The organism is Salinicola sp. RZ23 (assembly GCF_003206675.1).
Taxonomy (GTDB): Bacteria; Pseudomonadota; Gammaproteobacteria; order Pseudomonadales; family Halomonadaceae; genus Salinicola; species Salinicola endophyticus.
Map to the genome: position 1 here is coordinate 243 of NZ_PZJK01000027.1, position 51,475 is coordinate 51,717.

Annotated in this window: 53 protein-coding genes and 1 tRNA gene; 23 read left to right on the forward strand and 31 right to left on the reverse strand. The window is 63.5% G+C overall.

Features of this window, described 5'->3' with window-relative positions; genetic code table 11:
* Positions 1-264: 264 nt before the first annotated feature.
* The 4 genes from DOM67_RS19345 to DOM67_RS19360 form a co-directional block, all read right to left on the reverse strand.
* Positions 265-987 (reverse strand): phosphodiesterase, encoded by a 723-nt coding sequence (locus tag DOM67_RS19345; protein WP_110678896.1) that lies wholly within the window; start codon positions 985-987, stop codon positions 265-267.
* Positions 987-1,433 carry a DUF1249 domain-containing protein gene (locus DOM67_RS19350; RefSeq protein ID WP_110678898.1) on the reverse strand — a complete coding sequence of 149 codons (447 nt, stop codon included), beginning with the start codon at positions 1,431-1,433 and terminating at the stop codon, positions 987-989. The genes DOM67_RS19345 and DOM67_RS19350 overlap by 1 nt, the downstream gene beginning before the upstream one ends.
* Before the next feature lie 43 nt (positions 1,434-1,476).
* Positions 1,477-2,103, reverse strand: a complete 627-nt coding sequence (locus tag DOM67_RS19355; RefSeq protein WP_110678900.1) for an NUDIX domain-containing protein — start codon at positions 2,101-2,103, stop codon at positions 1,477-1,479.
* A 308-nt stretch (positions 2,104-2,411) separates the two neighbouring features.
* A complete protein-coding gene (locus tag DOM67_RS19360) occupies positions 2,412-3,053 on the reverse strand; it encodes a hypothetical protein (RefSeq protein ID WP_110678902.1) in 642 nt (213 codons plus the stop codon).
* A 174-nt stretch (positions 3,054-3,227) separates the two neighbouring features.
* Between DOM67_RS19360 and greB the strand changes: the two genes are divergently transcribed.
* Together greB and DOM67_RS19370 are read left to right on the forward strand one after the other, a co-directional pair.
* Positions 3,228-3,761, forward strand: coding sequence for a transcription elongation factor GreB (greB, locus tag DOM67_RS19365; RefSeq protein WP_110678904.1), 534 nt, complete (start codon positions 3,228-3,230; stop codon positions 3,759-3,761).
* 103 nt (positions 3,762-3,864) lie between these two features.
* Positions 3,865-5,109 carry an HDOD domain-containing protein gene (locus tag DOM67_RS19370; protein WP_110678906.1) on the forward strand — a complete coding sequence of 415 codons (1,245 nt, stop codon included), beginning with the start codon at positions 3,865-3,867 and terminating at the stop codon, positions 5,107-5,109.
* On the opposite strand, the gene DOM67_RS19375 is transcribed toward DOM67_RS19370, so the two are convergent.
* Positions 5,093-6,097: a methyltransferase gene (locus DOM67_RS19375; RefSeq protein WP_110678908.1), complete on the reverse strand. Its 1,005-nt coding sequence runs from the start codon at positions 6,095-6,097 to the stop codon at positions 5,093-5,095. The genes DOM67_RS19370 and DOM67_RS19375 overlap by 17 nt on opposite strands.
* A complete protein-coding gene (locus DOM67_RS19380; protein ID WP_110678910.1) occupies positions 6,094-6,996 on the reverse strand; it encodes a methyltransferase domain-containing protein in 903 nt (300 codons plus the stop codon). Before DOM67_RS19380 ends, DOM67_RS19375 begins: the two co-directional genes overlap by 4 nt.
* A gap of 163 nt (positions 6,997-7,159) precedes the next feature.
* Between DOM67_RS19380 and DOM67_RS19385 the strand changes: the two genes are divergently transcribed.
* Entirely contained in the window at positions 7,160-7,726 is a 567-nt protein-coding gene (locus DOM67_RS19385) for an HPP family protein (protein WP_348627311.1), read from the forward strand.
* A gap of 54 nt (positions 7,727-7,780) precedes the next feature.
* Here DOM67_RS19385 and DOM67_RS19390 read toward each other — a convergent pair whose 3' ends face one another.
* The gene (locus tag DOM67_RS19390; protein WP_110678912.1) at positions 7,781-8,287 is read right to left on the reverse strand and encodes a GNAT family protein; all 507 of its coding nucleotides are present in this window, start codon (positions 8,285-8,287) and stop codon (positions 7,781-7,783) included.
* A gap of 618 nt (positions 8,288-8,905) precedes the next feature.
* Here DOM67_RS19390 and DOM67_RS19395 point away from each other — a divergent pair.
* A complete protein-coding gene (locus tag DOM67_RS19395; protein WP_110678914.1) occupies positions 8,906-9,358 on the forward strand; it encodes a GNAT family N-acetyltransferase in 453 nt (150 codons plus the stop codon).
* A 115-nt stretch (positions 9,359-9,473) separates the two neighbouring features.
* On the opposite strand, the gene DOM67_RS20250 is transcribed toward DOM67_RS19395, so the two are convergent.
* The 3 genes from DOM67_RS20250 to DOM67_RS19410 form a co-directional block, all read right to left on the reverse strand.
* Entirely contained in the window at positions 9,474-10,220 is a 747-nt protein-coding gene (locus tag DOM67_RS20250) for a GNAT family protein (protein ID WP_348627312.1), read from the reverse strand.
* Between the two features lie 357 nt (positions 10,221-10,577).
* On the reverse strand, positions 10,578-13,025 hold the full coding sequence (locus DOM67_RS19405) for a P-loop NTPase fold protein (protein WP_110678916.1): 2,448 nt from the start codon (positions 13,023-13,025) through the stop codon (positions 10,578-10,580).
* A 985-nt stretch (positions 13,026-14,010) separates the two neighbouring features.
* A complete protein-coding gene (locus DOM67_RS19410) occupies positions 14,011-14,553 on the reverse strand; it encodes a TetR/AcrR family transcriptional regulator (RefSeq protein WP_110678918.1) in 543 nt (180 codons plus the stop codon).
* Positions 14,554-14,698: 145 nt separating this feature from the next.
* Here DOM67_RS19410 and DOM67_RS19415 point away from each other — a divergent pair, with 145 nt between their 5' ends.
* Positions 14,699-15,292, forward strand: a complete 594-nt coding sequence (locus tag DOM67_RS19415) for a LysE family translocator (protein WP_110678920.1) — start codon at positions 14,699-14,701, stop codon at positions 15,290-15,292.
* A gap of 171 nt (positions 15,293-15,463) precedes the next feature.
* Here the strand turns inward: DOM67_RS19415 and DOM67_RS19420 are convergent.
* The 4 genes from DOM67_RS19420 to DOM67_RS19435 all read right to left on the reverse strand — a co-directional run bounded on the left by DOM67_RS19420 (position 15,464) and on the right by DOM67_RS19435 (position 17,661).
* Positions 15,464-15,540 (reverse strand) — tRNA-Arg (locus tag DOM67_RS19420).
* A 128-nt stretch (positions 15,541-15,668) separates the two neighbouring features.
* Positions 15,669-16,490 carry an AraC family transcriptional regulator gene (locus DOM67_RS19425; protein ID WP_110678922.1) on the reverse strand — a complete coding sequence of 274 codons (822 nt, stop codon included), beginning with the start codon at positions 16,488-16,490 and terminating at the stop codon, positions 15,669-15,671.
* Positions 16,491-16,499: 9 nt separating this feature from the next.
* A complete protein-coding gene (locus tag DOM67_RS19430) occupies positions 16,500-17,114 on the reverse strand; it encodes a LysE family transporter (protein WP_110678924.1) in 615 nt (204 codons plus the stop codon).
* Positions 17,115-17,223: 109 nt separating this feature from the next.
* On the reverse strand, positions 17,224-17,661 hold the full coding sequence (locus DOM67_RS19435) for an Rrf2 family transcriptional regulator (RefSeq protein ID WP_110678926.1): 438 nt from the start codon (positions 17,659-17,661) through the stop codon (positions 17,224-17,226).
* A 116-nt stretch (positions 17,662-17,777) separates the two neighbouring features.
* On the opposite strand from DOM67_RS19435, the gene hmpA reads away from it, so the two are divergent.
* From hmpA to DOM67_RS19455, 4 genes are all read left to right on the forward strand, one after another.
* Complete coding sequence (gene hmpA, locus DOM67_RS19440; protein WP_110678928.1) at positions 17,778-19,001, forward strand: NO-inducible flavohemoprotein; 1,224 nt, start codon at positions 17,778-17,780, stop codon at positions 18,999-19,001.
* 134 nt (positions 19,002-19,135) lie between these two features.
* Positions 19,136-20,209, forward strand: coding sequence for a nitronate monooxygenase (locus DOM67_RS19445; RefSeq protein WP_232825324.1), 1,074 nt, complete (start codon positions 19,136-19,138; stop codon positions 20,207-20,209).
* A gap of 196 nt (positions 20,210-20,405) precedes the next feature.
* Positions 20,406-20,657 carry a hypothetical protein gene (locus DOM67_RS19450; protein ID WP_110678932.1) on the forward strand — a complete coding sequence of 84 codons (252 nt, stop codon included), beginning with the start codon at positions 20,406-20,408 and terminating at the stop codon, positions 20,655-20,657.
* A gap of 503 nt (positions 20,658-21,160) precedes the next feature.
* Entirely contained in the window at positions 21,161-21,364 is a 204-nt protein-coding gene (locus tag DOM67_RS19455; RefSeq protein ID WP_035475974.1) for a cold-shock protein, read from the forward strand.
* Between the two features lie 217 nt (positions 21,365-21,581).
* Here DOM67_RS19455 and DOM67_RS19460 read toward each other — a convergent pair whose 3' ends face one another.
* Positions 21,582-22,217, reverse strand: a complete 636-nt coding sequence (locus DOM67_RS19460; protein WP_110678934.1) for a hypothetical protein — start codon at positions 22,215-22,217, stop codon at positions 21,582-21,584.
* Positions 22,218-22,394: 177 nt separating this feature from the next.
* On the opposite strand from DOM67_RS19460, the gene DOM67_RS19465 reads away from it, so the two are divergent.
* The 3 genes from DOM67_RS19465 (at position 22,395) to DOM67_RS19475 (ending at position 24,232) form a co-directional block, all read left to right on the forward strand.
* Positions 22,395-23,327 carry a LysR family transcriptional regulator gene (locus DOM67_RS19465; protein ID WP_110678936.1) on the forward strand — a complete coding sequence of 311 codons (933 nt, stop codon included), beginning with the start codon at positions 22,395-22,397 and terminating at the stop codon, positions 23,325-23,327.
* Between the two features lie 477 nt (positions 23,328-23,804).
* Positions 23,805-24,053 (forward strand): hypothetical protein, encoded by a 249-nt coding sequence (locus tag DOM67_RS19470; protein WP_110678937.1) that lies wholly within the window; start codon positions 23,805-23,807, stop codon positions 24,051-24,053.
* Positions 24,050-24,232, forward strand: coding sequence for a hypothetical protein (locus tag DOM67_RS19475; protein WP_110678939.1), 183 nt, complete (start codon positions 24,050-24,052; stop codon positions 24,230-24,232). The genes DOM67_RS19470 and DOM67_RS19475 overlap by 4 nt, the downstream gene beginning before the upstream one ends.
* Positions 24,233-24,507: 275 nt before the next feature.
* Here the strand turns inward: DOM67_RS19475 and nspC are convergent, their stop codons facing one another.
* From nspC to DOM67_RS19490, 3 genes are all read right to left on the reverse strand, one after another.
* Positions 24,508-25,686: a carboxynorspermidine decarboxylase gene (nspC, locus tag DOM67_RS19480; protein WP_110678992.1), complete on the reverse strand. Its 1,179-nt coding sequence runs from the start codon at positions 25,684-25,686 to the stop codon at positions 24,508-24,510.
* A gap of 22 nt (positions 25,687-25,708) precedes the next feature.
* A complete protein-coding gene (locus tag DOM67_RS19485; RefSeq protein WP_110678941.1) occupies positions 25,709-26,908 on the reverse strand; it encodes a saccharopine dehydrogenase family protein in 1,200 nt (399 codons plus the stop codon).
* A gap of 291 nt (positions 26,909-27,199) precedes the next feature.
* Positions 27,200-27,451, reverse strand: coding sequence for a CsbD family protein (locus DOM67_RS19490; RefSeq protein WP_106419771.1), 252 nt, complete (start codon positions 27,449-27,451; stop codon positions 27,200-27,202).
* Between the two features lie 164 nt (positions 27,452-27,615).
* Here DOM67_RS19490 and DOM67_RS19495 point away from each other — a divergent pair, with 164 nt between their 5' ends.
* From DOM67_RS19495 to DOM67_RS19515, 5 genes are all read left to right on the forward strand, one after another.
* Positions 27,616-27,987 (forward strand): helix-turn-helix transcriptional regulator, encoded by a 372-nt coding sequence (locus tag DOM67_RS19495; RefSeq protein WP_110678943.1) that lies wholly within the window; start codon positions 27,616-27,618, stop codon positions 27,985-27,987.
* Positions 27,988-27,995: 8 nt separating this feature from the next.
* Positions 27,996-28,433 carry an arsenate reductase (glutaredoxin) gene (arsC, locus tag DOM67_RS19500; RefSeq protein WP_110678945.1) on the forward strand — a complete coding sequence of 146 codons (438 nt, stop codon included), beginning with the start codon at positions 27,996-27,998 and terminating at the stop codon, positions 28,431-28,433.
* Positions 28,434-28,438: 5 nt separating this feature from the next.
* The gene (gene arsH / locus DOM67_RS19505) at positions 28,439-29,161 is read left to right on the forward strand and encodes an arsenical resistance protein ArsH (RefSeq protein WP_110678947.1); all 723 of its coding nucleotides are present in this window, start codon (positions 28,439-28,441) and stop codon (positions 29,159-29,161) included.
* Between the two features lie 84 nt (positions 29,162-29,245).
* On the forward strand, positions 29,246-30,553 hold the full coding sequence (locus DOM67_RS19510) for an arsenic transporter (RefSeq protein ID WP_110678949.1): 1,308 nt from the start codon (positions 29,246-29,248) through the stop codon (positions 30,551-30,553).
* A 148-nt stretch (positions 30,554-30,701) separates the two neighbouring features.
* Entirely contained in the window at positions 30,702-31,685 is a 984-nt protein-coding gene (locus DOM67_RS19515; RefSeq protein WP_110678951.1) for a DMT family transporter, read from the forward strand.
* Here the strand turns inward: DOM67_RS19515 and DOM67_RS19520 are convergent.
* The 9 genes from DOM67_RS19520 to fabV all read right to left on the reverse strand — a co-directional run bounded on the left by DOM67_RS19520 (position 31,643) and on the right by fabV (position 43,376).
* Positions 31,643-32,470 (reverse strand): class I SAM-dependent methyltransferase, encoded by an 828-nt coding sequence (locus DOM67_RS19520; RefSeq protein WP_110678953.1) that lies wholly within the window; start codon positions 32,468-32,470, stop codon positions 31,643-31,645. The two genes, DOM67_RS19515 and DOM67_RS19520, sit on opposite strands and share 43 nt — an antisense overlap.
* Positions 32,458-33,255 carry an undecaprenyl-diphosphate phosphatase gene (locus DOM67_RS19525; protein WP_110678955.1) on the reverse strand — a complete coding sequence of 266 codons (798 nt, stop codon included), beginning with the start codon at positions 33,253-33,255 and terminating at the stop codon, positions 32,458-32,460. Before DOM67_RS19525 ends, DOM67_RS19520 begins: the two co-directional genes overlap by 13 nt.
* A 149-nt stretch (positions 33,256-33,404) precedes the next feature.
* Positions 33,405-34,094 carry a tRNA (adenosine(37)-N6)-threonylcarbamoyltransferase complex dimerization subunit type 1 TsaB gene (tsaB, locus tag DOM67_RS19530; protein ID WP_110678958.1) on the reverse strand — a complete coding sequence of 230 codons (690 nt, stop codon included), beginning with the start codon at positions 34,092-34,094 and terminating at the stop codon, positions 33,405-33,407.
* A gap of 96 nt (positions 34,095-34,190) precedes the next feature.
* A complete protein-coding gene (gene adk / locus DOM67_RS19535; RefSeq protein WP_110678960.1) occupies positions 34,191-34,847 on the reverse strand; it encodes an adenylate kinase in 657 nt (218 codons plus the stop codon).
* Positions 34,848-35,209: 362 nt separating this feature from the next.
* Positions 35,210-37,288 (reverse strand): pyruvate dehydrogenase complex dihydrolipoyllysine-residue acetyltransferase, encoded by a 2,079-nt coding sequence (aceF, locus tag DOM67_RS19540; RefSeq protein ID WP_110678962.1) that lies wholly within the window; start codon positions 37,286-37,288, stop codon positions 35,210-35,212.
* Positions 37,289-37,395: 107 nt separating this feature from the next.
* Positions 37,396-40,086: a pyruvate dehydrogenase (acetyl-transferring), homodimeric type gene (aceE, locus tag DOM67_RS19545; protein ID WP_110678964.1), complete on the reverse strand. Its 2,691-nt coding sequence runs from the start codon at positions 40,084-40,086 to the stop codon at positions 37,396-37,398.
* A gap of 454 nt (positions 40,087-40,540) precedes the next feature.
* Positions 40,541-41,107, reverse strand: a complete 567-nt coding sequence (gene ampD, locus DOM67_RS19550; RefSeq protein ID WP_110678994.1) for a 1,6-anhydro-N-acetylmuramyl-L-alanine amidase AmpD — start codon at positions 41,105-41,107, stop codon at positions 40,541-40,543.
* A gap of 2 nt (positions 41,108-41,109) precedes the next feature.
* The gene (locus DOM67_RS19555) at positions 41,110-42,111 is read right to left on the reverse strand and encodes a GlxA family transcriptional regulator (RefSeq protein ID WP_232825325.1); all 1,002 of its coding nucleotides are present in this window, start codon (positions 42,109-42,111) and stop codon (positions 41,110-41,112) included.
* A gap of 65 nt (positions 42,112-42,176) precedes the next feature.
* Positions 42,177-43,376: an enoyl-ACP reductase FabV gene (gene fabV / locus DOM67_RS19560; RefSeq protein ID WP_110678966.1), complete on the reverse strand. Its 1,200-nt coding sequence runs from the start codon at positions 43,374-43,376 to the stop codon at positions 42,177-42,179.
* A gap of 428 nt (positions 43,377-43,804) precedes the next feature.
* On the opposite strand from fabV, the gene DOM67_RS19565 reads away from it, so the two are divergent.
* Positions 43,805-44,209 (forward strand): hypothetical protein, encoded by a 405-nt coding sequence (locus DOM67_RS19565; RefSeq protein ID WP_110678968.1) that lies wholly within the window; start codon positions 43,805-43,807, stop codon positions 44,207-44,209.
* A gap of 65 nt (positions 44,210-44,274) precedes the next feature.
* Here the strand turns inward: DOM67_RS19565 and DOM67_RS19570 are convergent, their stop codons facing one another.
* Together DOM67_RS19570 and DOM67_RS19575 are read right to left on the reverse strand one after the other, a co-directional pair.
* Complete coding sequence (locus DOM67_RS19570) at positions 44,275-44,769, reverse strand: glutathione peroxidase (RefSeq protein ID WP_110678970.1); 495 nt, start codon at positions 44,767-44,769, stop codon at positions 44,275-44,277.
* Positions 44,770-44,866: 97 nt separating this feature from the next.
* Positions 44,867-45,373: an NUDIX domain-containing protein gene (locus DOM67_RS19575; RefSeq protein WP_110678972.1), complete on the reverse strand. Its 507-nt coding sequence runs from the start codon at positions 45,371-45,373 to the stop codon at positions 44,867-44,869.
* Positions 45,374-45,577: 204 nt separating this feature from the next.
* Between DOM67_RS19575 and DOM67_RS19580 the strand changes: the two genes are divergently transcribed.
* Positions 45,578-47,233, forward strand: a complete 1,656-nt coding sequence (locus DOM67_RS19580; RefSeq protein ID WP_110678974.1) for an acyl-CoA dehydrogenase family protein — start codon at positions 45,578-45,580, stop codon at positions 47,231-47,233.
* Positions 47,234-47,245: 12 nt separating this feature from the next.
* Here the strand turns inward: DOM67_RS19580 and DOM67_RS19585 are convergent, their stop codons facing one another.
* On the reverse strand, positions 47,246-47,854 hold the full coding sequence (locus DOM67_RS19585) for a LysE family translocator (RefSeq protein WP_110678976.1): 609 nt from the start codon (positions 47,852-47,854) through the stop codon (positions 47,246-47,248).
* Between the two features lie 248 nt (positions 47,855-48,102).
* Here DOM67_RS19585 and DOM67_RS19590 point away from each other — a divergent pair, with 248 nt between their 5' ends.
* Both DOM67_RS19590 and DOM67_RS19595 read left to right on the forward strand, forming a co-directional pair.
* Complete coding sequence (locus DOM67_RS19590) at positions 48,103-48,426, forward strand: DUF883 family protein (RefSeq protein WP_110678978.1); 324 nt, start codon at positions 48,103-48,105, stop codon at positions 48,424-48,426.
* Positions 48,427-48,576: 150 nt separating this feature from the next.
* Positions 48,577-48,987, forward strand: coding sequence for a carboxymuconolactone decarboxylase family protein (locus DOM67_RS19595; protein WP_110678980.1), 411 nt, complete (start codon positions 48,577-48,579; stop codon positions 48,985-48,987).
* A gap of 120 nt (positions 48,988-49,107) precedes the next feature.
* Here the strand turns inward: DOM67_RS19595 and DOM67_RS19600 are convergent, their stop codons facing one another.
* Positions 49,108-49,836, reverse strand: coding sequence for a Crp/Fnr family transcriptional regulator (locus DOM67_RS19600; RefSeq protein WP_110678982.1), 729 nt, complete (start codon positions 49,834-49,836; stop codon positions 49,108-49,110).
* Positions 49,837-50,003: 167 nt separating this feature from the next.
* Between DOM67_RS19600 and DOM67_RS19605 the strand changes: the two genes are divergently transcribed.
* Both DOM67_RS19605 and DOM67_RS19925 read left to right on the forward strand, forming a co-directional pair.
* Entirely contained in the window at positions 50,004-50,420 is a 417-nt protein-coding gene (locus tag DOM67_RS19605) for a hypothetical protein (protein WP_110678984.1), read from the forward strand.
* 130 nt (positions 50,421-50,550) lie between these two features.
* Complete coding sequence (locus DOM67_RS19925; protein WP_157958925.1) at positions 50,551-50,772, forward strand: hypothetical protein; 222 nt, start codon at positions 50,551-50,553, stop codon at positions 50,770-50,772.
* The last annotated feature ends 703 nt before the right edge of the window (positions 50,773-51,475 follow it).

Here is a 51,475-nt window from a genome sequence, read left to right on the forward strand (position 1 = left end):
CTCGCGGATGATGTGAATCGACTCCGCCTCGAGCTGCTTGAGGTGGGTTTGACGTTGTGCGCTAACCAATCGATCTGCCATGGGGGAATCTCGCTGTCACGTGCTTCGTGAAGGCACGGCTCGGAATCGTAGAGCCGTCACCCTAGCGAGAGAGCGGTAATAACGTCAAAGAATGAAAGCTAATCTCAAAATCTGATTTAGTTATAAAGAAGCCGGACAGGACGCACCGCTCTGCACCGCGAGACGACCTGTATCCGGGTGACGCTACAGCTCGACGCGCTCGATCCAGGTCGACAGCAGCTCGCCCTCGAGATCGACTACGCGCAGCCCGGGGCGTGCGGCTTCGTCGACACTGAACTCGTGGCTGCCGGGGAGAAACTGATCGGAGGTGGCGGGACAGCCATAGACCGCTACCAGCCCCTGCCAGGCGGCAAAAGCCTGGTGAATGTGCCCGCACAGGATCGCCCTGACCTGGGGATAGGCGGCGAGGGTCTGCCAGAAGGCGTCGCGGTCCTCGAGCCCGATCGCATCCATCCATACCGAGCCGATGGCGATCGGCGGATGGTGCATCGCGATCAGGGTGGGCCGGTCATCGTCTTCGAGCTGCGCGGCAAGGTGCTGCAGCTGGGTCTGTCCGACCGCCCCACCGGGCTGCCCGCTGATCCGCGTGTCCAGCAGCAGGATGCGCCAGTGCTCGAGGTCGATCTCGTCCAGCGCCGGCTGCCACTCCTCCATCAGCTCGGGCTGATCATGGTTACCGGGAATCCAGAACCAGGGACACCCGAGCCGCGCAAAGGCTTCGCTGGCCAGACGATAGGTAGCGGAGGTCTCGTCCTGGGAGACGTCGCCGGTGACCAGCAGCACATCGGGGCGCAGCTGCGCCGCGCGGCGTACCACGGCCTGGAGCTGACGCAGCGGGAACCCCTTGCGCGAGGCCCCTTCGGGGTCGGCGAGCAGATGGCAATCGGTAATCTGAATCACGCGCATCAGGGGGTTTCCGGGATACCGGCCGCGTGACCATGGGCGAGACCATGCTGCAGCCATTCACCCAGAAAGCGATTGAGCTGGAGCTTCTCGTCGGGCTGGTGCATGCGCGGGTTGGGATAGCGATAGCGGCCCTGGAAGTGGCGCTGACGCTGAAAATCGGTGACCTCGGCCATATTGGCGTCGTGATAGAGGTGCACGGTCATCCGCGGCGAGTCGATGAAGCCATCCATGACCCCGGTCTGCGAGACCCGGGCGATCGTGGTGTAGGGTGCCTGCTCCAGCACTTCGAGCCACAGGGTACCGAAACGGGCGCGCTCGCCGGCCAGGGGCACTTCGCGAACCTCGCCCGCGGCCATGTCGGCCACCAGCCGGCACAGCCTCACGTAGTTGCTGCTGCACTCCGCCTGCAGTGCCTTGAGGTCGGTGACATAGGCGGTCTTGACCATATTTTTCTCCTGCGGTGGCATGGCGTCGACCGCGGTGAAGCCACTATGAACGAGCTCTCAGCCCGGCGCGCTCCCGCGCCAGCCAGTGAAAACCGATCAACGCCATGGCATTGTCCAAATGGCCCGCCATCAGCCTCTCCCAGGCATCCGGGAACGGCATGACGTGAACCAGAATATCTTCGTGCTCGGTGTCGAGCCCGTGCACGCCGCCCACCCCCGAGCTATCGATCAAACCACAGAACATCGTCACTTGCTCGGTGCAGGCACCTGGACTGGGATAATACCGGTGCAGCTCGATCAACTCATCAATCTCGCAACCGGCTTCTTCCTGGGCCTCACGGCGTGCCACCTCGGCCGGCGACTCGCCCGCCTCGACCAACCCTGCCACAGGCTCCAGTTTCCACGGTGAGCGCGCGTCGTCGAGCGCGCCCGCCCGAACCTGCTCTACCAGCACGACACGGTCGCGCGCCGGATCGTAGAGTAGTACGCCCACGGCATCGCGGCGAACATGGACCTCGCGATCTACGGTCTCGCTCCAGCCGCCATTGAAGAGACGATGGCGCAGACGGCGCTTCTCCAGCGCAAAGAAACCGTCATAGATCAGCTCGGTCTCCACCCGCTCCACATCATCGGCATCGAATCGGCCGGGCTCTCGGGGATGCTGCGCCATGCCTCTTGCTCCTGTCGTCGGTAGCCTCCCTCTATTGAGGCAGATAACCGGCTTTCCAACCACTGTCATCGGCGTGGATCGCCGTCATGACCGGGCTACCCCGGCCATGGGCTGCCACCCGCACGGGTTGCCAACGGCAGACAGCCCCCGGATAGCGCAAGAAGAGGACGCAGAGAGCAAGGGCAAGCAGGTGCCCTGAGAGAGGTGATGCCAATAACCGGGAAGCGTCGGCGTCAACGCCTCCCGTGGTGAGAGTGATCGCGAGAGATGATGCGAGAGCCTGGCAGGGACATGCGGTCTCGGCAGGCTCAGCCGTGCCGTGCCAGCCACTGGCGCACTTCCTGGCGCAGCGCCTCGTCCGAGGCACGCCCCTTGCGCGCCTGCCCCTTCACTGCCCGCTCGGCATACTGGCGGGCCTCGGCGTGCTGGCCCTGATCTTCCAGGTACTGCGCATAGTAGAAGTTGGTATCGATGCCGTCGGGACGAATCTCCACCGCGCGCTTCAACAGCTCCCCCGCCTTGTCGTCGTCGCCGAAGGCAATGGGCCAGCCCGGCGCGTGCTGATAGAGCGCCCCGAGGGTGACATAGGCCGAGCCGTTCTCGCCCTGGGGGTCGATCTGGATCGCCCGCTCCAGCGCCTTGCGCGCCTGCTTGGCCAGATCCAGCGCCCCCAGGCCGCCCTTGGCCTTGGCGTAGGAGGCCAGCACCACGCCCTGCGCCGTCAGCACGTGGGCATTGTCGGGATAGCGCTGGGCCAGCTTATCGGCCTCCTTGACCAGGCTCTCGAAGGCACGTTGCTGGGCATCCCCCTGCATCTCGTACTCGACGTTGCCCCAGCGCTGCATCAGCGGAAAGAGCTCGTTCTGCTGGGCTGCGGCGCTGCCGATCAGCCCCGCACTCAGGACTACTCCAGCGGTGATACCCATCATCGTCTTGGCAAAGCGTGGCATGAGTCGTCGCTCCGGTTGCGATCCTGAGAAAAATCTAACGAGCGTTTGAATACAGGGCCATTGGGTTTTAGTCGCATGCGGCTCCGCCGGGCCTTACGCGCGTGGTCGCGGCGCCGTTCGATGCGGTAATCTAGGAGGCCAGCCAATGTTCGCAAGACCCTTCAGAGACAACGCATGCAAGGACGCAACATGACCCGCTGGCGCGATCCCAAGAAGGACCCGCGCCAGGAGAAAAAGAGTAACCTGATCACGCCGCAGGGTTATGATCGATTGCAAGGCATCCACGACCACCTCTCACGGGTCAAGCGCCCCCAGCTATCGGCCAAGGTGGGCGAGGCCGCCGCGCTGGGCGACCGTAGCGAAAACGCCGACTACACCTATAACAAGAAAGAGCTCAATCGAGTCATCGCGCGCATCCGCTATCTGCGCAAGCGCCTCGACGAACTGCAGGTGGTCGATCGCTTGCCTGCGGACACCGGCAAGGTCTACTTCGGCGCTTTCGTCACCCTCGAGGACGACGACGGCGAGGAGCTCTCGATTCGTCTGGTCGGTCACGACGAAACCGACACCACCAAGCACTGGATCAGCATCGACGCCCCGCTTGCCCAGGCCACGCTGGGCAAGGCGCTGGACGACGACGTGGTGGTCGCCGCACCGGGCGGAGAGACGCACTACGTCATCACGGCGATCGACTACGCCCCTGGCTGAGTCGGGCTTCCACGAAAGCCGCGTTCAAAACGATTAGCAACGGCCGATAAAGCGCCCTGCAGGGGCGGCAGCGGCCAAGCCCGACACTCATGAGGAGCTTGCCATGTCAGCGCTCTCCGACCCTCATCAGACATCGGTGCTGTTCGCGCGTCAGCCGATCTTCGACGGCTCGCGGGAGATCGTCGCTTTCGAGCTGCTGTTCCGCCCCACCGACGGCGGCCCCATGCCGCTGCCCTTCGACGGCAATCGCGCCACCAGCACGGTACTGCTCAACGCCTTCACCCAGGGGGATCTCAACGCCGTGGGCCAGGGCAAGCATCTCTACGTCAATTTCACCGCCGACACCCTGGCTGGCGACATCCCCTTCGACAATACCCACCTGGTCGTGGAGATTCTCGAGGACACCCCCTGCACCGAGGCCGTGTGCCGGCGCCTGATCGAACTGCGCAAGGCGGGTTATACGCTGGCGCTGGACGACTTTACCGAGCACGACGCCACCCACCCCTTCCTGCCACTGGTCGATATCGTCAAACTGGAGTACCCGCACTACTCGAACAATGAACTCTACTGGGTGATCGGCCTGCTGCGCCGCCACCATCCGCATCTCAAGCTGCTGGCCGAAAAGCTCGAGACCGAAGCGGAGCTGGAGCAGTGTCTCGACGCCGGCTGCGACTACTTCCAGGGCTACTTCCTGGCGCGCCCGCAGATCGTCCACGGCAAGCCGGTCACCACCGCACGCCTGACCATCCTCAAGCTGATCACCGAACTCAACCAGCCCGAGGTCAGCACCCGCGACGTCGCCGCCACGATCGAACGTGACCCGGCACTCGGCGTGCGCCTGCTGCGCCTGGTCAATACCACCCTGTATCAGCGCGCAGGCCAGATCACCTCGCTGCACCAGGCGGTCACCCTGATCGGCACCCAGCGTATCCGCAGCCTGGCCACCCTGCTGGCGCTCAGCGAGCTGGACGACAAGCCCCACTCATTGCGCCAGTTGGCGCTGGCCCGGGCCAGCCTGTGCCGCGAGCTGACGCTCGACGACCCGCTGCTCTCCGAGCGCGCCTTCATCGTCGGCCTGTTCTCCTACCTGGAGGCGTTCTTCGACCGCCCGCTGAAGGATCTGGTCGCCATCCTGCCGCTGCACGCCTCGATCAATGCCGCCCTGCTGCAGCACGAGGGGCCGCTGGGCGCGCTGCTCGACACCGCGATCAAGCTGGAGCACGGCGACTGGAACGAGATCCCCTGGGGGCGCCTGCGCGAACTGGGCATCCAGCCCACCGACGTCAGCGCCGCCAACCAGCGCGCGCTGCACATCGTCGGCGAGCTAACGACTAGCGACGGCTTTTGACCGCGCGATAGACACGGTAGCGGCGGTTATCGGCGAGGGTCTCGAACTCGCCGAACGCCGCCGTCAGCCAATCGGGATAGGGCAGGAAGGCATTGACCACCAGCAGTAGCACCCCGCCGGCCTCGAGATGCGCCGGCGCCTCCTCGATCAGACGTGCCGCCGGGCCGTAGTCGACCGCCCGCTCCTGATGGAACGGCGGGTTGCTGACGATCAGCGCAAAACGCTCCGGTACCGCCTCGAACACATCGCTCTGACGCGTCTCTCCTTCCAACTGATTGAGCGCCAGCGTGCGCTGGGTCGCCGCCACCGCAAAGGCACTGACATCGGTGGCGGTCACCGCATGGCCCTGGCGCGCGAACCACGCCGCCAGAATGCCGTCGCCGCAACCGATATCCAGGGTCGGTCCGGAGGGTAGCTCGCCACGGGCATCGAGCGCTGCCAGCGTCTCCAGCAGCAGCCGGGTACCCTCGTCGAGCTTGCCATGGCCGAACACCCCGGGGTGTGTCGCCAGTGCCAGCCCGTGGGTCTCGAACTGCTCCCAGCCGGCCTCCGGGTCGGGCGTACCCTCCCCCGCCTCGGTCGCGAACAGGGTACAGCGACGGGCGTTGTCCAGCTTGCGGCAGGCGTGCGCCATGGCCGCGAGCACCTTGGGCACACGCTTGATCCCGCCCTGATGCTCACCGACGACCTGGATCGGGGTGCCGGCGGGCAGGGTCGCGCTCAGGGTGCGCAGCCACCACTCGCCCTGGGCATGGCTCTTGGGCCAGAAGAGCACTGCTCCGGGGGGCGCCAGAGGCGGCAGCGTCAGCCCCGCGTGGGCCTCGCGCCCCGCCGCACGCCATGCGTTCACCACGGCGAGATCGGCGCTCCACACCACGCCCTCGCCGCTCTCCAGCCAGCTATCCCGCGGCGGCGCCACCCACAGCCAGCCGCGGTAGTCCGCGTCCTGGCGCGCCAGCAGTTCACACGGGGGCGTTTGTGCCTTCATCGGTTCTCTCCTTGAAGATGCGCGTCTCGGGGGTGTTCGCCCCGCTCAGACGCAGCGGTCAGCCGGCGATCCTCGGCCGACCCCGCGGGGCGAATCAGATAGTGCAAATAGCGGCCCAGACGCCAGTGCGGCTCGGTCTCGCAGTAGCGGCGCTCCAGCGCGATCAGCTTGGCCAGGTCGGCCTCGCTGGGTTCGCGCTCGCGCAGGTAGTCATGGAAGATGCGTACTCCGGCGACACGCTCGATCTTGAGCCCGCTGGCCTCGCACCAGTTCACGATATCCGCATGGGTCAGCGGCGAGATCGGGGTCAACCGCTGGCGCTGGCCGGTACCGGACAGGCGATCCTCCAGGGCCTTGTCGAGATTGCCCTTGACCACATTGGAGAAGCGCAGCGCATCGCGGTTGAACACCATCAGCGACAGCCGCCCCTGCGGCGCCAGCAGTGCCGCAAGCTGGCGCAGCCCGGCTTCCGGGTCGGCCAGCCACTCCAGCACCGCATGACACACGACCAGCGGCCACGGCCCAGGGGCAAGCTCGCCGAGCGCCTGCAGCGGCGCCTGAAGAGCCTGCACCGGAATATCCGACGGGGTTTGCGCCAATGTCTCTTGAGCCCGGGCCAGCATCTCGGCGGAGGGCTCCGCCAGGGTGACCCGATGCCCCCGCGCGGCAAGCCAGGCGCTCATCTGGCCCAGGCCACCGCCCACGTCCAGCGCCGCCGAACCCTCCGCCGGCAGCGCCTGCTCCAGCAGCGGCGTCAGCACCGCCAGGCGGATACGTCCGCGCGCGGTGGCATACAGGCTGGAGGCGAACTTGTCGGCCAGACCATCGAAGATGCGGTCCTGGGCCACCGGCACATCATTACCATGAAGGCCACCGGCGCTATCGGAGAGATTGGACATGAGCAAGATCGGACATGAATGGGCGGGCTCTGCGGCAAGGAAAGCCGGGCATTGTAGCAATGCCCACCGTGGGCGTCCCGGCGCGGCGGTCATGAGGCTATTGCCAAGGCGTATTTCCCCACATCGACACGAGCTGGCAAGATAGCGCGCCTTCAATCCCCCCATGAATCCCACACATGGCGATACCTACCCCATGGTGAAGCAATATCTGAGCAAGATGAAAGGCGGCCCGGTCTCGCGCCCTGCCCCCAACTGGCGCGACGCGCTGTGGTCCTGGCTCGGCGCCTTTTTGGGCATGGCCGGCGTGGGCTGGCTCAGCACCCAGGCGACCCAGGCCCACCCACTGCTGATGGTCGGCTCGTTCGGCGCCACCTCGGTGCTGCTCTATGCCGCCCCGGAGAGCCCGCTGGCCCAGCCACGCAATGTGCTCGGCGGCAACGTGCTCTCGGCGCTCTGCGGCTTCGTCACCTGGTCGCTACTGGGGGACGGCTGGATCGCCGCCGCGGTCGCGGTCTCCACCGCCATCCTGCTGATGCAGCTCACCCACACCCTGCACCCGCCCGGCGGCGCCACTGCACTAATCGCGGTGATCGGCTCGGGCGAACTGCACCAGCTCGGCTGGATCTACGCCTTCTTCCCGGTCGGCCTCGGCTGCATCCTGATGCTCAGCGTGGCGGTGGTGATCAATAATCTGGCCCGGCACCGGCGCTATCCGCAGCACTGGTGGTAAGGCAGCCCAGACGTTCCCCAGACCGCAGATGACGAGCGCATCTGCGCATCTCTCTCAGGTATCCCACTCTTCTGCGGTGATGGCGTAGCGCTCGTGGTCTCGCCATTCGCCATCGATGCGCAGGTAGCGCGGCGAGAAGCCTTCATGGCGAAAGCCCAGGGATTGCACAAGACCGATCGATCGGCGGTTGGCGGGTTGAATATTGGCCTCCAGCCGATGCAGGCCGTGCCTATCGAAAGCGTGAGTGATCACCTCGCGCAGCGCCAGCTTCATCCATCCCCGGCCCTGGTGCGGCGCAAAGCCGTAATAGCCCAGATAGGCGGATTGAAGCGCACCGCGGACGATCTCATTCAGGTTGATACAGCCGATCAGGCTGCCATCGGGGGCAATGGCGAGGTAGCTCACGTGGGTCTCTGCCGCGTAGCGGGAGAGAAAATCGGCGTAGGCCTGTGGCGTCTCCGGCGGGAAGATCCAGCCATCCAGCAGTGGCTGGCTGTGCCGAACGGCGGCCAGAAAGGCCGACTGGTGCGCCTGCGTAGGGTGAACGAGTGTCAGCGTCATCGGGTCGAGCCTTTTCGAGATCCAGCCTGCCCCTGCGAGCATTACCGAGCCGGTTAGAGGTTTGCGGGGCTGAAACGAAAATACCCGGCCCAAGGGGCCGGGTTCAAACGCAGGCCCAATCGGGCACCCGCACAGGATAGCGAATTTGACCGCCCGCCATAGGACCAGTTTTCTAAGACTATCTGGTCCAACTTTGTAAGAGATCTCGCACAAGGTGAAGGTTGGTGGGCTATCTCCGTTCGATCAGCGCCTTTTCCGAGCGGCACCAGAGTGCGTCATGGCAGGGGCGAGCAGTCTGGGAAGGCAGGGCCTCGTCACGCTGTCCCGTGCGATAAGCACGAAAAATCGAGGGAGAGGCCCAAGAATTCGCACTGCCGCTGGCCCGATAGGATTCCATAACGACAGTTAAGCATCTGTTTTAGCTTGGAATTACCGAAGCTCTACGATCCAGATATACCAGGCGATATACCTCCTAGCTCCAAAAGCTGACCGTATGGTTGTCCATCGCAGGAACACTTAGCCACGGCTCCCAACCGCCAAGCAAGCTCGCCTAAGGCCACTGGGTGCCTCAAAATAATCGCCGATGGGCTTTTCAATCACTGCCAGGGGTATCGATCCATGCCAATTCAGGTGAGAGAAGCGAGAGAGACAGACATCGGGGAGATCTTCGCCATTCGCACAAGCGTGGCGGAGAACCATCTTTCGCTCGAGCAGCTCGCCGAAATGGGCATCACGCCGGAGACCATTGCCGCCATGCTCGCCCAGGGCCCTTGTCTCTGGGTTGCGGAGATTGATCGAGTACCCGTCGGCTTTTCGATGGTACGCAATGAGACCGCATGCGTGTTTGGGCTTTTCGTCCGCGCCGACCATGAAGGGCAAGGGGTGGGCCGCAGTCTTCTCGAACGCGCCGAGCGCCACCTCTTCGCCACCTTCGACGAGATCTGGCTGGAAACCGAGATCGGCAGCCGCGCCTACGCGTTCTACGAGCGCGCCGGCTGGCTCCCGTTTGAAAAGCGGGATCGCGGCTTGATGAAGTTCGTCAAAACCCGCCCGGTCACGAGTAATCCATAAGAGAATCTCGCGCCGAGTATCCGCGAGGATCAGCGCGCTATGTGCCCCTTCCAATGGGCCTTGGGCCACCATGGGCCGGCGCCAGGAGCGCTCGGCAATGGCTTTCAAGGCGGGCTCAAGACGTGGAACCGGATTCGCGCCCACCACCCCACTCTTCTGTGATGATGGCGTAGCGCTCGTGGTCGCGCCATTCGCCATCGATGCGCAGATAGCGCGGCGAGAAGCCTTCATGGCGAAAGCCCAGGGATTGCACCAGACCGATCGAGCGGCGGTTGGCGGGTTGGATATTGGCCTCCAGCCGATGCAGGCCATGCCTATCGAAGGCGCGGGTGATCACCTCGCCCAGCGCCTGCTTCATCCATCCCCGGCCTTGGTGCGGCGCAAAGCCGTAATAGCCCAGATAGGCGGATTGCAACGCACCGCGGACGATCTCATTCAGATTGACGCAGCCGATCAGGCTGCCATCGGGGGCAATGGCGAGGTAGCTCACGTGGGTTTCCGCCGCGTAGCGGGAGAGAAAGTCGGCGTAGGCTTGCGGCGTTGCCGGTGGGAAGACCCAGCCACCCAACAGCGGCTGGCTGTGCCGAACGGCGGCCAGAAAGGCCGACTGGCGCGCCCCTGCGTAGGGTGAACGAGTGTCAGCGTCATTAGACTCGGGCCTTTTCGAGATCCAGCCTGCCCCTGCGAGCGTTACCGAGCCGGCCAGGGGTTTGCGGGGCTGAAACGAAAATACCCGGCCCAAAGGGCCGGGTTCAAACGCAGGCCCAATCGGGCACCCACACAGGATAGCGAATTTGACCGCCCGCCATAGGACCAGTTTTCTAAGACTATTTGGTCCAACTTTGTAAGAGATCTCGCACAAGGCAATGGTCGATGACTACCCCAAGCCACCTGACGCCGCTTTCCGCGCGGGATCTGCGCGCTCGATGACGCTGTGGGAGCCGGTCAGGGGCGAGCAGTACAGGTAAACAGGTGCAACGCCGATAGCTCAGCAGCGGCAGAACCACGTTACGTTGTGCTGTGCGATAAGCACGGAAATCGAGGGAGAGGCCCCCGATAGGATTAAAAAAGTCCTAACAAATCACTGTTTATAAAGAATTTTCAATATCCATATCAGGACCCTTTATACCACTGGGCATACCAAAACACCCACCTAGAATGCCAAAATGGATAGCCCTCCTGTGCTGATGCTACAGCACCATGCTCCATGAGTACCGACTTAAGCGCTGTTCGCGTTTGCATCTATCGCTCGTTTAACCGTAAAAAAAGTTGGTTTCCCCGCGTGAAATATATCCAGCAGATTAAAATAGGAAGGTTTCGCGGCGGTCTTCTGCCAACAGCTATTTAGATAGCTTTTAAAACTAGCTGCCCTGCGATACCGATCAGCAATTGCTAGAGATCCAATGTTCTCAACGAGCAAATCCCTAACAGACTCATCAAAAATCGGCGTATCGAAAACCATAGCATCGAGATAGGTAAATGTTCCGGCCCATCGATTGACGTGATAAGCACCTACGCTAGTTATACGAAACGCGTCAGGCATTTCACCAATTAAGGCACCATTAACATCTTCTTCAAATGTTATCCTCTGAGATGTTTCGATTAGCTTTTTATTCGTACACCTCCGCAAGGCCTTTGAGACTTGCTCAGAATTAAAAGCCAAATCTTGCATCTCATCGAATACAAACCTGGATTGAACAAAGCCATCGTTGTCTCTATGCGGTCCAGACTGCATTAAATAGGAGAGCAAAAACGCAATTAGAAAATGACCATGGGAGCCAGGGTAATCAAGATCATATATATTTAGCGCATCTGAAGTATCAGGATTGTAGTGAGAATAGTCTCCAAGCACAGCAGACTTTGTGAATTCGTGAAGAGGAATTAAGTAAGACCCCTCATCTTGCATAATGCGTATTATTTTGTCGGCGTCAACATTGGGACTACCAATAAAGCTAGTCACAAAGGCTATGGCAGCTCGAATATTACCCCCGGTAATATTCGTCAAAAACTCATTGAGCTCAGCACTCCTTTCAAGAGAAGTTAACAAAGCCCTAATAAAAACCGCCAAATTACCAGCATTTACTCTCACGCTATCTAAAGTTTCAATTGGTATCGAGCCTTCAGCCATTTCTAAAGCAAAAGTCAAACGCTTAGTAATAACCTCGTCTATTCTAGGAGGAGATATTGTAAACACTTTATGCGGATAAGCCGACAAAGCCCCTGAACGTTTAGATTTAAAAAACGTCTGGGGCCTAACAGAGATAAATACTGTCGAGCTCCACTCCTTGGCCAGCTCTTGGGAAATTATAAAGGCATCTTGCTGTACCTCATAAGTACGTTGATCTGCATTATCTATAGCTATAATTATCTGCCGCTTTGATGATTTAGAATAAGCGGATATGCTTTTTTTAAGGTGCTTGTCACGCTGCTTTATATGCCCCTCTAACATCTCAAAAAGCTTCGTCTCATACAGCGCGGTATCGCTATCTTTTTTCTGCCCCCACATAGTACCGTTGAAACGATTTATTTCAGAAGCGTATACGCCTTTAACGAACCCAAAATCTTCAACATTGACGCCATACTTAGAGTATAGTTGGTCTTCAATCTCACTAAGCACGAACGATTTTAAATCGCTAGTCAACGATGCGTTAGTGCCAAGATCTATATATACATATATAGCGTTTTTAAACTCCTCGTACGCGCTATTATAAATCAAACTTTTGACAAAGGATGTTTTTCCAACACCTACATCACCTATCAGTACAATAGGCCTTTTCGCAGATGACTCAGTCAAAATATCGGGGGTGAAATTGTCTTTTTTCTTGCCTTTAACGGGGGCCACATATGGTGCCGACTCTTTTTTATCAAACAGTGAAGCGTAACGAGATTCTAGAATCTGCTTACTTAATAGCGCGTACTTCGACAGAGCCCCGCTGGTACAATAACATTCATTGTAAAAACGTTCTTCCTGCTCGGGGCTTTCTACAGCATCTTGCAAAAAAAGCTCTGAGAGCTGCCGCAGAGTAGCTTGAACCTCACTTGCATACCTTATAGTCGGATAACCGTTCAATCTAGAAGACAGTTTGTTCGGGATACCTACTGGACCATCTGACAAGTAACTGAAAATATTTCTTTCTTTTACACCCTCTGATGAAATCATTTTCCAAGCTAGCGGAAAATTATCAAGCATCGCATCGAGGCTATAGAACACCAATGCCTTACCTTCGAAAATTGATACTCCGTCTTGTCGAGAGGCCAAGAATGCCACGTACTGCTCACCATTACTGACTATACAGACAGGCACGCCTCTACTACTGCAATAAGCCCTCGCCTGCTCAGCTGCATCACTGAAGTTACTACTGGCTTTCATTAGTGACTTGAGATCACTCCTATAAATTTTTTTAGCCCCGGCAGGCAACTCAAAAACACTGTCTATTCTTTTAGCTTCCAGTATTGCAAGACGAGGCTTACCCAATTCATAGTCCGTAAACTTTCCACCTTCGGCATGTTCAACTTCAACTTCTGACTCACGGTCCCATCCTAGGCAGTCAAACAATACCCTATCGATCACATGGAACCGTGTCTGGGCTTCATTTAAACCTTGAGCCCCTTCACGTGACTGAATCAGTTGCCTGAGATTTTCTTCACCCTGAGAAAGAGAAATCATAGAGACCCCCTAATTTAATACTTGATTATTAGAAATGCTATGCTATATCCCGACAACCTTTTCAACCATCGATTTAAAAATTTTACTTTCCTGCAGGCGCATCACAATTAGGAAAAAGCGCATCAAGCATTTAATATGCACAGTGGAAATGAATCCATAGATACAACAGATCTATTCCCTGAGGCATCAGCGGCTATCCTTCCTGTCTGCACACTGGAACACATAACATGATCCAAACCTGTTAAGGAATCCCCCTAATCACTCATCGACCGGCCTAATGTCGCGGTAGAGGAGGCATGTAGATCCCTCTACCAGCTGGAGTGAGAGAGAAAAACTGCATAAGCCCGCCGAACTTTTCCGTCTCTTCCCCTCATCCGCGACAGTAGTGACAAGACCTGAGGCCATCTCGGCACTGGCGAGGTTCAGCGCCCTATGCACGGTGCATCAAAACCGACCCATTTAGCGCGCAGGCGGGGCGGGGAGTCGAAAGCGCGCCGGCGCCGCAGATGGCCCCCCCCCCCGCGATTCGCCCCCCCAAGTAGCGATCATCGCCGTTCCCTCAGTTGCACACGGTAACACTTAGCACGTTTCTGTCTTAATTAGAAACACCCTAAGCCCCTGTCATTTGGTCGCATGTCGCAATCGAGTATGTCCTTCCCGAAATTGGTTTAGGGAAAATGTTGCAGATATTTAGATAAATTCTTGGCTCTACCCGAGGCTCATATCAGCACCAGTAGTGGCGCATCGTATGGTTTGTCGGAGGCTGCGTAATTGCTGCCTCCTTTAGCGCACGGGCCGGGCGGGGTTCTGATCGTGCGTAGCAGGATGAGATTGGCGCGGGGAGTGGTAGACGCTGGCCGAGGATAGAGATCGGCCATCAGCGCGGCTCAGGCTCGCCCAGGGAGCGCGCAGCGAAGCTAGCGCGCCCCGCTCCTATCGCGGGCTGGGCATGGTGAGAGAACTATCAATACGGATGAGGCGATGCTTACAGACTCAACAGTCTGGCCGCTATCTGCTTGGCTCTCTCGACCGGTTCTAGATTGGCCTCGCGTAGTACGCCCATGACGGCGCCATCGATCAGTAGCTGAAAATCGCGGGCGAGTTCTTCGCTCGGTGAGTGGCCGGCTTGCCGGAGCTGGCGGGCGATGATCTCTATCTGAGCCAGCTTGTGCGCTCTGGCGATGCGGTGGGTCTCGCTGCCCCGGTCGGCGGCTTCGACCATGGCGTTGATAAAGGCACAGCCCCGAAAGTCGGCTTGCCCGTAGCATTCGGCGACGACATCGAACACATCCAGAGGCGCACCATCACTGCCGGCAAGAGCTGCCTCCAAAGCGGCCAGGGTCCTCTCATTGCGGTGGCGTAGTACGGCGTGCACCAGAGATTCCTTGCTGTCGAAGTGACGGTAGAACGATGCACGCCCCACGCCTGAGGTATCGATCAATTCGCTGATGCCGACCGCCTGGATGCCGCGTTGATAGAAGAGCGCTTCCGCCGTCGCTATCAGTCGTTCACGCGCCTGTATAGGCATGGCTGCCCCCTCCTGCCGTTATTGACACGGGATGGTAATGATCAGTACCGTTCTACGCAAACGGTACTGATCGGTTCCGACCAAAGATGGCGGCATGCTGCGCTCGTTGCCGTCATGAGAGACCGCACTCGGAGATGAAAGGCCCATGTCGCCACTCATCACGCTCGCCATGACGGCAATGCTGTTGTTCGGCTCTCCGGGGCCGGGCCCCATGACCATCGTGGCGACATCCGCCACCTTTGGGGTGCGCAAGACGCTCTCGCTCTACGTGGGCATTCTGACCGGGCTGGCGATATCGATGGTAGCTGCGGCCCTGGGCCTGGCGGCGCTACTGGCAGCCTGGCCAAGTGCAAAGCTGACACTACAGATCGTGGGCGGGCTCTATGTGCTCTACCTCGCCTACCGCATCGCGACCACGCCACTCGACACCCACACAGCCGAAGGCGCCCGCCTGACGATGCGCGATGGTGTCTTGCTCAACGTGCTCAACCCGAAGTCCTACGCGGTGTTACTGGTGATCTACTCGCAGTTTCTGCTACCGATCTCACCAGCGGCCATCGCTTATGTGGCCACCATGGGGGTTTGCCTGGCGGTTGCCGTGTTCACCAATATCTTCTGGATGTGCGTCGGCGGCGCCATCCGGCCCCTCGTGCAGCGCCCTCTCTTCTCCAGGCTGCTACGCCTCACCTTCGCCCTGCTGATGATCGGGGCTGTCTCCTGGGCCTTCATACAGAGTTGAGCCCTCTTTATGTTCCGAGAGAGCCATGGCCAAGCCCACACACTGCGTATGCCGGATCGAGCAGGGACCAACGGGTAACAAAGAAGCGGAACAGCGAGGGCTAGAACTTATCGTAAAGCGATGATTTTTCGAGAACGGCAGACGCTTCTCTGAACATCGAGGCAGGTTACTTGGTGCCCCCGATAGGATTCGAACCTATGACCTGCCCCTTAGGAGGGGGCCGCTCTATCCAGCTGAGCTACGGGGGCGTGGTGGCGAGACGGCGTGGCGCCGCTGTTTCCAAGCGCCGCACAGTATAAGCGCCGGATTCTCCGAGATAAACCCGTTGTGGGCCGTACCGCTGCCGACTTGGGCTGTGCGGCGCACAGGCCGGCGCTCAGCGAGTGCCCAGCAGGCCGCGCCAGCGCGCCGGGGAGATGCCATAGGTCCGCCCGAAGGCACGGGTCATATGGCTCTGGTCAGCGAACCCGGCGGCATGCGCCGCCTCGGCCAGGCCAATGCCCGCGGCGATCTGGCGGCGGGCGAGCGCCAGGCGGCGCTGGGTCAGATAGCGATAGGGGCTGGTGCCGAAGAGCGCGCGAAAATCCCGCGACAGCGTCCAGCGCGGCTGGCCGGCGAGGGCTTCCAGTTCCTCCAGCGAGGCGCCATCTGCCAGCGCCGCGTCGAGCCGCTCTCGCACCCGCTGCGCGGCCACATAGTCGGGCACGCGCTTTGGCGAGCCGCGGCGGGCATCACCATTGGCGGCGAGGGCATCGGCCAGCTCGGCGATGCCGTCGCTCTCCTCCAGTGGGTCGAGCGCACCGTCGAGGGTAGCCAGCAGTGTCTGCACCGCAGAGGCAAGCCGTGGCTCGCGGCAGAGCCCGCCTGCCACGAACGGCAGCGGCTGCCCGCCCAATGCGCTCTGGATCAGCGCCGGCTCGATATAGAGCATACGGTAGTGAAAACCACGCGCGTCGCCGGCATGGCCGTCGTGGGGTTCGTCCGGGTGCAGCACCAGCACCGTGCCGGGCAGGCTATGGCGATAGCCACGGCGGTAGTGAAAGCTCTGCACGCCATTCAGGGTCAGGCCGATGGCGAAGCTGTCGTGCCGGTGCATGTCGTAGGCATGCCCCTGGAAGTGTGCTTCGATCCGCTCCAGCCGCGATGGCGGCGATGCGATCAGCCAGTCACTCTTCATCACCCCCTTCGCCTCTGCCATGTCATCTCCTCAGCGCAGTACTGCCCAGACATCGCTATACCAGACATAGTCACGCAGCATCAGGATCGCCACGACCACCAGCAGCAGTGCCATCAGCCGATGGCACAGGCGGAACACCTCGGCCCGGGCGATACGCTGGCCGATCAGATGGCCGGCCATGGCGTAGAGCGCAGGCGCCCCGCCACCGCCCAGTGCGATGGCCGCCGAACACGCCAGCAGCTCGCCACCGGCGATGCCCCGCCCCGGGAACATCACCGTGGCAATGGGGATCACTACCAGCGAGTTCTTGGGGTTGAGCAGTTGCATCAGAAAGCCATCGCGAAACACCAGCCGGGCGGCGGGCGCTGCCTGCGCATCGAGCGACACCGGCGCGCGGAACACCTTGAACGCCAGATAGAGAATGTAGGCGCTACCGGCGAAGGCGATATAGGGCAGCATCCGCTGGACCACGAATAGCTGCCCGGCGAAACCGATCACCACGAACCAGACGAACATCGCCAGGGCCACACCGAGGAAGAACCCCAGACTCTCCCGCGGCGGGCGCGTGAGCCCGGCATTGAGCCCCAGCAGGTTGACCGGCCCCGGGGTGTACATGACGGTAAAGGCGTACAGCACGATCTCCATGATTGACTCGCTACCTCTCGGTTCCGTTCACATGAACGCAGCGCCAGTGTGCAGGCGCCCGAGAGGGCGGTATTGAACGATCGTGCAGTAGTCTCTTTTTGGGGTGCCCTCAGCTGCCGTCGCCGGAGATCAGCAGGCGCAGCGCCTCGCGGTTCTCGATCATGTCCGCCAGTACGTAGCCATCCAGCACCTGCATGAACGCCTGCTGGGCGGACCACAGCACATGCTTGAGCCGGCAGGCGGGGTCGATCGGGCAGGTCGAGTTGGGCCCGAAGCACTCCAGCAGTTCGAGGTTCTCGGTCTGCCGAATCAGCGCGCCGATGTTGATCTCCTCGGCCGGACGATTGAGGCGCAGGCCCCCGCCCCGCCCGCGCAGGCTGGAGACATAGCCCAGCTGCACCAGGGTCTGCGAGACCTTGGCCAGATGGTGCCCGGAGATACCGTAGTGGCCCGCCGCCGATTGCACGGTCGCGGGCATGTCATCGCCTCGGATCGCCAGGTAGATCAGCAGCCGCAGCGCATAGTCGGTGTGCGTGGTGAGTTTCATGATCGCTTGACAGTCATAAAGTGGTAAATGATACTCCAATTTAAATTGGTATATTACATACCAATTAAGAAACACTGGCGCCAGCCGCCAGCCCTACCCGCCACCGGGGAGTCACCATGCTCAGTCCAGACCAGATCGCCACCGTCAAGCAGACCATTCCCGTGCTCGAGGCTCATGGGGAGACATTGACCCGCCATTTTTACACTCGCATGTTCGCGCACAATCCCGAAGTGAAGCCCTACTTCAATCCCGCGCATCAACGCGAGGGCGCGCAGCAACGGGCCCTGGCGGGGGCGATCCTGGCCTACGCACGCCATATCGACGATACGGCCGCGCTGGCGCCAGCGGTGGAGGTGATCGCGCACAAGCATGCCTCGCTGACCATTCGCCCGGAGCACTACCCCATCGTGGGTGAGAATCTGATCGCCTCGATCCAGGAGGTTCTGGGCGATGCCGCCACACCGGAGATCATCGACGCCTGGGAGGCAGCTTACGCCCAACTGGCAACGGTGTTCATCGGCCGCGAGCGTGAACTCTACACTCAGCAGCGCGACACTCAGGGCTGGGCTGGCTTTCGGCCTTTCACCATCGTACGCCGCCAGGCGGAGAGCGAGAACATCGTCTCCCTCTATCTGGCCCCTAGCGACGGCCGCACGCTGCCGGCCCATGCTGCCGGTCAGTACGTGACGCTGCGGATGACGGATGCGGCGGGCAACCAGCCCATGCGCCAGTACAGCCTCTCCAATGCCCCCGGCAGCGAGACCTACCGCCTCAGCATCAAGCACGAGACGGGTAACGCCGAGCAGCCGGCAGGTCAGGTATCGCCACTGCTACATACCACGCTCGCCGAGGAGGATCAGGTCGAGCTCACACCGCCCTATGGCACCTTCGGGCTGGCGCTGCCGGAAGACCCGGCCCGGCCGGTGGTGCTGATCGGCGGCGGCGTGGGTATCACCCCGTTGATCTCGATGGCGCACGCCGCGCTGGCCGCGTCACCAGAGCGACGCGTGGTGATGATCCAGCTTGCCCGGCATGCCGGTGTACGTGCCTTCGGTGAAGAGCTGGCGGCGCTGACCCGGGCACACGCGAACTTCTCACTGCATCTCTGTTACGACGAACCGCGCGCCGATACACCCGCCGACTCGGTGGCCGGAATCAAGCATGGCCTGCTGGAAGCGGCAGATCTCGCCGCCTGGGTCGGTGACTCGGCGGCCAGCTACCATGTTTGCGGCCCGCTACCGATGATGCGCGCGCTGGACCGGCTGCTGGCCGAACAGGGCGTGAGCGCGAAGAACCGCCACTACGAGTGCTTCGGCCCAAGCCAGGTACTGGCGAGCTAATCCCGCCCCTTTACGGCAAAGGACGGCATGTACGGTTAAGGGCGAGGTAAAAGAGAAGGGCTGGGTAAAAGAGAAAGGCCGGGGAAAAGAGAAGGACTCCGTGAAGGTGGACGACTCAGCGACATAGGTGACCCGTGAATCAACGACAGGCTACGACACTCGCGCTATTTGAGACGCTGACACTGCCGCTACTCCAGGCCCCCATGGCCGGCATGGCGACCCCCGAGCTGGCGGCGGCGGTATCCAATGCCGGTACGCTTGGCGGACTGGGCCTGGGTTCCTCGACCCCGGCGGCGGCTCGGGCGGCGATCCTCCGCACCCAGGCGCTCACCGCGCGCCCCTTCCAGGTCAACCTGTTCTGCCACGCACCGGCGGCACGCGATAACGGGGTCGAATCGCGCTGGATCGAGCGCGCCCGGCCGCTGTTCGAGACCTTCGGCAGCTCGCCGCCGTCAGCGCTGGAAGAGATCTACCACCCTTTTCAGTTGGATCCAGCGATGCTGGAGGTGCTGCTGGAAACCCGCCCCGCCATGGTCAGTTTCCACTTCGGGCTACCATCGGCGGCGCAGATCGACTCGCTGCGCCGTGCCGGTTGCCTGCTGCTGGCCACCGCGACATCTCTGGACGAGGCGCGTCGGATCGCCGCCAGCGGGCTCGATGCGATCATCGCCCAAGGGTGGTCGGCGGGTGGACACCGCGGCATCTTCGACCCCGACGCCGGGGATGAACGCCTATCCACCGAAGTGCTCACGCGCCGACTGGTCGCGGAATCCACGCTACCGATCATCGCCGCGGGCGGCTTGATGGATGGCGCGGACATCGCCCGGGCACTCTCCTGGGGGGCCAGCGCGGCACAGCTGGGCACCGCCTTTATCGGCTGCCCGGAGAGCGCCGCCGACCCGGCCCACCGCGGGCGCCTGGCGGCGGGTGGTAAAACCGTGATGACCCGTGCGATTTCCGGGCGCCCAGCTCGCTGCCTGGAGAACGGCTTTACTGCCTGGGCACGTGACGCCCGCCCGGAAGAGATCCCCGCCTACCCCTGTGCCTATGATCTGGGCAAGGCGCTGGATGCCGCCGCCAAGGCCAGCGGAGATTACACCTATGGCGCCCAGTGGGCGGGCGCCGAGGCCGCCCGGGCAAGAGCGTTACCCGCGGCGACACTGATCGAGGAGATTGCCGGAGAGTGGCGCCAGGCCAACGGCAGCTAGGCTTTTCCAGCTCTGCACAAATTGTACTCCTAATTATACTTGTACAAGTTTTGGGAGTGTGCCACTCTGACATTGCGCCGCAAGGATTGCGGCCTCTGGAATCAGCATCGGATGCTGGAACCGCCTGGCAAGGATTGCCACCTTTAAGTACCGCCGGTCAGGAAGACCGACGGCTGGATGCCGAGGAAGGCCCCCAATGAAACACGACATTGCCTGTCACCGCTGTGGTCATACCCAAGGCCACTCCAACGACACCGCCCAGGACTGGGACGAGATCACCTGTGTCGGCTGCGGCGATTTCATCGCCACACGCGATCACAACGCCACCTTCGGTTCGCGCAACCATCGCCTGCATACACTGAGCCTCTCCGTCGAGACGCTGGTGCGTATGGCCCGCGAGAAGCCGGGCGATGCCAGCTTCATCGGCATTACCGGAGCGGCGGCGTGAACCCTGTACGTCTCGATGTCAGGTGTTGGGTCTGCGGTCATGATCGTTTCGATGTCTCGCTGGCACCCGAGCGGGCAGTCTGCGAGCGCTGCAACGCCCATCGCCGGCTGGGGCGCTCGCGCCCCGCTGCCACCATTGGGGCACATGGCGCCTCTGACGCACACCCTCTCTCTGGCGGGCGGCGCACTGCCCGCCATGCAGGTGCCACGCGCTGAGCGTGCATGGCCTCTATCCCCCTGCGCAGCGCAGTAGTAGTGGTGGCAGCTCGCCCCCGGTATCGCGACCTGCGCGGGTATCGACCGGTATTTTCACGCCTCAGCGCAAATATCGTTTGACACTTCAGGCCCAAAGCCGCACCCTGAGGCAGGTAGGTAGCAAGTCGCATATTGTCAGTCGCAGTCGAGTCAATCGGTAGCCTGGTTATATCCCCTTGTTTTGCCCACTAATTCGGGTATTACCCGGCAACTTTTGAGCGCAAGCTCACGTATTGAGGAATTCGACACATGGCAACTGGCACCGTTAAGTGGTTCAACGACTCCAAGGGCTTTGGCTTCATCACTCCGTCTGAAGGCGGCGACGACCTGTTCGCGCACTTCTCTGAAATCCAAGCGAGCGGCTTCAAGTCGCTGCAGGAAGGCCAGGAAGTCTCCTTCGACGTGACTCAAGGCAAAAAAGGTCTGCAGGCTTCCAACATCAAGCCGCTCTGATCTCGCTAGCCCTGCGCTACGGCGCAAGATAGCACCGACGAAGCCCGCATCTGCGGGCTTCGTTGCGTTTGGGCGGTATATTGCCATCCGCCCACTCTCCCGCTCGAACCTCGCCCTTCCCCGACCCCGACCCCGACCCCGATCAATACACGCGGTAGTCTCAGGCGTCATCCCATACCCTCTCTTCTGATATCACCCGCTCGCACGATCCCCCGCTTCAGTCGAGGCGACGAATCCACTGACGTACCCGCCAGCGCTGCAGCCGGCTGGCATAGCGCTTGGTATCGATGGATACCGGCACCAGCACACAGGTGTCCTCTTCGTCTTTCTGCACCATACGAAAGCGACGAGCCGCACCGATAGGATGATCCTCGCTGCCGTAGATCGCCACCACCCGCACATCGAGATGGTGCAGCGTGGCACCATTGCTGGTCTGCCCCTGGGCGAAGTCGAGGTCATGGTTGCGGCAGATCTGCTGAATGATCGCGCGAAAGGTGCCGATATGGCTGAAGCTGCCGGAGAGCATCGGTCCCTGGCTGGAGAGCTGCTGGCTGTCCGACTCCACTTCGCGCAGAGAGTCGACCTCTTCGTCGATCAGATCCTTGGTCAACCACCCTTCGCTGGTGTGCAGGGAAACGATCACGTGCTCGAGAAAGATCGGCTCGGAACTCATGTTGCTGATCAAGCAGCGCGCCCCGAGACCGTTGCCATGGCCTCGATTGATGATGAGCCTGGGCCGTCGAGTGCGCGCGAAATTGCGGTAAAGAATCTGCGCATAAAAGACCCAGACGAACAGCGTGAACAAGCTGCTCACGGCGGTGATTGCCCGGCTGTTCTGTGCGAACCACTCCATGGATCGGCACCTCCTGAATGAAAGAGCCGCCACTCTAGAGCCTGGGCATCGAGCCCTACGATAACCTATGTGGTCCTTTGGCAAGCGCTGCCCCCGGCACTGCCAGTGACATTTCGTGCCCGCCCGCCACGGCGCTATACTCGTCAGCCCTGTCACTCCCCAGCGACGCGTAGCGCCATGCATTTCGATCTCGCCGATCTCCGTATCTTCGTTCACGTCGCCGAGGCCCGCAGCCTCACCGCCGGCGCCAGCCGCGCGCACCTCTCCACCGCCGCGGTCAGCGGGCGAATCAAGACTCTCGAGCAGCAGCTCGATAGCCGCCTGTTCTATCGCAGCGCCCAGGGCGTGGAGCTGACCCCCGCCGGGGAGCGGCTGCTACGCCATGCACGCCTGATTCTGCGCCAGGTGGAGCGGGTCAAGAGCGACTTCTCCGCCTACGCCGATGGCGCCAGCGGGCATCTGCGCATCTTCGCCAACACCACCGCGGTGATCGAATTCATGCCCGAAGTGCTGGCCGAGTTTCTCGCCACCCGGCCCGGCGTGACCGTCGATCTGCAGGAACGCATGACCAGCGATATCATTCGCGGCGTGCTCGATGGCACCGCCGACATGGGGGTTCTCGGCATCATGGTGGGTATGGAGGTGCCGCCGCGATTGCGCTCGCTGCCCTTCAGCCGCGACCGGCTGGTCCTGGCCACGCCGTGGGAGCACCCGCTGGCGACCCGCGAGTCGGTGACCTTCGAGGATGCCCTCGATTTCCCCCATGTCGGGCTCCACGAAGGCAGCACGCTGTTTCACTTCCTGCAGGTGAAGGCGCTAGAACTCGGCCTGCCGCTGCCGGTGCGTATTCAGGTGTTCGGCTTCGAATCGGCCTGCCGCATGATCGAGGCCGGGGTCGGCGTGGGGATCATTCCCGAGTCCTGCGCTCTGCGCTATCAGGCCAGCATGAAGCTGCAGGTGCGCCATCTCGGCGACGCCTGGGCTTACCGCGAGCGCACCCTGCTGATCCGTGACGAAGGCGTGCTGCCTGGCTGCGCCCAGGAGCTGCTGGACACCATCCTGAGCGGTGAGATGGGGCCGCTCGGCGCCCCGCCAGCGCCGCTCTCCTGAGACCTTATTACGGGGCCGCCTCCCGGCGCTTTAGCCTGACATCACCTCCGACATCGCCACGCTTTCGGCAGCGATCCCCGCTCCTGACGCCACTCTGCCTCGCGACACCGCAGTGGCATGCCTGAGTGCGCCCCGCGGGATGACATCAGCCTGTCATCGGCATGCAAAGATCGCGCATTAGCGTGAATGACAGGTGAATCGAGCACCCCATCGCTAATGGCCCACAACCAGCGCCGCACCTGCCTTGCAAAGATGCCGTGCTCTGCCCTGCCGTGAAAGAACACAGATCGCACAATCTGACCCAGAGTTGTACTTAAAAAAATTCTTGTACAGCTTTACGGGTTATGCCAAATTCAGGGGGCAACATACGGACAGGACGTCCGCAATGTCAGCGCGGCAAGCCGCACTGTCTCGACCGGCAAGGAAGCCGACCCCCTGGACACCGGAAGTCCACTCTCAGCGCCAAGGAGGGAAGTCATGAAATACCAGATCTCATGCACCCGCTGTGGAAGTCAGCACGCCATCGCCCCGGATACCGCCCACGACTGGGACGAAATCACCTGCACCGATTGCGGTGAGTTCATCGATACCTGCGGCCACTACGCCGATACCCACGGTGTCTCCTACCCCATGCACGCGCTCAATCTGTCACGCGGGTTGATCCTGCAGATGGCACGTTCCAGCCGCGCGCTCAACGATGTCCCGGCGGCGCTGCGCTCGGCATGAGTCGAGTACATCTCGAACAGCCGTGTCTGATCTGCGGCTTTCGCGAGTTCTACGTCGCCTCGGGGCCGGGCGAGGCGCGCAAGCTGCGCTGCGCCCAGTGCACGGCGCATCGCTACGAGTCGCGCCGTGCCGATAACGCGGTGGCCGCACTGAGCGAGAGTAGACCGGTCGCGGTGTGAGCCGATGATCCGGGCACACCGCCGCCCAGCCTTCACTGGCGCTCTTCGTTCGTCCTTTTGTCCAAGCCCTTTGGCCGCCTCCCCCGTCTCGGCGGCCTTTTTTATGCTCGCTACTCTCTTCACTTTCTCGCTGCACCCTCTCCACTTTCTCGCTATCCCCTCTCCACTTTCTCACTACCTTCTCGCTGCTCTTTTGGCCCGGGTGCCTGGTTTCCAGACATTAAAAAACCCCGCCGAAGCGGGGTTTGTCGAGTACCACCTGGCGACGCCAGCCTTCAACCCAAGCGCTGGCGATAGTCCTCGTAACCAAAGGTCCTGACCGTGCGTACCTCGCGGCTCTCGGCGTCGACCCGACAAATCGACGGCAGACGAATGCCGTTGAAGGTGGTGGTCTTGACCATGGTGTAGTGGGCCATGTCGGTGAACACCAGCCGGTCACCGATGGCGAGCGGCGCGTCGAACGCGTAGTCGCCGATCACATCGCCGGCCAGGCAGGTCGTCCCACCCAGGCGATAGGTGTAGGCCTTCGCGCCCGGCTCGGCCGCGCCGAGAATCTCGGGGCGATATGGCATCTCCAGCACGTCGGGCATGTGCGCGGTCGCAGAGGTATCCAGAATCGCGATGGGGCCGTCGTTGTCGACGATATCCAGCACCGTGGCGACCAGGAAGCCGGTATTCAGCGCGATCGCCTCGCCCGGCTCCAGATAGACCTCGAGATGCGGATGGCGCGCGCGAAACTCGCGAATCACCCGAACCAGCCGCGCGAAGTCGTAGTCGGCACGGGTGATGTGGTGCCCGCCGCCGAAGTTGACCCAGCGCAGCCCACCGAGATACTCACCGAACCGGGTCTCGAACGCCGCCAGGGTCGCCTCCAGCGCATCGCTGTTCTGCTGGCACAGGGTGTGGAAGTGCAGCCCTTCCAGCCCCTCGAGATCGCCCGGACGCAGCTCGGATGCCCGCGTACCGAGACGCGAGCCCGGCGCGCAGGGGTCGTAGAGCGCGACCTCACCGGTGGAGTGCTCCGGGTTGACCCGCAGCCCGCAGGAGACCGGCCGCGCCGCCGCCGCGACGGTGTCGCGGAAGTGGAGCCACTGGCCGGGGGAGTTGAAGCTGAGGTGGTCGGCGTAGCGCAGCACCACCTCCATCTCCGGCGCGGTGAAAGCGGGCGAGTAGACGTGCACCTCGCCGCCGAAGGTCTCCGCGCCGAGACGCGCCTCGTCCTGCCCGCTGGCGGTGGTCCCCACCAGATAGCGGCTCACCAGCGGGAAGGTATCCCACATGGCGAAGCCCTTGAGCGCCAGCAGCACCTTGGCACCGCTCTCGGCCTGGACCCGCGCCAGCAGCTCCAGATTCCGCGTGAGACGCGCGTCGTCGACCACGTAGGCCGGCGACGGGCAGGCGTGGATATCGAAGCCGCAGATCTCCGCCGGCGTCGCGTGCGTGGGATCACTCATCGAATCAGCCATCGCCCCGGACTCAGGCCAGCGGGTCGGCGTCAGGATCGAGCTCGACCATCTGCCACGGCAGGCCCATCTCACCGATGCGCTCCATGAACGGATTGGGGTCGAGCTGCTCGACGTTGAACACCCCATCACCCTTCCAGATGCCCTCGAGCATCAGCATGGCGCCGGTCACCGCCGGCACGCCGGTGGTGTAGGAGATTGCCTGGGACTGAACTTCGGCGTAGCACTTCTCGTGGTCGCAGATGTTGTAGATGTACACCTTGCGCCGCTTGCCATCCTTGATGCCGTCGAGGATGACGCCGATATTGGTCTTGCCCTTGGTGCGCGGGCCGAGCGAAGCCGGGTCCGGCAGCACGCGCTTCAGGAACTGCAGCGGCGAAACCTGGGCGCCGTCGACCTCGATCGGCTCGATGCTGGTCATGCCGACGTTCTCGAGCACCTTCAGATGCGTGATGTACTTCTCGGAGAAGGTCATCCAGAAGCGGATGCGCTCCAGCCCCTTGATGTTCTGGGAGAGCGATTCCAGCTCTTCGTGATAGAGCAGGTAGAGATCCTTCTCACCGATGCCGTCGAAGTCGAAGGTGCGCTTCTCGGCCAGCGGCGCGGTCTCGATCCACTCACCCTTCTCCCAGTAGCGACCATTCGCGGTGATCTCGCGAATGTTGATCTCCGGGTTGAAGTTGGTGGCGAACGGATAGCCGTGGTCGCCGCCGTTGGCATCCAGGATGTCGATGCGGTGGATCTCGTCGAACAGGTTCTTCTGGCCGTAGGCGCAGTAGATGTTGGTCATGCCGGGGTCGAAGCCGCAGCCCAGCGTGGCCATGTTGCCGGCCTTCTGGTAGCGCTCCTGGAACGCCCACTGCTCCTTGTACTCGAACTTGGCTTCGTCCGGATGTTCGTAGTTGGCGGTATCCAGATAAGGCACGCCGGTGCGCAGGCACGCCTCCATGATGGTCAGATCCTGATACGGCAACGCCACGTGAATCAGGACGTCCGGCTTGAACGACTCGATCAACGCCACGATCGCTTCCACGTCGTCGGCGTCGACCTGGGCGGTCTGGATGGAACGCGGCAACTGCTCGGCGATTGCCTTGCACTTCGCTTCATTGCGGCTGGCGAGGCAGATTTCCGTGAACACCTCGGGATGCTGCGCGCACTTGTGCGTAACGACACCGCCGACGCCACCGGCGCCAATAATCAGGACTTTGCTCATGAGTTCGATTCCAGATCGGGAAAAGTCAACAGTGGAAGGTCTTATCGGTAGTGGGCAACTCATCTGTCGTGCAGATTCAGCGCACCCCGACCCGATGCCACCCCGGTCTTGGTCCTCCGCCGGTCACGGGGACCGATGGAAGGGCGCAGATAATGGCCCCGACGAAGGCTGGCCTCAAGTATTTTCCGCGTCAAATGTGAAACTGAGCCGACACCCACCCTCTGATGACGAAAACCCCGGCCTGGGCCGGGGCTTTTATCGTCGGGGAGCGGGTAGCCGCACTCGGGCGTGTCAACGGCGTCCGAGCAGGATCCCCAGGAACACCCCGACGCCGCCAGCGATCGCCAGCGCGCTGATCGGATTCTTGACCGTCGCCTCGCGCACGCTATCGAGCTTCTCGCCGTAGTTGGCCTGCAGCTTGCCCGCGGCGTGGCGCGCGCGGCCCTCGTCGCGCATCTCGTCGTCGTCAGTGAAGCGGCCCACGGCTTCTTCCGCCTGGCCCTTGAGGGACTCGGTGCGTCCTTTCATCTGCTCTTCGTACATGCGACCTCCTTGATCGTATAGGGCGCTGGGCGAATCGATGCCCAGACAGCCTCTAGAGCGTAGTCCGCTCATACAGGTCACACAAAGGTCATACCCCTCTCACTCTCGTCGAAAGGCCATCGTGGTGATTGCCGCCCCGGATTTATGTCTATATTCTTGGACATATGGACACAAAAGACGCCCTCGACGCTTTCGCCGCCCTGTCGCAGCCAACCCGGCTGGCGGCCTTTCGCCTGCTGACCCGGCATGAACCCGACGGCCTCGCCGCCGGCGAGGTGGCGCGTCGGCTCGAGGTGCCACACAACACGATGTCGGCGCACCTGGCCGTGCTCAGCCGCGCTGGCCTGATTCATGCCCAGCGCCAGAGCCGCTCGATGATCTATCGTGCCGATCTCGCCGCCGTCGGCGCCCTGGCCGCGTTTCTGGTCAGCGACTGCTGCCACGGTAGCCCCGAAGTCTGCGCGCCACTGGATACCCTGCTCGGCAGTTGTGTCAGCGCAGCATCACCCCCTCGCCCATCGACCGATCCTTCATGAGAGACGCCATGAACCCCGTGATCTATCACAACCCGGACTGCGGTACCTCGCGCAACGCCCTGGCGATGATCGAAGCCTCGGGACAGACACCCCAGGTGATCCACTACCTCGAGACCCCGCCGGACCGCGCCCAACTGGTGGCGCTGCTGGCGGCCACGGGCTTGTCACCGCGGGAGCTGCTGCGGCGCAAGGGCACTCCCTATGACAGGCTCGGCCTGGACGACCCGAACCTGACAGACGACGCCCTGATCACGGCGATGCTCGCCCACCCGATTCTGATCAACCGGCCGATCGTGGTCACCGACAAGGGCGCTGCGCTGTGCCGTCCTTCAGAGGTGGTGCTGTCACTGCTGGATCACCCGATTGACACCTTCACCAAGGAAGATGGCGAGGTGGTGCACCCAACGCCGACACCGACGTCCAGCCATTCGCCCGCCGCCGAGTAATCGCCATGTCTGCGTCATTCGACACGCTGCCCCAGCTCGACCCCACCGCCTTCGCCCCCATCGACGGCGAGGGCCTGGCGGGAGACGCGGGGCCCCACCATCCGCCGCGGATCCTGGTGCTCTACGGATCGCTGCGTGAGCGCGCCTACTCGCGCCTGGTGGCCGAGGAGGCAGGCCGGCTGCTGCAAGCCTTCGGCTGCGAGGTGGCCACCTTCGACCCGCGGGACCTGCCACTGCCGGATGCCGAGGGCCCGGAGCACCCACGGGTCGCGACGCTGCGCGAGCTGGCCACCTGGGCCGAGGGCATGGTGTGGGTGAGCCCGGAGCGCCATGGCGCCATGACCGCGGTGATGAAGGCACAGATCGACTGGCTGCCGCTCTCGCTGGGCGGCATCCGCCCCACCCAGGGCAAGACACTGGCGGTGATGCAGGTCTGCGGTGGTAGTCAGAGCTTCAACGCGGTCAATCAGATGCGTATTCTTGGCCGCTGGATGCGCATGCTCACCATCCCCAACCAGTCATCGGTACCCAAGGCGTTCAACGAGTTCGATGACCATGGCCGCATGCGCCCCTCGCCCTACTATCAGCGCATCGTCGATGTCTGCGAGGAGCTGGTGAAGTTCACCTGGCTGACCCGCGGGCGCACGGACTATCTGACCGACCGCTACTCGGAGCGCGTGGAGAGCGCGGCCCAGCTCTCCGCCCGGGTCAACCAGCGCGATCTCTGATCGCATTTCCTTATCGATGATCGGGCGCCCGCGCCGGGCGGTGTGTCTCACCGCGCCGCGCCGCCCCTTGTGGAGAGTCCTGGCATGCTGGCGCTGGCCATCTTCGTCGTCACCCTGATCCTGGTGATCTGGCAACCCCGCGGCCTGGGCATCGGCTGGAGCGCTGTCGGTGGTGCCGTGCTCGCACTGGCGACCGGCGTCGTCCAACTGGGCGATATCGGCACGGTCTGGGATGTCGTCTGGGACGCCACCTTTACCTTCGTCGGTCTGATCGTCATCTCGCTGATCCTCGACGAGGCGGGTTTCTTCGCCTGGGCGGCGCTGCACGTGGCCCGCTGGGGCAATGGCCGCGGGCACTGGCTGTTTCCACTGGTGGTGATGCTCGGTGCGGTGATCTCGGCCTTCTTCGCCAACGACGGTGCAGCGCTTCTGCTGACCCCGATCGTGCTGGCGATTCTGCTGCGGCTCTCGTTCTCGCCCCAGGCGGCGCTGGCGTTCATCATCGCCACCGGCTTCGTCGCCGACTCCACCAGCCTGCCGCTGGTGATCTCCAACCTGGTCAATATCGTCAGCGCCAACTTCTTCGGCATTTCGTTCTCGCGCTATGCCTGGGTCATGGTGCCGGTCAATCTCGTCTCGCTGCTGGCGACCCTGGTGGTGCTGTGGCTCGCCTTCGGCCGCCAGGTGCCCAAGCGCTACGCGCTGGAGAAGCTGGACCCGCCGTACACCGCGATCCGCGATCCGCTGGTGTTCCGCGCCGCCTTTCCGCTGCTGACCACCCTGCTGGTGGCCTACTTCGTCACCGCCGCCTGGCACGTCCCGGTGGCCTTCGTCACCGGTGCGGCGGCGCTCGCCCTGATCGCGATCGCCGGGCGCTGGTGGCGCCTGGGCCAAGGCGCGGTGGTATCGGTAGGCCACGCCCTGCGCCACGCGCCGTGGCAGATCGTGTGGTTCTCGGTGGGCATGTATCTGGTGGTCTACGGCCTCGGCCATGCCGGGCTCACGCCACTGGCCGCCGGTGTGCTCGAGTGGCTGGGCCAGCACGGCCCGCTGGTGGCCACCGTCGGTACCGGCTTCTTCAGCGCCCTGCTCGCCTCGGTGATGAACAACCTGCCCTCTACCCTGGTCGGGGCGCTGGCGATCCATCAGGCCGACGTGCCGGCGGTGACCCGCGAACTGATGATCTACGCCAACGTGATCGGCAACGACCTGGGGCCCAAGTTCACCCCGATCGGCAGCCTGGCGACGCTGCTGTGGCTCCATGTGCTGGCCAAGAAGGGCTACCGCATCGGCTGGGGTCGCTACATGAAGATCGGGCTGCTGATCACACCGCCGGTGCTGCTGGCCACGCTGATCGCGCTGGCTTTGTGGCTGCCGCTGATCTCCCCCTGAGCGAAGCGGCGCGCTGCCGTGATCACAGGCGTGCAGCGAACGCCGCTGCCGGAAATGGCCAGGCGGCGCCATCGAACAGGCATAGAGTGGTGAACGTCGGCGCGCCTCGACCCCAGGCGCGCCCCTGAAAGAGATGCCTGGAGAAGCCATGCCGCTGCCCGCCGTTTTTCGCCTGATTCTCCTCTCCTCGCTATGGGGTGCCAGCTTTCTGTTCATGCGCATCGCCACACCGGCCATCGGGGTCTTCCCCACCGCCTTCTTTCGTGTCTTTTTCGGTGCTCTCGGCCTGATCGCGGTACTGCTGGCGTGGCGAGTGCGCTGGCGCTTCGACGGCAAGTTCGTCACCACCCTGATGATCGGCATGATCAACTCCGGGCTACCGTTCGCGCTTTTCTGTATCGCCGCGCGCTTCATCCCGGCGGGCTACTCGGCGCTACTCAACGCCTCGACGCCGCTGATGGGTGTACTCATCGGCGCCGCCTGCTTTTCCGAGCGGCTGCCCCGCGAGCGCCTGGGCGGCGTGGTGGTGGGCATGATGGGGGTGGCGGTGCTGGTGGTCAGCGGGCCGGTGGCATTGAGCAGCGGACTGGTGATTGGTGCCCTTGCCTGCCTCGGGGCGGCGGCCTGCTACGGGGTGAGCGGCTTTCTGGTGGGGCGCTGGATCGCTCAGCGCGGCGGGCTCGATTCGCGACTGATCGCGCTCGGCTCCCAGCTCGGCGCGACCCTGCTGCTGGCCCCACTGATGCTCACCGAAGTGGCCCTACACCCCACGAAGGGGCACTGGCAGGATGCCCATGTCTGGCTGGCACTACTGGTCCTGGGTCTGGCCTGCACCTCGCTGGCCTATCTGCTCTACTTTCGTCTGATAGAGGAACTCGGCCCAGTCAAGCCGTTGACGGTGACCCTGCTGGTGCCGCTGTTCGGCGTGCTCTGGGGCGCGCTGTTCCTCGACGAGCAGGTGACCTGGGCCCACGCCGCCGGCGGCGCGCTGATCGCACTGGCACTGTGGCTGATTCTATTCAAGCGCTCAGATGGCCCGGTAGAGAATTCAGGTCAACAGGCAGTTGCCAAGACGGCCGCGGCAGCATCTCAGGTCGAGGCGACATCCGCGCGCAGCGACCGGTGCACGTAGAGGTCGTAGCGACTAGTCTTGCCCTCGATCACGTGCTGGGGCGCGGGGCCGGCAATGGGCGGCGCCTTGCGCGGACGCTTGACCACCACCCGGTGGGTGGCCAGATCCAGCGCCGCTGCCAGCAGTTGCGGGGCATCGTCATCGGCGCCGGCCAGCTCGCGAAACAGCCGCATCTCCTTTTTGACCAGCGCGGATTTCTCGCGGTGGGGAAACATCGGGTCGAGATGAATCACCTGCGGTGCATGCGGCCAGTCGGCGATGGCCTCGGCCAGCGCCTTGGTGCCGTCGGCATGGCGCAGCGACAGCCGTGCGGCGATCTCGCCCAGCGCCTCGGCAGCGGCCAGCCGCGCGAGGGCGTCATCGAGCAGCGCGTGGATCGCTGCCACCCGCTCGACCATCAATACCTCGGCACCCAGCGAGGCGAGCACGAAGGCGTCGCGCCCCAGCCCGGCGGTGGCGTCCACCACCTGTGGCACCACGCCCTTGCCGAAGCCGCACGCCTTGGCCACCAGTTGGCCGCGGCCGCCACCGAAGCGGCGCCGATGGTCGGCGGCACCGGTGACGAAATCGGCGCGCACGGGGTGGCCATAAAGCGCTGGATCGCCGGCGATCTCGAGCCCGGCCTCGCCCTGGCGCAGGGCCAGCCCACCGGCCGGCGGATCGGGCCGCCATCCCAGTCCATAACGCGCCGCCAGTTCACGTAGCGGCTCCCCCACCACGACCACTGCGGCGTCGTTCAGGCCGCTGTTCAGACCGCTGTTCAGACCGCTGTTCAGGTCGCCCATACGAACAGCACCACACCGAGCAGCAGACGGTAGATCACGAAGGGCATCATACCGATGCGGTCGAGCGCGGCCAGGAACAGCTTGATGCAGAGCCAGGCCGCCACGAAGGAGAAGCCCACGCCGAGGGCGATCTCGTGCCACTGGGTGGCGGTGCCTGTCTGCGCCAGCTCGACTCCCTTGAGGGTGCCAGCGGCCAGAATCAACGGAATCGAGAGCAGGAAGGAGAAGCGCGCCGCCGCCTGCCGGGTGAAGCCGAGCATGAGTGCGGCGGTCATGGTGATGCCCGAGCGCGAGGTGCCGGGGATCAGCGCCACCGCCTGAGCCAGGCCGATCAGCAGTGCACGCTTGAGGGTCATCGCCCCCAGCGGCTCGACCCGACTACCGCGGACATCGGCGATGCCCAGCAGTATCCCGAAGACGACCGTGGTGGTGGCGATCACCAGCACCGAGCGCCCGGCGGACTCGACCCAGTCGTCTACCAGCAGACCGAACACCACCGCCGGCAAGGTGGCGATGATGATCGCCCAGCCCAACCGACTCTCGGGGCTCGGCCCGCGGGCGCCGAACTGCCCGAACCAGGCACCCAGAATCTTGATCACCTCGTGGCGGAAGGCCACCAGGACCGCGCCCAGCGAGCCGATATGTACGGCGACATCGAACGCCAGCCCCTGATCCGACCAGCCGAGCAACTGCGACGGCAGGATCAAATGCGCGGAGGAAGAGATAGGGAGGAATTCTGTCAGGCCCTGGATCAGTGCCAGCGCCGCGAGATGCAACACATCCATGATGAAGCGTTTCCTTGCAGAGGGGGCCAACCGCCCCGGGTAAGGCGTCGAGAGATCACCGCCGCCGCCGCGCGCCACCTTGCCCTGCCAGACTCAGCCCGTCCTGGGCTGGTCACCACGCGTCGACGCAGGCAGTCGTCGCCCTCGGTCTACGCCTTACGCCATGCCACCTCATTGCGCAGATAGACCGGCGTCACCTCATGCGGAGGCGCGCCGCGCTCGCCAAGCGCCCAGGCGGCGGCGGCAAGACGCGCGATCTCCTCGGCCGCAGGCAGTTCGTCGGGCAGGGTCTGGGGCAATACGGCCTGTATCTCGACCGGCATGCGCGCCAGCAGTTGCCAGCCACTGCCAATGCCCAACCATTCACGGTCACCGCTCTCCGCCGGCAGTCGCAGCCGCTCCGGGGCGATCACCCGTTCGTCGAGACAGGACGTCAGCTCGCCATCGACACAACGATAGGCGCCGACATAGATCTCGTCCATGCGCGCATCCAGCGCCGCGATCACGTGGCGGGCGTGCCACTTGCGGTGTGCCGCCAGCGCCAGCGCTTCAAGGGTGGAGACCCCCATCAGCGGCAGCTCGGCGCCATAGGCGAGCCCCTGAGCGATACCCGCAGCGATCCGCAGTCCGGTGAACGAACCGGGGCCGTGACCATAGGCGATGGCATCCAACGCCGCGAGATCGAGATCGGCCTCGGCGAGGAGCTCGTCGATCATCGGCAGCAGCCGGCGGGTATGTTCGCGCGGGGCGATTTCAAAACGATGAATCAGATCGTCGTCCCGCCAGAGCGCGCAGGAGCAGGCGGTCGAGGAGGCATCTAGGGCCAGCAGCGTCGACATCGGTTTCCCGGGGTGACTACAAAAGGAGGGGCGAGTATAGCGTGTGAACAGCGTGGCGACGACCGCCCCGCCGGCTGGCGAGGCGGTCGTGCGCGATCAGCCCTCGAGGGCGGCGATCACGCGAGCGCGGATGTCATCGACACTGCCGACACCGGCGATGCGATGGTAGGCCGGAGCGGCCTCGGGGGCTTCGGCGGCCCACTCCTGGTAATAGCCGATCAGCGGCGCGGTCTGATCGTGATAGACCGAGAGGCGATGACGCACGGTCTTCTCGCTGTCGTCGTCACGCTGGATCAGCGGCTCGCCGGTGACGTCGTCCTTGCCAGGCTCGCGCGGCGGCTTGTACTCGAGGTGGTAGACGCGCCCGGAGTCCGGGTGGACGCGACGCCCCGCCAGACGCTTGACGATCTCTTCGTCGTCGACCGCAATCTCGACCACGTGGTCCAGCTTGATACCGGCATCCTTCATGGCGTCGGCCTGCGGCAGGGTGCGCGGGAAGCCGTCGAACAGGAAGCCATTGGCGCAATCCGGCTGCGCGATACGCTCCTTGACCAGCGCGATGATCAGGTCATCAGACACCAGCGAGCCGCTGTTCATGGTCTCCTTGACCTTGATCCCCAGTTCGCTGCCTTCCTTGACGGCGGCACGCAGCATGTCGCCAGTAGAGATCTGCGGGATATGGAAGTGCTCGCAGATGAACTGAGCTTGGGTGCCCTTGCCAGCGCCAGGGGCGCCCAAGAGGATCAAACGCATCGATACAGCTCCTTCGTGAATGGCATCGTTCTTATGTGACCTCACGGTCGCCAGAGGCGACGCCGGTGACATCGTCAGTGGCACATGACGATACCTTTCGCAACTCAGGCGCACAAGGCTCGGTTAGGCGCAGAGCGGGCCCGAGGCGGGAAATCCCGGGGATAGGGGCAAGAGGATGCCGATGACCATCCCCAAAAGGTCGATGGCCATTCATGAAAAACGCCGGCGGCCTTCCATAAAAACTCCGACGGCTTCCCATAAAAACGCCGATAGCCTTCCATAAAAAACGCCGATGGCTTTCCATAAAAAACGCCGATGGCTCCCGCAGGAGCCATCGGCGCTGGTACTGACGAACCGCGCGGTTAGACCAGCATACGGCGGATGTCGGTGAGTACCTGGGCCAGATAGGCGGTGAAACGCGCCGCATCGGCACCATTGACCGCCCGGTGGTCATAGGAGAGCGACAGCGGGCACATCAGACGCGGCTTGAACTCCGAGCCGTTCCAGACCGGTTTCATCTGCGACTTGGAGACCCCCAGAATCGCCACTTCCGGCGTGTTGACGATCGGCGTGAAGGCAGTACCACCGATCGAGCCCAGGCTGGAGATGGTGAAGCAGCCACCCTGCATCTCGTCGCGCTTGAGCTTGCCCTCCTGGGCACGCCCGGCGAGGTCGATCACCTCCTTGGCCAGCTCGATGATGCCCTTCTGATCCACGTTGCGGATCACCGGCACCATCAGACCGTTGGGGGTGTCCACCGCCACGCCGATGTGGAAGTACTTCTTCTGGATGAGCTTGTCGCCATCCGGATGCAGCGAGACGTTGAACTGCGGGAACTTCTCCAGCGCCTTGGCCGCGGCCTTGATCATGAACGGCAGCGGCGTGAGCTTGGCGCCCTGCTGCTGCGCTTCGTCCTTCATCGCCTTGCGGAAGGCTTCCAGCTCGGTGATGTCCGCCTCGTCGAACTGGGTGACGTGGGGCACGTTGAGCCAGCTGCGATGCAGATTGGTCGCACCGGCCTTCATCAGGCGCCCCATCGGCTTCTCTTCGATCTCGCCGAACTGGCTGAAGTCGATCGCCGGTACCGGCGGGATGCCCGCGCCACCGCTGGCCGCCGGCGCTGCCGCCTGGCCACCGCCTTGCTTGCGTGCCTGCATCACCTGCTTGACGAAGCCATCGACGTCATCCTTGAGGACACGCCCCTTGGGACCGGAGCCCTTGACTTCGCTCAGCTCGACGCCCAGCTCGCGGGCCATCTTGCGCACCGCAGGGCCGGCGTGCACGTGGGCACCGGCGCTCTTGTCATCGCCGTGCTTGTGACGCGCTTCCGGGCTCGGCTCGCCGCGCTGCTGCTTCTGCGCGCGCGAGTCGGTCGCGGCCTTGGCATCACCTTTCTTGGCATCGCCTTTCTTGGCCGCGCCCTGCTTTGCCCCATCCTTCTGAGCATCGCGCTTGGGCGACTTCTTCTTGCCGCCCGACTGGCCGGCGACTTCGACGTAGCCGATCAGATCGCCCTCGGAGACGCTGTCGCCCTCCTTGACCGCCAGTTCGACCACCTTGCCCTTGACCGGGCTGGGCACGTCCATGGAGGCCTTGTCGGACTCCAGCGTGATCAGGGTGTCTTCCTTGTCGATCTCGTCGCCTTCGCTGATCGCGACTTCGATGATCTCGACGCCTTCGCTGCCGCCGATATCCGGCACGCGAATCTCCTGACGACCGCCGGTGCTGTCGTCGGCGTCTTCGTCGTCACCCTCTTCGTCGGCGCTGTCTTCTTCGGCATCGGCGCTGTCGTCGGCGCTCGGGGCGTCGTCTTCCGCGTCGTCGCCTTCACCGGCGATCTCCATGGTGCCGATCAGGTCACCCTCGGAGACGCTGTCGCCCTCCTTGATGGAGAGCGAGACGATCTTGCCGCTGTAGGGGCTGGGCACGTCCATGGAGGCCTTGTCGGACTCCAGGGTGATCAGCGTATCTTCGGCGCTGATCTCGTCACCCTCGCCCACCGCGACTTCGATGATCTCGACGCCGTCGCTGCCGCCGATATCCGGCACCTTGACCTCGACGGTGCGCTTGCCACCACCGCCGGACGTCTTCTTCGGTGCCGCTTCGCTGGCAGCCTGCTCGGACTCATCGTCCTGGCTCTCGGCCTGGGCATCGCTCTCTTCGGCATCGCCCTCGTCCTGCGAGGCGTCGGCGTCACCCTCACCTTCCGCTTCGAGCTCGAGAATGTCGTCGCCTTCGGAGACGGTGTCGCCCTCCTTCACCAGCACCTTGACGACCTTGCCGGCCTTGGGTGCCGGCACGTCCATCGAGGCCTTGTCGGACTCCAGCACGATCATGGTGTCTTCGGCAGCGATGACGTCGCCCGCCTGCACCGAGATCTCGATGATTTCGACACCGTCGCTACCGCCGATGTCGGGAACTTTGATGATTTCGCTACTCAAGGTCGCGCTCCTCTGATCATCCGCCAGCGCGTCACACGGACGCGCCGGCTCAACTGGCCGCGGTCACCGCCCCCGGGGGGCGGTAACCCTGCGATGGAAACTGCCGATCAAGACACCAGCGGGCTGGGCTTGGCCGGATCGAGGCCATATTTCTTCATCGCGTCGTTGACGACCTTGCCGTCGATCTCACCGCGTTTGGCCAGGGCGCGCAGCGCCTGAACGGTGACGTAGTAGCGGTCGACCTCGAAGAAGTGACGCAGCTGCTCACGCGTATCGGAGCGGCCGAAGCCATCGGTACCCAGAACATGGAAGTCACCCGGCACCCAGGCACGGATCTGGTCGGCGTAGAGCTTCATGTAGTCGGTCGCGGCGATCACCGGCCCTTCGGTGCCTTCGAGCTGCTGCGACACCCACGGCTTCTCGCGCTTCTCGTCGAAGTCGAGGAACTGCTGACGATCGTACTCCAGCGCTTCGCGACGCAGCTCGTTGAAGCTGGTCACGCTCCAGACATCGGCGACCACGCCATGCTCTTCGGCGAGCATCTCGGCGGCGGCTTCGACTTCGCGCAGGATGGTACCGCTGCCCAGCAGCTGGACCCGCGGCTGCTTCTTCTTGGCGGCGGCCTTGCCTTCGTGCAGGCGGTACATACCGCGCACGATGCCCTCTTCGCTGCCTTCCACCATCTCCGGATGCGCGTAGTTCTCGTTCATCACGGTCAGGTAGTAGAAGCAGTTCTCCTTGTCCTGGAACATGCGCTTGAGGCCATCCTGGACGATCACCGCCACTTCGTGGCCGTAGCAGGGGTCGTAGGCGCGGCAGGTGGGCACCGTGGACATCAGGATGTGGCTGTGGCCGTCCTGGTGCTGCAGACCTTCACCGTTGATGGTGGTACGCCCGGCGGTACCGCCGACCATGAAGCCGCGCGCCTGCAGGTCGCCGGCGGCCCAGACGAGGTCACCGATACGCTGGTAGCCGAACATCGAGTAGTAGATGTAGAACGGAATCAGCGGCAGGTGATGGTTGGCGTAGGCGGTCGCCGCAGCGATCCACGCCGACATCGAACCGGCTTCGGTGATGCCCTCCTCGAGGATCTGACCCTTCTTGTCCTCGCGGTAGTACATGATCTGGCCAGCATCCATCGGCTCGTACTTCTGGCCTTCGGCGGCGTAGATGCCGAGCTGGCGGAACATGCCTTCCATGCCGAACGTGCGCGCTTCATCAGGGATGATCGGCACCACACGCGAACCCAGCGGCTTGTGCTTGACCAGGCCGTTGAGCACACGCACGAAGGACATGGTGGTGGAGACTTCACGGTCGCCGGAGCCCTTGAGCTGGGTGGCGAACATCTTGTCGTCGAGCCCCGGAATCTCCAGCGCTTCGAAGTCCGACTTGCGCGCCGGCAGGAAGCCACCGAGCTTCTCGCGCTGGAGATGCAGGTACTTCATCTCCGGGCTGTCGTCGGCGGGCTTGTAGTAGGGAATGTCGCCGCTCTCGATCTGCTTGTCGGAGATCGGGATGCCGAAGCGGTCACGGAACGCCTTGAGCGCGTCGACGTCCATCGACTTGATCTGGTGCGCTTCCATGTCGGCTTCGCCGTGGCCGCCGCCCATGCCGTAACCCTTGACGGTGTGCGCCAGGATCACGGTGGGACGCCCGTTGGCGTTGTTGACCGCCTCGTGATAGGCCGCATAGACCTTCTGCGGGTCGTGGCCACCACGGTTGAGACGGAAGACCTCCTCGTCGGAGTAATCCTTGACCATCTCGGCAGTCTCGTCGTACTTGCCGAAGAAGTTGTCGCGGGTGTACTTGCCACCCTGGGCCTTGTAGTTCTGGTACTCGCCGTCGACCGCCTCGTCCATGCGCTTCTGCAGCATGCCCTTGGTGTCTTTTTCGAACAGCGGGTCCCACAGACCGCCCCAGACCACCTTGATGACGTTCCAGCCGGCACCGCGGAACACGCCTTCGAGCTCGTCGATCACGCGCGAGTTGCCGCGGACCGGGCCATCGAGGCGCTGCAGGTTGCAGTTGATGACGAAGATCAGATTGTCGAGCTTCTCGCGGCTGGCCAGATGCAGCGCGCCGAGGGATTCCGGCTCGTCGCACTCGCCGTCGCCGAGGAAGGCCCAGACCTTGCGGTCCTGCATGTTCTCGAGCTCACGCGAATTGAGATACTTCATCACGTGGGCCTGATAGATCGCCTGGATCGGACCCAGCCCCATGGAAACGGTGGGGAACTGCCAGTAGTCCGGCATCAGGTAGGGGTGCGGATAGGACGGCAGACCTTCGCCGTCGACTTCCTGGCGGAAGCTGTCCATCTGCGTCTCGTCGAGACGACCTTCCAGGAAGGAGCGCGCGTAGATACCCGGCGTCACGTGGCCCTGGATGTAGAGCAGATCGCCCTTGTGGTCGCCGTTGTCGGCGCGGAAGAAGTGATTGAAGCCGACCTCGTAGAGGGTCGCACTGGACTGATAACTGGCGATGTGGCCGCCCAGCCCCTTGTGCTTCTTGTTGGCCCGCAGCACCTGCACCATGGCGTTCCAGCGGATCGCCGAGCGGATCTTGCGCTCGATGAACATGTCGCCGGGGATCTTGGCCTCACGATGCACCGGAATGGTATTGCGGTGCGGCGTGGTGCCGGAGAACGGCGGTGAAGAGCCGTCACGACGCAGGCGGTCAGCCAGCCGACTCAGGATGTACCGAGCGCGCTCCTCGCCCTCATGCTCGACGACCGAGGCCAGGGAGTCCAGCCATTCCGTGGTTTCGACCGGATCGAGATCTTCTCGTGTCTCCAGACTCATAGACAACTCTCCGAATGGGAAAAGGTTTGCCATTCGCCCGGCCGTGGCGGGTAGCCGCAGCGGGGCTTGGGAATATGCGCTCTTCGGTGCAGGTGCAGCTCTTTTGGGGCCGCTTTCCGAGATTGTTCGGCTGTAACTGAATTACAGCGGGCGTGCGTGACGCGGAAAATCCGGCGAAGAAGATACCGCAAACGGGCACCGCTGCCAATTCACCGCCACCGTTTTCGGCCTCAAACGCTTGTATAAATCCTTTCTTTACAAGCACTTGTATTTTGGGTCGGTGCAGCGATCGGCACGCCGCCAGGCCGAAATAAAATTACCTTAGGGCAAACCAGCGCCGAATTGACCGCCTGCCGGAACGCGATTCCACACGCCACCCGCCGACGCTGCCGCCCTCATCAACATAGCAGCCGGTCGGGGTTTGTCAGGCCAGGGGGTGTCAGGCTAGCGGCCGTCAGGCAGTGGCTCGACCCAGGCAGCGGCGCAGATAGGCCCAGTCGAAGGCCGGCCCGGGGTCGCTCTTGCGCAGTGGCGCGATGTGCGCGTGGCCCACCAGCCGTGTTGGCGTGATCGCGGGATAGTGCTGCATCAAGGTCGCCAGCACTGCGGCCAGGGCGTGATACTGCGCCGCCCGATAGGGGCGCTCGTCGGTGCCCTCCAGCTCGATGCCGATGGCGAAGTCGTTGAGCCCCTCGCGCAGGCGGCCAGAGTCGTCGCGCCAGCGCGAACGCCCGGCGTGCCAGGCGCGGGCATCGAAGGGCACGAACTGCACCAGCTCGCCGTCGCGGCGGATCAGCAGATGCGCCGAGACCCGCAGCGCAGCGATGGTGGCAAAATACGGGTGCGCCGTAGGTGGCAGCGTATTGGTGAACAGCTGTTCGATCGCCGGCCCGCCGAACTCGCCCGGCGGCAGGCTGATGCCGTGCACCACCACCGCCGAGACCTCCCCCGCGGGGCGAGCGTTGGCGTTGGGCGACGGTACCCGCCGCGCCTGGGTCAGCCAGTGCTGCTCGAGCGTCAGCGTCATGAATCACCCTCCGGATCGCGCGCCACCTGCACCAGGCGCTCGTCGCGCGGGCTGATGCCGAAGTGGTGGCGATAGCTGGTGGAAAAGTGCGCCCCCGAGGAGAAGCCGTGGGCCAGGGCGATATCGCCCACCGCCTGATCGCTCTCGCGCAGCAGCCGGCGCGCGCGCTGCAGGCGCAGATTGAGGTAGTAGCGGCTAGGCACCGCCTGCAGATGCTTCTTGAACAGCCGCTCCAGCTGCCGCCGGGAGATGCCCAGGTGCGCCGACAGCTCGTGGGTGGTGAGCGGCTCCTCGATATTCGCCTCCATCAGCGCCACCGCCTCGAGCAGACTCTCCGGGGCGTTGCCCAGCCGCGAGCGCAGCGGCAACTGCTGGGGTTCGTCGGCCATGCGAATACGCTCGCACACGAAGTGCTCGGAGATGCGCTGGGCCAGCCCTGCCCCCTGCTGCTGCCCGATCAGGGTCATCAACATATCCATCGCCGCGGTGCCGCCGCCGCAGGTGAGGCGGTCACGGTCGATCTCGAACAGCTGATGCGAGACATGGATCGCGGGAAAGGCACGGCTGAAGGTATCGGCGCTGGCGTAGGGGATCGAAGCGCGATAACCGTCGAGCACCCCGGCGCGTGCCAGCCAGTGAGTGCCGCCAGCAATGCCGCCGAGCACTACCCCACGCTGGGCCAGCCGCTTGAGCCAGGCGATCAGGGTGTCGTTGACTTCCCGCGCCGAGTCGGCGGGCAGCGGCGGCGCGCACACGAACAACAGATCGAGATGGCGCGCATCGCTGCCCGCCACGCTCTGGGGCGTGAGCGCAAGCTCGGCCACGCTGGCCACCGGACGGCCATCGATGCCGAAGGTCGTAACCCCGTAGAGACGCCGCTCGGCCAGGCCGTTGGCGACGATCAATGGCTCGATGGCACAGGCCTGGGCCAGCAGTGAAAAGCCCGGCAGAAGAACGAATCCCACCTGCAGCGGGGCATCGTGGGCAGGCGTGGTCACGCTGTCGCTACTCTCGGCATCACGCCCGCGAGCCCCCGCCGCCCTGCCCGCTCAACGCACACGGATCACATCTGGACGACATCGAACTCGACCATCGGATCGACCTCGGCATCGTAATCCACGTCGTCGCGCTCGAAGCCGAACAGCTTGAGGAACTCGTGCTTGTAGCCGGCGTAGTCGGTGAGCTCGAACAGATTGTCGCTGGTCACCTGCGGCCACAGCGCCTTGCACGCATCCTGGATATCGTCGCGCAGCTCCCAGTCGTCCAGACGCAGACGCCCGGCTTCATCGAGCGCTGGCTCGCCGTCGGCATAGAGGCGCTCGCCGAACAGCCGATTGAGCTGTTCGATGGTGCCCTCGTGGACGCCCTGCGCCTTCATCACCTTGTAGACCATGGAGATGTAGAGCGGCATCACCGGAATCGCGGCGCTGGCCTGGGTCACCACCGACTTGAGCACCGCCACGTTGGCGCTGCCGCCCTGCTGACCGAGGCGCGCATCGATCTCGCCGGCGGCGCGATCGAGATCCTCCTTGGCCTTGCCCAGGGCACCGTGCCAGTAGATCGGCCAGGTGATATCGGTGCCGATATAGCTGAACGCCACCGACTTGGCCCCCGGGGCGAGCACACCGGCCTTGTCCAGAGCGTCGATCCACAGCTCCCAGTCCTGGCCACCCATGACATCGATGGTATCGGCGACCTCCTGCTCGGTGGCCGGCTCCACCGACGCCTCGATGATGGCGTCCTTGTTGGTGTCGATGGCGGTCGCGGTATAGGTCTCGCCGATCGGCTTGAGGCTGGAGCGCTTGAGCTCGCCGCCGTCCGGCATCTTGCGCACCGGCGAGGCGAGCGAGTAGATCACCAGATCGATCTGACCCATGTCTTCACGGATCAGCTCGATCGCTTTCTCGCGAACTTCGTGGGAGAAGGCGTCGCCATTGATCGCCTTGCTGTAGAGCCCTTCGGCCTTGGCGAACTTGTCGAAGGCGGCGGCGTTGTACCAGCCGGCGGTGCCCGGCTTCTTCTCGCTACCGGGCTTTTCGAAGAACACACCCAGGGTGTCGGCACCGTAGCCGAAGGCGGCGGTGATACGGGCCGCCAGGCCGTAACCGCTGGAGGCACCGATGACCAGCACGTTGCGTGGCCCGCCCTCGACGCCGTCGAGATGGGCGCGAGTCGCCTCGATCTGTTCGAGCACGTTGCGCTCGCAGCCGAGCGGGTGGGTCGTGGTGCAGATGAAACCGCGGACCTTGGGCTTGATGATCACGTCTAACCTCGTCTTTCCGTACCGAATCGGGACGCTCCGGGAGACGCCTCCCACAGCGATGTTGAGCGCATTCTAACAGGGTGACGAAAACTTGTGCGCAGACCACGCAGGCTTGGGGAGCGCTGAATGAATCGCCGAACGAGATGAAGGGCAAGGCGCACGTAACGCTGACTCGGAGCAACGCGTAGAGAACGCCCGTAGGGCGGGCCGTCAGGGCAAGTTGCCGAAGGCAACGCGTCATGCGAGACAGAACATGGGGTTAGGCGAGCCTTCGACCGGGCTGGCGCACCAGTACCGCGCAACCCAGTCATGCGCTGGGGAAGCCGAGTCCGTGCAGGCATTTATGCGCGGGTTCCCTTGTGTCGGCGTGCGCACTGTCCGAAGATGGCGCGCCATGTCCCCCGAGCCCCTGCGGCCAGAGAGTCAGCATGAGCGACGAACAGGAAATCGAAGCGCTGATCGCCCGCCGCGGCGCACTGTGGCTGGCGCTATCGGCGCTGTGGCTGGAGCGCGAACCGCGCGAGGCGGACTTTGCGCGCATGGTGCGCGAGATCGACGCCAGCGGGTTGACGCTGAAGGAGCTGGAGTGGGTCTACCGGCTGGAGATGTCGCCGGTGATGGTGCGCTACCAGGTCTCGATGGCCGGCGAGTGGCGCGCCTTCGACGAGAACCTGCTGCTGCTGCGCCTGGTCCGCCACAACCGCCGCCTGGGCGGCGTGCGCAAGGCCGTCGCCACCCTCTTCTCCGGGCTCACCACCATGATGAGCCGCCCGCGCTTCGACGAACTGGTCTATCGGTTGATGGTGGCGCGGGGCGAACGCCCGCCGCTCTAGGCTCTGCACGAACACGGCCTGCGCTCACCGACTTTTCGCACGAACCCTGGCGTCTGACGCGAGGCTCAGGCCGAGAACGGCGTATCCAGCGCCTTCTGGATATCGCGCCGCAGCGAGCGCGGCGAGGCCCGCGGGCCGAAGCGGCGAATGATCTGGCCATCGCGACCCACCAGAAACTTGGTGAAGTTCCACTTGATCGGCGTGCTGCCGAGAAACCCCGGCGCGTGCCGCCGGAGCTGCATGAACAATGGGTGGGCGTCGCGGCCGTTGACCTTGACCTTCTCCATCACCGGGAAGGTCACCGAGTAGCGCTGCTCACAGAAGGCACCGAAATGGCTGGCCGACTCCGGCGACTGGCGGCCGAACTGATTGCACGGAAAGGCGAGAATGATGAAGCCCTGATCGCGATATTCGCGGTAGATCTTCTCCAGCCCCTCGAGCTGGGGCGTGAAACCGCACTGGCTGGCGACATTGACCACCAGTAGCACCTGGCCGCGCAGGGCGCGCAGATTGAAGGGTTCGCCGGCATGGTTGCGGCAGTCTTGCGTGTACAGCGACATGGCGGGCCGCTCATCCTGGACCGGGAACACCGTCGCCGCACAGCGCGACGGGTTCGTTGAGTATCGAGGCGACAAGGTTGCCACGCCGGGCAGCGCTTCACCAGCCATCCTGGCGCAATGCCAGTTCCAGCGCCACGCGGGTATCCGGCGTGGCGTGCTCGAGCGCCAGCGCCGCTGACGGCGCCAACCAGCGTACCGCTGCCACCTCCTCCGGCTGCAGGCGCAGCGGGCCGGCGTAGCGTACCCCGTAGAGACTGCCGTAGATGCGTAGGGCGCCGTCGACGAAACGAAACTCGCCCAGCGCGACCAGCGGTACCCGCCGAATGCCCAGCTCCTCCTCCAGCTCGCGCCGCGCCGCCGGCAGCGCCGCCTCCCCCGCCCCGACCACGCCGCCGGCGGCAAGGTCGTACCAGCCCGGGTGCGTTTCCTTGATCAGCGTACGCGTCTGCACGCAAAGCTCGCCGGCCGGATTGCGCACCACGATGTAGGTGGCGCGATGCCAGCACGCCAGGCGCCGCAAGGTCACCCGAGAGGTGCTGCCACAGGGGCAGTTGCGGGCATCGACGAGCTGCACCTGCTCGTCGGCAATCACGGTGTCACTCATGGGACGCTCATGCTCTATCGGCTAGAAGGTGCGCGCCAGCTTAGCACCCTGTACTGGCGCCATCGTCTCCTGCATCACCTTCCCCACAGGTTTCCCCTCGCTCAGACCAATGCCTGCCGCATTGGTCGAAGGCTGCGCTCAACCTAGCCGCCGGGCGCTATGCTCAGGAGTCTCCTATCCAATCTCAGGCTTCGGAGGCCGCGCATGACCGATTACGCTCCGCGCACCGAGCTGGCCACCCACCGGGTCGAGAATCAGCCCGCCGCACTCGCCACCCGCGATCTCTGGGCTAGCGACACCGCCCTGCGCGACGCCGTCGCCCATGCCGCCCCAGCCTGGGTCGGCGAGCGCCTGGCGCGCCTGGGCCAGCGCCTGGGTCAGGCCGATATCGCCGAGTGGGCCGACCAGGCCAACCGCTGCCCGCCCACGCTGCGCGCCTTCGATCGTTACGGCCAGCGCCTCGACGAGGTCGCCTACCACCCCGCCTACCATGCGCTGATGACGCTGGCGATCGAGGGCGGCTGGCACGCCGTGGCCTGGGAGCGCGAACACGATGGCGGCCATCAGGCCCATGTCGCCGGACTCTATCTGCTGACCCAGGCCGAACCCGGCTTCTGCTGCCCGCTCACGATGACCCATGCGGCGATGCCGGTACTGCGCCATCTCAGCGCCGACACCAGTTGGCAGCAGCGCCTGCGCGGCTGCCACTACGACCCGCGCGCGCTGCCGGCGTGGCACAAGTCGACCAACACCTTCGGCATGGCAATGACCGAAAAACAGGGCGGCAGCGACGTACGCCGCAACACCACCCGGGCCGAACCGGTCGAGGCCCCGGGCAGCGGCGCCTGGTATCGGCTGAGCGGGCACAAGTGGTTCTGCAGTGCGCCGATGTCGGACGCCTTTCTCACCCTGGCGCAGACCGATGAGGGCCTTTCCTGCTTTCTCGCCCCACGCTTCACCCCGGATGGTGAGCGCAACGCGATCGAGCTCCAGCGGCTGAAAGAGAAGTGCGGCAACCACGCCAACGCCTCCGCCGAGATCGAGTACCGCGGCGCCTGGGCACAATTGGTGGGCGAACCGGGGCGCGGCGTCGCGGCGATTCTGGAGATGGTGCAGCAGACCCGGCTGGATGCCGCCACCGCGCCGGCCGGCATGATGCGCCAGGCGTTGAGCGCAGCCCACGCGCATGTCAGCGGGCGCGCGGCCTTCGGCGCCCGCCTGGTTGACCAGCCACTGATGCAGCGTGTGCTCGCCGATCTGGCACTGGAGGCAGAAGCCAGCCTGTGGCTGGCCATGCGCGGCGCCCGGGCCATGGACCGCGCCGCCACCGACGCCCATGAAGCGGCGCTGTCACGACTGCTGCCGGCGCTGGCCAAGTTCTGGCACAACAAGCGTGGCCCCGGCTTCATGGCGGAGGCGATGGAGTGCCTGGGCGGGATCGGCTACGTGGAGGAGTCGCCGCTGGCGCGCCTCTACCGTGAGGCGCCAGTCAATTCGATCTGGGAAGGCTCGGGCAACGTGATCTGTCTCGATGTACTGCGCATCCTCGCGCGTCACCCGGAGAGCATCGAGGCGCTGCGTCAGGAGCTGACACCGGCGCGCGGCGTGCATCCGGCGCTGGATGGCGCCCTGGCCGAACTCGACACCCTGCTCGCCGCCCCCGCCGAGACGCAGGCGGCACAGGCCCGCTGGCTGACCCAGCGCATGGCCCAGGCGCTGCAGGCCGCGCTGCTGCTGCGTCAAGCGCCGACCGCCGTGGCGGAGACCTTCTGTGCCACGCGCCTGGCCGCGGCCACGCCCCAGTATGGCGTGCTGCCGACCGCCGCCCCGGTGGCCGAGATCCTGGCGCGGCTGGGGTGAACGGCCGCCAACTCAGCCCAGTGCGACCCTCGCTGCCAACCCCAGCAGTACCACACCGGTAAGGCGGTTGATCCACACCGCACGACGCTGCAGCCACGGCAGCACCCGCGAATGCGAGAGCAGCAGCGCCACCAGCACATACCAGCCGCCGTCCACCAGGGTCGCCGTGACCACGATCAGCCAGCGCCCGGCGACACTCATGTCGGCACTCACGAACTGGCTCAGCAGCGCGACGAAGAACACGATCAGCTTGGGGTTGCCCAGCGCCACCAGCAGACCATCGCGCATGGCCATACGGCGGCCACTGGCGACCTTCGCCACCTGCAACCCCTCGCCACGCCCGGCACGCAGCGCCTGCACGCCTAGCCAGGCCAGATAGAGCGCGCCGCCCAGCGTCACGACTCGGAACAACCAGGGTTGATGCGCGATCACCGCAGCCAGGCCGAGCACGGTCAGCCCGGCATAGAGCCCCACCCCCAGCGCATGGGTGAGCGCCGCGACCACCCCGGGCGCACGCCCGCCGCTGACGGTGTGGCGCATCACCATGGCCAGACTCGGGCCCGGCGACATCGCCCCCAAGGCGCAGATCAGCAAAAGCGACAACCATAGTTCCGGGGACACGCTGAACTCCTTACAAGATGCGGCTTCAAGTGCGGGCGGCACGACCACCGCGTGGGCCGGCCAAACAGGGGCGAGTGCAGACGTTAACCCCCGCCGGCGCCCGGGGCCAGTGCGTCGGCGTCACACGCTCGCCACCATCACCACGAACACGACCCTGCCCCGTATCTCCCTGCCGGTGTCGCTATCTGTCGCCAGGACACTTTTCCCCGTCTACGCTGTCACAGGTCCAGACACCAGGGAGGTGGACCATGAGCCTATTCAAGCGTGATGACTCGCAGACGCGAGCCGAACGTATCCGCGAAGACATCCATGATATTGGCGATCAGAGCCGGGCGCTGGGACGCGACCTGCGCGACGAGACCGCGGACGCCATCGAAGAAGCCCGCCTGCGCAGCGAAGAGCAGTATGCCCGCACGGCAGCCGAAGCCCGCCGGCGCCAGCGTCGTCTGCGCCATTCGACCCACCGCTCTCTCGACGAGTGCGACCGCTACGTGCACGATCATCCGTGGCGGGCCATCGGCGCCGCGGCCGCCGCAGGCGCGGTGATCGGTCTGCTGCTCGGCCGTCGCTGACGCGAGTCGCGTGCGGGCGCGCAGTGAGAAACCGCACGCGACAACCATAGTTTCAATGATTAACCACGATCAAACTTTACAATCGAAGCTGTGGAATATTGAGAACGATAGTCGTTTAATCGTGGCACACCCGCTTTCAGGAGATCCGAGATGAGCGCTGATAAGTGGCAGACGATCGACGTGAAACATGTCGACAGATCCGCCAGATCCCTACATGCCTGTTCGCTGGACCCATCGATCCGCTGTCTGGCGGAGTTGCGCGCGTCTCAGATCAACGGCTGCCTGACTTGCACTCACTTCCGCCAGGAGCAGGCCGAGGCGCTGGGCATCGCCCCCAGCAAGCTCTCGGCGCTCGATGCCTGGTCCGAATCCGACGAATTCGACGAGCGTGAAAAGGCCGCGCTGGCCTGGTGCGAATCCTTCACCCGCTTCCGCCCGGCCGATCCGGCCATGCGCAAGCTGGCACTCACCGCGTTTTCCGCGCGTGAGCTGGCCGATCTGACCATGGCGATCGAAATGACCAGCGCGCTGAGCCGCGCCTCGCGCCGCGCCGCCATCTGATCGCGTCGTCAGCTCCCGCCAGCGCTCATCTTCTTCGAAACCCCGCTTCGGCGGGGCTTTCGTCGTTTCCCGTCAGGAAACACGCCAGCCAGGCAACCCCCGTCAAGAGAAGAGTCAGCGCTACTCCACCAGCTCGATCTCATCATGCAGATGGCCCACGATGCTCCCCTCGGCCTCCAGCGCCCCTGGATCGAGCAGATGTACCCAGCCACGCAGGCGACGCAGCACCCCCTCCTGACGAAAGGCGGTCAAGGTCCGGCTGACATGTACCGGTGACAGCCCCAGCGCATCGGCGAGCTGCTGCTGTGACAGCGGCACGCGGAAGCGATCCTCGATCGAGTCGTCGTTGCGCTTGGTGCGCGAATAGAGTTCGAACAACAGATAGGCGACCCGCTGACGCGCGCTGCGCCGCGACAGGTGCACCAGCCGCTCGCTCAACAGGGCCTGCTGGTAGGAGGCGACCGCAAAACACAGTGAAGTCAGACGGGAGGAGTCGCGGAAGATCTCGATCAGCCGCCGGTGCGGTGTCAGGCGGATCTCGCCATCTTCCAGCATCGCCACGCTCGACAGCCGCTGCTTGAAGGGAAACTCGCGCAGACCAATCACATCCCCCGGCATGAACACCTCGAGGATATGGCGGGTGCCATCCGCCATATCACGAAACGAATACGCCCAGCCCTGGCTCAGGGTGCCGAACTCTCGCGCGGCATCGCCCTCGCGCCAGAAAACCTGCCCCTTGGCCATCGCCAGCGCCGGACCTTCCAGACCATCGAGCCGACGGCACTCGCTGTCGGATAATCTGCCATAGTGTTTGAAATGCTGAGATAGACAGCCTTCCTGCTGACCCATGCTTCCGTGCCTTCTTGAAATTTTTCAGGCATGACAGCATGTTAGGGAAATTAGTTATATAACACCGGTTAGATCGGCGGGCGAAATGGCACCCAAGGGATCAGGCTCGCCAGCGACCTGCCGATAAACAATCGAAGCCCTCTTCATCGACGACAGGACGTTACCCCATGCAAGAGAGTGCAGATTTCGACTACGAGGCGCTGTGGCAAACCGCGTTCCAAGGCGCCCTGTCCAAGCATGGCGTCGACCATTCGGAGACGAACAATCAGGACCCGGCATACCAGGAAGCCCTGCGTGAAGCCTTCGGCTTTTTCCTGCTCACCTGTTACGCCGCCTCGATCCGCGAATCCCGCGCCACGCCCTGGTGTAGGCTGGAGGGGCTGGATGCCGCGCGACTGGTGGCCATGGAGACACTCAAACTCCATCCGCACAACGCCCGCTCGATGGTCGAGCAGGATCTGATCTGGGCGCTGCAGTCGGAGCTATACCGGTTCACGCTCCCGGAGGCCGCTCAGAATGCATGCCGCCAGGCCTTGAACGCCGCCGGCCTGGCCACCTGTCTGGGCGAGGCACCCAGCGCCTGAGCCATGAAGGACAGGCTCGGCACCGCCCGGCTGGCGCAGGCATGAAGAAATCCAGAGCACTGCCGATAAAACGATGAGATTGCTAACAAAAGTTAGCAACCTCTTTCATGGCTGTGACAAGGAAGAAGTCGTGCGCTTCACCAAACACGAACTGGAAAGGCTCCCCGAACGCAAGCGCAGCCGGCGTCAACCGGGAAGCCTGGCAAGCCTGGCAGCAGAGGCGGGTATGCCGCTGGGTACCCTCAAGAGCCGGGTCAAAACCCTGGTCGACCGGGGCTACGATCGCGACAAGGCGATCAAGCTGGCACTGGAGACGCCCATTGGCCCACAAGGGAGACCCCGCAACCCTTGACGTATCCGAGGCCGGGGTAGAGAGGGAAAGTGCGGTGAACGGAACAAGTCGGCGGGGAAGCGACAGCGGGGGCCTCCCGATCGCCTGATGTTCGTTTGTCCAACATAGCGCCGTGGCGCCGTTCTGATGAGAAAGCGGATGCGCTGCCAGCGCAAGGGCTCATTATACTTAGCAGCCAATCGGTTGTTACAATTTTCCCATGCTGCACCACCAGAAATCGGCGTAGACTGCCTTGGTGAATCGCGCTATCGACCGCCGCGATGGGTCGCAAGGCGTTCGGTTCATGACAGATACAGACGACCATGAACGGAAGTGCGCATACAAGTGCACTCGAGGCAGTTCATAACGCAATACCGCCCGCGGCCGCCCTCCTCAACCATGGAGACCAGCGCGCCGTGGGCTTTTCATTGCACGATGACTAGCAGAGGCGTGAAGCGCAATCCCCCCTCTGCTGACATAGCGCCTCCAGCCCCAAGCCGACCGAGCAAACGTTTCCGAACATCCTTCTGCAATATCGAATGGAAACAAAAATATTCAATATTGGCAGACCTAAATAGTGCAAAAACCACTCTTATAACGCATGCTTAAACAATGAAAGCCATTATGCGATCGGCCACGACCGATGCTGGCTGTACCCCGTTCATGGTCGCTTCTCTGAGCGATCTTTTCGCCCGATGCCAATGCATCGGGCTTTTTTTTGGTT

Coding starts and splice junctions, on each gene's coding strand:
- DOM67_RS19345 (WP_110678896.1), bottom strand. CDS start 987: ATGCGCGTGATTCAGATTACCGATTGCCATCTGCTCGCCGACCCCGAA.
- DOM67_RS19350 (WP_110678898.1), bottom strand. CDS start 1,433: ATGGTCAAGACCGCCTATGTCACCGACCTCAAGGCACTGCAGGCGGAG.
- DOM67_RS19355 (WP_110678900.1), bottom strand. CDS start 2,103: ATGGCGCAGCATCCCCGAGAGCCCGGCCGATTCGATGCCGATGATGTG.
- DOM67_RS19360 (WP_110678902.1), bottom strand. CDS start 3,053: ATGCCACGCTTTGCCAAGACGATGATGGGTATCACCGCTGGAGTAGTC.
- greB (WP_110678904.1), top strand. CDS start 3,228: ATGCAAGGACGCAACATGACCCGCTGGCGCGATCCCAAGAAGGACCCG.
- DOM67_RS19370 (WP_110678906.1), top strand. CDS start 3,865: ATGTCAGCGCTCTCCGACCCTCATCAGACATCGGTGCTGTTCGCGCGT.
- DOM67_RS19375 (WP_110678908.1), bottom strand. CDS start 6,097: ATGAAGGCACAAACGCCCCCGTGTGAACTGCTGGCGCGCCAGGACGCG.
- DOM67_RS19380 (WP_110678910.1), bottom strand. CDS start 6,996: ATGTCCAATCTCTCCGATAGCGCCGGTGGCCTTCATGGTAATGATGTG.
- DOM67_RS19385 (WP_348627311.1), top strand. CDS start 7,160: ATGAATCCCACACATGGCGATACCTACCCCATGGTGAAGCAATATCTG.
- DOM67_RS19390 (WP_110678912.1), bottom strand. CDS start 8,287: ATGACGCTGACACTCGTTCACCCTACGCAGGCGCACCAGTCGGCCTTT.
- DOM67_RS19395 (WP_110678914.1), top strand. CDS start 8,906: ATGCCAATTCAGGTGAGAGAAGCGAGAGAGACAGACATCGGGGAGATC.
- DOM67_RS19405 (WP_110678916.1), bottom strand. CDS start 13,025: ATGATTTCTCTTTCTCAGGGTGAAGAAAATCTCAGGCAACTGATTCAG.
- DOM67_RS19410 (WP_110678918.1), bottom strand. CDS start 14,553: ATGCCTATACAGGCGCGTGAACGACTGATAGCGACGGCGGAAGCGCTC.
- DOM67_RS19415 (WP_110678920.1), top strand. CDS start 14,699: ATGTCGCCACTCATCACGCTCGCCATGACGGCAATGCTGTTGTTCGGC.
- DOM67_RS19425 (WP_110678922.1), bottom strand. CDS start 16,490: ATGGCAGAGGCGAAGGGGGTGATGAAGAGTGACTGGCTGATCGCATCG.
- DOM67_RS19430 (WP_110678924.1), bottom strand. CDS start 17,114: ATGGAGATCGTGCTGTACGCCTTTACCGTCATGTACACCCCGGGGCCG.
- DOM67_RS19435 (WP_110678926.1), bottom strand. CDS start 17,661: ATGAAACTCACCACGCACACCGACTATGCGCTGCGGCTGCTGATCTAC.
- hmpA (WP_110678928.1), top strand. CDS start 17,778: ATGCTCAGTCCAGACCAGATCGCCACCGTCAAGCAGACCATTCCCGTG.
- DOM67_RS19450 (WP_110678932.1), top strand. CDS start 20,406: ATGAAACACGACATTGCCTGTCACCGCTGTGGTCATACCCAAGGCCAC.
- DOM67_RS19455 (WP_035475974.1), top strand. CDS start 21,161: ATGGCAACTGGCACCGTTAAGTGGTTCAACGACTCCAAGGGCTTTGGC.
- DOM67_RS19460 (WP_110678934.1), bottom strand. CDS start 22,217: ATGGAGTGGTTCGCACAGAACAGCCGGGCAATCACCGCCGTGAGCAGC.
- DOM67_RS19465 (WP_110678936.1), top strand. CDS start 22,395: ATGCATTTCGATCTCGCCGATCTCCGTATCTTCGTTCACGTCGCCGAG.
- DOM67_RS19470 (WP_110678937.1), top strand. CDS start 23,805: ATGAAATACCAGATCTCATGCACCCGCTGTGGAAGTCAGCACGCCATC.
- DOM67_RS19475 (WP_110678939.1), top strand. CDS start 24,050: ATGAGTCGAGTACATCTCGAACAGCCGTGTCTGATCTGCGGCTTTCGC.
- nspC (WP_110678992.1), bottom strand. CDS start 25,686: ATGAGTGATCCCACGCACGCGACGCCGGCGGAGATCTGCGGCTTCGAT.
- DOM67_RS19485 (WP_110678941.1), bottom strand. CDS start 26,908: ATGAGCAAAGTCCTGATTATTGGCGCCGGTGGCGTCGGCGGTGTCGTT.
- DOM67_RS19490 (WP_106419771.1), bottom strand. CDS start 27,451: ATGTACGAAGAGCAGATGAAAGGACGCACCGAGTCCCTCAAGGGCCAG.
- DOM67_RS19495 (WP_110678943.1), top strand. CDS start 27,616: ATGGACACAAAAGACGCCCTCGACGCTTTCGCCGCCCTGTCGCAGCCA.
- arsC (WP_110678945.1), top strand. CDS start 27,996: ATGAACCCCGTGATCTATCACAACCCGGACTGCGGTACCTCGCGCAAC.
- arsH (WP_110678947.1), top strand. CDS start 28,439: ATGTCTGCGTCATTCGACACGCTGCCCCAGCTCGACCCCACCGCCTTC.
- DOM67_RS19510 (WP_110678949.1), top strand. CDS start 29,246: ATGCTGGCGCTGGCCATCTTCGTCGTCACCCTGATCCTGGTGATCTGG.
- DOM67_RS19515 (WP_110678951.1), top strand. CDS start 30,702: ATGCCGCTGCCCGCCGTTTTTCGCCTGATTCTCCTCTCCTCGCTATGG.
- DOM67_RS19520 (WP_110678953.1), bottom strand. CDS start 32,470: ATGGGCGACCTGAACAGCGGTCTGAACAGCGGTCTGAACAGCGGCCTG.
- DOM67_RS19525 (WP_110678955.1), bottom strand. CDS start 33,255: ATGGATGTGTTGCATCTCGCGGCGCTGGCACTGATCCAGGGCCTGACA.
- tsaB (WP_110678958.1), bottom strand. CDS start 34,094: ATGTCGACGCTGCTGGCCCTAGATGCCTCCTCGACCGCCTGCTCCTGC.
- adk (WP_110678960.1), bottom strand. CDS start 34,847: ATGCGTTTGATCCTCTTGGGCGCCCCTGGCGCTGGCAAGGGCACCCAA.
- aceE (WP_110678964.1), bottom strand. CDS start 40,086: ATGAGTCTGGAGACACGAGAAGATCTCGATCCGGTCGAAACCACGGAA.
- DOM67_RS19565 (WP_110678968.1), top strand. CDS start 43,805: ATGAGCGACGAACAGGAAATCGAAGCGCTGATCGCCCGCCGCGGCGCA.
- DOM67_RS19570 (WP_110678970.1), bottom strand. CDS start 44,769: ATGTCGCTGTACACGCAAGACTGCCGCAACCATGCCGGCGAACCCTTC.
- DOM67_RS19575 (WP_110678972.1), bottom strand. CDS start 45,373: ATGAGTGACACCGTGATTGCCGACGAGCAGGTGCAGCTCGTCGATGCC.
- DOM67_RS19580 (WP_110678974.1), top strand. CDS start 45,578: ATGACCGATTACGCTCCGCGCACCGAGCTGGCCACCCACCGGGTCGAG.
- DOM67_RS19590 (WP_110678978.1), top strand. CDS start 48,103: ATGAGCCTATTCAAGCGTGATGACTCGCAGACGCGAGCCGAACGTATC.
- DOM67_RS19595 (WP_110678980.1), top strand. CDS start 48,577: ATGAGCGCTGATAAGTGGCAGACGATCGACGTGAAACATGTCGACAGA.
- DOM67_RS19600 (WP_110678982.1), bottom strand. CDS start 49,836: ATGGGTCAGCAGGAAGGCTGTCTATCTCAGCATTTCAAACACTATGGC.
- DOM67_RS19605 (WP_110678984.1), top strand. CDS start 50,004: ATGCAAGAGAGTGCAGATTTCGACTACGAGGCGCTGTGGCAAACCGCG.